The 44378-nt window shown below is 40.3% G+C and carries 34 protein-coding genes, 1 tRNA gene and 1 pseudogene; 24 read left to right on the plus strand and 12 right to left on the minus strand.

The annotated features are described in order from the left end of the window. The 7 genes and pseudogenes from Q0064_RS11925 to Q0064_RS11960 form a co-directional block, all read right to left on the minus strand. Positions 1–434, minus strand: a pseudogene (locus tag Q0064_RS11925) (type IV secretion protein Rhs); the annotation flags it as partial. A gap of 424 nt (positions 435–858) precedes the next feature. Next, on the minus strand, positions 859–1368 hold the full coding sequence (locus Q0064_RS11930; protein ID WP_298148446.1) for a hypothetical protein: 510 nt from the start codon (positions 1366–1368) through the stop codon (positions 859–861). A gap of 3 nt (positions 1369–1371) precedes the next feature. Next, a complete protein-coding gene (locus Q0064_RS14770; RefSeq protein ID WP_366095216.1) occupies positions 1372–2436 on the minus strand; it encodes an RHS repeat-associated core domain-containing protein in 1065 nt (354 codons plus the stop codon). 870 nt (positions 2437–3306) lie between these two features. Further along, entirely contained in the window at positions 3307–7245 is a 3939-nt protein-coding gene (locus Q0064_RS11945; RefSeq protein WP_298148447.1) for a DUF6443 domain-containing protein, read from the minus strand. Between the two features lie 5 nt (positions 7246–7250). Beyond that, positions 7251–10427, minus strand: coding sequence for a hypothetical protein (locus tag Q0064_RS11950; RefSeq protein ID WP_298148448.1), 3177 nt, complete (start codon positions 10425–10427; stop codon positions 7251–7253). A gap of 17 nt (positions 10428–10444) precedes the next feature. Then, complete coding sequence (locus tag Q0064_RS11955; RefSeq protein WP_298148449.1) at positions 10445–12343, minus strand: T9SS type A sorting domain-containing protein; 1899 nt, start codon at positions 12341–12343, stop codon at positions 10445–10447. 613 nt (positions 12344–12956) lie between these two features. Continuing rightward, entirely contained in the window at positions 12957–14189 is a 1233-nt protein-coding gene (locus Q0064_RS11960) for an MFS transporter (protein WP_298148450.1), read from the minus strand. A gap of 159 nt (positions 14190–14348) precedes the next feature. Between Q0064_RS11960 and Q0064_RS11965 the strand changes: the two genes are divergently transcribed. Next, entirely contained in the window at positions 14349–14816 is a 468-nt protein-coding gene (locus tag Q0064_RS11965) for a transposase (protein WP_298148451.1), read from the plus strand. 11 nt (positions 14817–14827) lie between these two features. Here the strand turns inward: Q0064_RS11965 and Q0064_RS11970 are convergent. Beyond that, positions 14828–14909: transfer RNA gene (locus Q0064_RS11970), tRNA-Leu, on the minus strand. A 368-nt stretch (positions 14910–15277) separates the two neighbouring features. On the opposite strand from Q0064_RS11970, the gene Q0064_RS11975 reads away from it, so the two are divergent. The 16 genes from Q0064_RS11975 to sufD all read left to right on the plus strand — a co-directional run bounded on the left by Q0064_RS11975 (position 15278) and on the right by sufD (position 27367). Next, complete coding sequence (locus Q0064_RS11975; RefSeq protein WP_298148452.1) at positions 15278–16666, plus strand: dipeptidase; 1389 nt, start codon at positions 15278–15280, stop codon at positions 16664–16666. 20 nt (positions 16667–16686) lie between these two features. Further along, a complete protein-coding gene (locus Q0064_RS11980; RefSeq protein ID WP_298148453.1) occupies positions 16687–17676 on the plus strand; it encodes a hypothetical protein in 990 nt (329 codons plus the stop codon). Positions 17677–18655: 979 nt separating this feature from the next. Continuing rightward, complete coding sequence (locus tag Q0064_RS11985; protein ID WP_298148454.1) at positions 18656–19372, plus strand: hypothetical protein; 717 nt, start codon at positions 18656–18658, stop codon at positions 19370–19372. A gap of 79 nt (positions 19373–19451) precedes the next feature. Next, a complete protein-coding gene (locus Q0064_RS11990; protein WP_298148455.1) occupies positions 19452–20555 on the plus strand; it encodes an XRE family transcriptional regulator in 1104 nt (367 codons plus the stop codon). A gap of 529 nt (positions 20556–21084) precedes the next feature. Next, on the plus strand, positions 21085–21414 hold the full coding sequence (locus Q0064_RS11995) for an iron-sulfur cluster assembly accessory protein (protein ID WP_298148456.1): 330 nt from the start codon (positions 21085–21087) through the stop codon (positions 21412–21414). Positions 21415–21542: 128 nt separating this feature from the next. Then, complete coding sequence (locus Q0064_RS12000) at positions 21543–21917, plus strand: four helix bundle protein (RefSeq protein WP_298148457.1); 375 nt, start codon at positions 21543–21545, stop codon at positions 21915–21917. 55 nt (positions 21918–21972) lie between these two features. Next, positions 21973–23421: a Fe-S cluster assembly protein SufB gene (gene sufB / locus Q0064_RS12005; protein WP_094485660.1), complete on the plus strand. Its 1449-nt coding sequence runs from the start codon at positions 21973–21975 to the stop codon at positions 23419–23421. A 16-nt stretch (positions 23422–23437) separates the two neighbouring features. Continuing rightward, entirely contained in the window at positions 23438–23743 is a 306-nt protein-coding gene (locus Q0064_RS12010) for a DUF4160 domain-containing protein (RefSeq protein WP_298148458.1), read from the plus strand. Next, positions 23740–24024, plus strand: a complete 285-nt coding sequence (locus Q0064_RS12015; RefSeq protein ID WP_298148459.1) for a DUF2442 domain-containing protein — start codon at positions 23740–23742, stop codon at positions 24022–24024. The genes Q0064_RS12010 and Q0064_RS12015 overlap by 4 nt, the downstream gene beginning before the upstream one ends. Before the next feature lie 2 nt (positions 24025–24026). Beyond that, a complete protein-coding gene (locus tag Q0064_RS12020) occupies positions 24027–24416 on the plus strand; it encodes a HEPN domain-containing protein (protein WP_298148460.1) in 390 nt (129 codons plus the stop codon). After that, positions 24417–24752, plus strand: a complete 336-nt coding sequence (locus tag Q0064_RS12025; protein ID WP_298148461.1) for a nucleotidyltransferase domain-containing protein — start codon at positions 24417–24419, stop codon at positions 24750–24752. Continuing rightward, complete coding sequence (locus tag Q0064_RS12030; protein ID WP_298148462.1) at positions 24743–24949, plus strand: DUF2683 family protein; 207 nt, start codon at positions 24743–24745, stop codon at positions 24947–24949. Before Q0064_RS12025 ends, Q0064_RS12030 begins: the two co-directional genes overlap by 10 nt. After that, the gene (locus Q0064_RS12035; protein ID WP_366095223.1) at positions 24940–25128 is read left to right on the plus strand and encodes a type II toxin-antitoxin system YoeB family toxin; all 189 of its coding nucleotides are present in this window, start codon (positions 24940–24942) and stop codon (positions 25126–25128) included. The genes Q0064_RS12030 and Q0064_RS12035 overlap by 10 nt, the downstream gene beginning before the upstream one ends. A gap of 13 nt (positions 25129–25141) precedes the next feature. Further along, a complete protein-coding gene (locus Q0064_RS14775) occupies positions 25142–25213 on the plus strand; it encodes a hypothetical protein (protein WP_366095228.1) in 72 nt (23 codons plus the stop codon). A 79-nt stretch (positions 25214–25292) separates the two neighbouring features. Continuing rightward, on the plus strand, positions 25293–26042 hold the full coding sequence (gene sufC, locus Q0064_RS12040) for a Fe-S cluster assembly ATPase SufC (RefSeq protein ID WP_298148463.1): 750 nt from the start codon (positions 25293–25295) through the stop codon (positions 26040–26042). 8 nt (positions 26043–26050) lie between these two features. Beyond that, positions 26051–27367: a Fe-S cluster assembly protein SufD gene (gene sufD / locus Q0064_RS12045; RefSeq protein WP_298148464.1), complete on the plus strand. Its 1317-nt coding sequence runs from the start codon at positions 26051–26053 to the stop codon at positions 27365–27367. Between the two features lie 75 nt (positions 27368–27442). On the opposite strand, the gene Q0064_RS12050 is transcribed toward sufD, so the two are convergent. From Q0064_RS12050 to Q0064_RS12060, 3 genes are all read right to left on the minus strand, one after another. Further along, positions 27443–28141 carry a hypothetical protein gene (locus tag Q0064_RS12050; protein ID WP_298148465.1) on the minus strand — a complete coding sequence of 233 codons (699 nt, stop codon included), beginning with the start codon at positions 28139–28141 and terminating at the stop codon, positions 27443–27445. A gap of 265 nt (positions 28142–28406) precedes the next feature. Then, a complete protein-coding gene (locus Q0064_RS12055; protein WP_298148466.1) occupies positions 28407–29861 on the minus strand; it encodes an ATP-binding protein in 1455 nt (484 codons plus the stop codon). Positions 29862–30013: 152 nt separating this feature from the next. Further along, positions 30014–31369, minus strand: coding sequence for a serine hydrolase (locus tag Q0064_RS12060; RefSeq protein ID WP_298148467.1), 1356 nt, complete (start codon positions 31367–31369; stop codon positions 30014–30016). Positions 31370–31537: 168 nt separating this feature from the next. Here Q0064_RS12060 and Q0064_RS12065 point away from each other — a divergent pair, with 168 nt between their 5' ends. The 6 genes from Q0064_RS12065 (at position 31538) to Q0064_RS12090 (ending at position 35468) form a co-directional block, all read left to right on the plus strand. Beyond that, positions 31538–32755, plus strand: a complete 1218-nt coding sequence (locus tag Q0064_RS12065; RefSeq protein WP_298148468.1) for a cysteine desulfurase — start codon at positions 31538–31540, stop codon at positions 32753–32755. A 6-nt stretch (positions 32756–32761) separates the two neighbouring features. Beyond that, positions 32762–33190 carry a hypothetical protein gene (locus Q0064_RS12070; RefSeq protein WP_298148469.1) on the plus strand — a complete coding sequence of 143 codons (429 nt, stop codon included), beginning with the start codon at positions 32762–32764 and terminating at the stop codon, positions 33188–33190. Beyond that, a complete protein-coding gene (locus tag Q0064_RS12075; RefSeq protein ID WP_298148470.1) occupies positions 33187–33624 on the plus strand; it encodes a SufE family protein in 438 nt (145 codons plus the stop codon). Before Q0064_RS12070 ends, Q0064_RS12075 begins: the two co-directional genes overlap by 4 nt. A 16-nt stretch (positions 33625–33640) precedes the next feature. Beyond that, positions 33641–33964, plus strand: a complete 324-nt coding sequence (locus tag Q0064_RS12080) for an SUF system Fe-S cluster assembly protein (RefSeq protein ID WP_094485671.1) — start codon at positions 33641–33643, stop codon at positions 33962–33964. A gap of 4 nt (positions 33965–33968) precedes the next feature. Continuing rightward, positions 33969–34475, plus strand: coding sequence for a DUF2480 family protein (locus Q0064_RS12085; protein ID WP_298148471.1), 507 nt, complete (start codon positions 33969–33971; stop codon positions 34473–34475). A 66-nt stretch (positions 34476–34541) separates the two neighbouring features. Next, positions 34542–35468 carry a DUF3078 domain-containing protein gene (locus Q0064_RS12090; RefSeq protein WP_298148472.1) on the plus strand — a complete coding sequence of 309 codons (927 nt, stop codon included), beginning with the start codon at positions 34542–34544 and terminating at the stop codon, positions 35466–35468. 426 nt (positions 35469–35894) lie between these two features. Here Q0064_RS12090 and hflX read toward each other — a convergent pair whose 3' ends face one another. Beyond that, on the minus strand, positions 35895–37115 hold the full coding sequence (gene hflX, locus Q0064_RS12095; protein WP_298148473.1) for a GTPase HflX: 1221 nt from the start codon (positions 37113–37115) through the stop codon (positions 35895–35897). A gap of 179 nt (positions 37116–37294) precedes the next feature. On the opposite strand from hflX, the gene Q0064_RS12100 reads away from it, so the two are divergent. Continuing rightward, a partial coding sequence (locus tag Q0064_RS12100; RefSeq protein WP_298148474.1) for a choice-of-anchor J domain-containing protein occupies positions 37295–44378 on the plus strand: 7084 nt, incomplete at its 3' end.

The raw sequence follows: 44378 nt of genomic DNA on the forward strand, positions 1-44378 counted from the left end.
AAATCGGGGTTGCCGTTGTTTACGTTGTCTCGAAAACCGTTTAACGAGTTGCTCATGTCTTGCACCGCGAGCAGTTGGTTGCCATCGTACGCGTACACTAAGTTATCAATTTCTACAGACGTACCAAAATCGGCGTCGGCAAAACCGTTTCGTTGAAGGGTCTGAATGTTTCCGTGCTTGTCGTAGCTCAGTGTTTCGTCGTAATTGCCGGTAACGCTGTAGCCTAATTTGCGGTAGTTGCCTTTGAGCAGGCGGTTTAAATCGTCGTACTGATAGCTGTACATACGCGTAAAACCGTCGCTCTCGGTGCGCCAATAGGTTTCCGAAATATTGCCGTTGTACAGGTTTTCCACTCCCGGAATCGATTGTTCTTGGGTGTTGTAATTAATCTTAAACGCAAACAAATCGGTAACTTCATCAGCGGTATTCGCCACGTTGTTAATATCGGTTAACCACCCGCGGATGTTGTAGGCATAATCTACCTTTTGCAGAAAACTCGCTCCGGTTGGGTCTTGTTTGCCTACTTTTTTCGAATTGAGTTGCCCGAGCTCGTCGTAGCTCTTGTTGGAAAGGACTTCCCAAGTGCTATTTCTTATTTTTTGAAGCTATTCCCGCTTTTCGCTGTAGTCCTCAAAAAACCAGCTGCCTTCAGTCGCGCTGCGGTTGGCTTCTTAGGTCGCCACCACAGCCGCGCTTCAGTCAAGCTGCTTTTTCTCCGGGCTGCCGCTGCAATCGGGGCTATGAGAGAGTTCGTATGAAGAAGCGTTTTAGATGAATTTCCAAACTTGCCGCAAAGTCGTAAGACCGTTGCGGAGCACGAAAAATCTTGCGGAGCTAGGCTAAAATTTAAAAACACTATTAGTCTCTTATGTACCAGTTATGTTTATAATGTTTAAACAGTGTAAAGTTTTTTTTGATTTTATCTTCATTTTGCGCTGTTTTTAAAAACAAAATATATGGTTTCATGTCAATCTTAAAAGGATTAATGCAAAAATTGCCATTTTTATCAACACTTAGATAAGGGAAATTATATTTTTGATATTCGTTAATCATATTTTTTATTTCATCCTCTTTTTTAGTATTTAATTTCAAATCCATTTTCTTTAACTTTTTTACATTATTGCTCAATCTATTTACATACACAAAACAAACAACGTTGTCAATATTTGATTCGCTATTTGTAACTAAATAAATAGTTTCAGTAATTGTTTTTTGCCGTATAATTATTGTATAATTCACAAAGGGGCTAAAATCAGTTGATTTGTATTTTTCAATAAAACTATCAATTTCCTGATTAGTTATTTTTTTTTCTGCACAACCAATCAAAAACATAGTAAAAAACAATAAAGTATATTTAATTTTTCCCATAATCTATTTAACAAATGACCTATATTTATTTACATGAGCAAAATAAGCACCTTCAATTATTGACCGCTGGTCATCGTCTGAATCCAATTGAGAATTATAACCATTAGCCGAAGGATTTAGAAGACTGTTGGCATGTGCACCTATTTTTAAGGTAGTAAAATCATAACCTAAGGTATATCCTGTTGCACCCCAAAGATAATTTCCGAAATTAGCAAAATTATGAGCAGTGTAATCTCCAATTACTATAAATAATGAACTCGCTGGATTTTTAAATTCGTTTACAAGTGTCGAAAATGCATAATCAAAATCTCCTCCTCCTTTGCTTTTTTCATAAAACGTAAATAGACCTCGATTATCAGATTCAAAAGCACCTTTTTCAGAGAGCATTCTGAATATTTTTGAATGATTAACAAACTCTATCTTGTTTATTAATCCATTGTCAATGTCTTTTGAATCATTTTCAGGGTCAGCAAAAAAATAATATCGATTTTCTCCTGTTTTTTTATTTTCTATATGAATTCTGTGGGGTAAATTATTTTTATCTGTTCTTACATATTTTCCTTTTTCATCAAAAACATAGTCGTCTGGCGGACTTGCGCTCCCGCTTGCTTGATCTAATGCTTCATCTTGAGTAGCTTTTTTTCCTCCTTGCGTTCTATAACCACCTTCATCCCAATCATAGTAAATTGCAGCCGTTTGTGAAGCCTCAGCTCGCATCCCGTCTGGGTCAATAAAAAACACAGGGTTATTATAACAATAGTTGTATGGATTCCATCTTCTGCTCACTTCCGCCAAAGGATCCACATTCATCCACCTACCAATTGCCGCATCGTAATTCCGAGCGCCGTAATCGTAAAAATTCAACCCCAACTCATCCTGCCATTCTTTTCCATTGTATTTATACTGCCACTCCCTGCGCTCCGTAGGTTGTATCACAAATAGCTCGCCGTTGGTTTCTTTTACACGTTCAAAACGTTCACTGGCGTAGTTTTCGTGTTTGAGGCCAAACGGGTAATAGTGGTTCTCCTCTAATATCTTAGCTTCGGCACCGTTGTCGGTGTAACTCATACGCACGTTTCCGAGGTGGTCGGTCTAGTTGTACACGTAGAAAAATTTGGTGGGCTCCACGAACTCCACGTAGCCTTCAGCGGTTGGAAATTTCTAAGAACGTATTACAGGAACAATCTTCAATAACAGTTTTCTTTTTTTTCTGGCTCGTCCGCACCGGCACGTATTGCCCCATGCTAATAAATTAACAAATGCCGAACAAGTAACCTAACTTAGGTTGCGAAAAATTGTCTCAAAATGAAGTAGTTGTATGGCTGTTTGCTTTTGATTGGCGAAATTTGTACTATCCAAAGTCTGGGTTGGCTGCGGCGACGATATGAGTTCCAGCGCTGTACAAATTCTTTTCGCGTCGTACGATTGCAACTACTTTTTCCAGCAGCTATTCCCGCTTTTCGCTGTAGTTCTCAAAAAACCAGCTGGCTTCAGTCGCGCTGCGGCGGGCTTCTTGGGTCGCCACCACAGCCGCGCTTCCGTCAAGCTGTTTTTTCTCCGGGCTGCCGCTGCACTCGGGGCTAGGGCTAACGTCTCTGATTACAAACTATCGAAAAAGCCGACCGCTTTCACTTATACTTATAAAGTTTTGTAATTATCTTTCTATCCCTACAAATACAAACATCATCGACAATATATAAATTGACATCAAAACATTTAAAATTGAGGTTACTAAAAGAATAGTTTTATTTTCAACTTTAAAAATAATTAATAAGGAAAAAAAAAAAAAAAAAGAAAATAGAATTATATACACTAAATCACCTAAACCATATCCCAATGGGATTTTTAAGAAAAAATATCGAATAATAAATATGAGATATATTAAAAGATATAAGTACAAACTCTCTTTACTTTTTAAATTATTGTAAAGCATAATTTCTATTCTTTAGTTTTTTTTCTATTTTTTGGGTCATCAGCCGAACCAGCTGAACCTGGATATTCAGGTCTTTTTATATTACCTTTATCTATAGCATCTTGAATAGTACTTGGATGCTCTACGTCAAATGAATGTGCATCTAAGAATTCATACCAACTGTAAAAATTTGACACATCTATTATTCCAGCATTTCTTGTATAGGTACCATCACCACCAAGCTCGTTAAAATAATTACTCCCCGCAAGTCCCCCTTGTACACCATCAATAGTATTAAATAAACTTAAAAAATTATCTATCGCTTTGTGACCTAATTGTGTATTCGGGTCTTCCATAAAAGGTTTTGAATCTTTTGGAGTGTTATATGCAGGTGTTGCAATAGCTATAATATCAATTCTTTCTCCCGTTTTTTCATAAAACATTTTAGCAGCCTGTATTGCAACATTTCCTCCATGGCTATGACCAATTAGTGTAATTCCTTCTCCCTTGACTCTGTTTGCCATAATGTAATCAACTAATGACTTTGCAGCTTCATATCTATCATGAGAGTTATTTGTTATTCCGCTTCTGTTCTCCCACGAAAAACCAGTATTTGATGTTTTGTTATTAGTCAGTTGCATTATTGTTTTAACTGATTTTTCTGTCCATCTATTTGGTGATGATTCTGTTCCATGTATAAAGAATGCCTCTAACCCTTCAAGTTCTCGGGCTTCAAGAACTCTGTTTTCACAAAAGTTGTACGGTGATTGGTAACTATATTTTTCCGCCAATAGGTCAATACTCATAAACCTACCAATCGCATAATCATAATTTCTCCATTTAAAACTATCCCAGTTTAGGTTTAATTCGTCTTGGCGTTCTTGTCCTTGAAACTTATACTGCCACTCCCTTCTTTCCGTAGGTTGTATTACAAATAACTCGCCATTGGTTTCTTTCACACGTTCAAAACGCTCACTGGCGTAGTTTTCGTGTTTCAAACCAAATGGATAATAGTGGTTCTCCTCTAAAATTTTAGCCTCTGTACCGTTGTCGGTGTAACTCATACGTACATTACCTAAATGGTCGGTGTAGTTGTACACGTAGAAGAATTTATTGGAAATAAATTGTACATAACCCTCGGGAGTCGGAAAAAACTGCAACTCGCCGTTTTTATACTGAAAGCCATCCAAGTAATCGGTGGTGGTGGTGCCGTTTACATCATCAACCTCCTTGCGCACCTTAACACCTAACGCATCGTAAGTATAACGAATGCGACCGCCGTTGTTTTGAAAGTTAATTACCGTGGGCAGGTTCAAGTGGTTGTAATCGATATTTGCAATACGTTTGTTGTTGTCTCTGGTCATGTTTCCATAGACATCGTAGGTGTAATCTCCATCGCCGTTGTTTACGTTGTCTCTAAAACCGTTTAACGAGTTGCTCATATCTACCACATTACGTAATTGGTTGCCGTCGTACGCATATACTAAGTTATCAATTTCTACCGAGGTGCCAAAATCGGCATCGGCAAAACCGTTACGTTGCAGCGAAGTAATGTTGCCGTGCTTGTCGTAGCTCAGCGTTTCGTCGTAATTGCCCGTAACGCTGTAGCCCAATTTGCGGTAGTTGCCTTTAAGCAATCGGTTTAAATCGTCGTACTGATAGCCGTACATGCGCGTAAAACCGTCGCTTTCGGTGCGCCAATAGGTTTCCGAAATATTGCCGTTGTACAAGTTCTCCACGCCAGGAATCGATTGTTCTCGGGTGTTGTAATTAATCTTGAAGGCAAACAAATCGGTAACCTCATCGGCGGTATCTGCCACGTTGTTAATATTGGTTAACCACCCGCGGATGTTGTACGTATAATCTACCTTTTGCAGAAAACTCGCGCCGGTTGGGTCTTGTTTGCCTACTTTTTTCGAAATGAGTTGCCCGAGCTCGTCGTAAGTGTTGTTGGAAAGGACTTCCCAATTGCCGCCGTTCACGCGGTGCAAATGAGTAAGTAAGCGGTCTTGCGGCGAGTATTCAAATTGCTCGTCGATGCGCGTTTCAATACCAGATTGGTTATCTCTTCGGTGTAGCGTTAACTTTTTTAGCACCTTCCCCGTAAAGTCGAGCAAGCTCTCACTTATGGTTTGTCCGCCGAGGTAATTTTCTTTGTGTGTTTTTACCAGTCGTGCTTTATCATCATAAAAAAAGGTAGTTGTTTCGCCTTCGGGTCTTGTAGCATTGTTGAGCACCCGCACCCAAGTTCCAGTAGCCAAGCCTTTTGGTTTTAAAGATGTGTTGTTGTACGTAATATTTGTTACCAAAGTGGAAGAAAAATCCAACAGCGCTCTCGGAAAATTATAATCGTCGTAGTAGTTTACGGTGAATACTTTCATGTCGGGATTATGCTCTAAATTATTGGTATACGCCACTTGAACATCGTTTATGGTGTTTGTTGTTGCCGACTTCGACTCGTTTAGCACCGTAGCGCTGTCGTAAAACGCTTGAATTTGAGTACGCGTTTGGTTGTTCAATCGGGCATACCCCGTTAAAATAGTGCGGTTAAACGCATCGTATTTGGTGTACAGTACTCCGGTTTCGTTCGGATTGTCTGGACTAATCACAGGTCCTGTGGCTACCACACGATCGAGTTTATCGTAGCAAATAAATTCCCAGAGTTTTCCGGGTAGCTTTTTCTCGACAATGCGGTTGCGCTGGTCGTAGCGGTATTGGTATATTAGCTCTTGCACTTGATTTAAGTTAAAAGAGGTAACGACCTGTGTGGTAGTTAAAAAGTCGCTAGGAAGCTGAATTTGAACGAAACCAGGATTAAAACTACTAGAAGTAAATGGAGTAGGTGGTGTAGAAGGGGTTAAATCGAGAAATTTTAGCGAATTATTTTCAATTACCACTTTATATTGAAGATTGGAATTATAAAAAAGTGCAAGATTCCCGACCACAATATCCGGAATAGGGTGAATTGCGTCAAGTGGAAAACTTGCATTTGTATTAAAAACTGCACTTCCTGCAAACCCAGCACTTATTTCAATTTTTAGAAATCCATTTATAATTTTTACTACAATCCCACCACCACCAGAAGTTATGGGTGAGCCATCTTCTCTCACAAAAACTTGCTCATAATCTATATTTTTCGTGTAGAGATATGGAACAGTTTGAGAAGTTGAAGAAATACCATTATCAACAGCCAAAGGAGGAATTACATATATTAGATTCCCAACAGAATCAAAAACATAGTATGTGTCATGTTTTGTATTATTATTGTATGTTCTCTTTAATAAGGTTTGACCAAAAAAATCTTCATATTGTTCAGTGGTATTTGCTAGTCCAGAAGTCCAATTTTCGTTTTTAACTACTGTTTTTTTAAGGCGATTTGGCGAAATTATTCTGCTTACACTTAAAGCATTTGTATATATACGATTAGCAGTATTGTATGTGCGAATGTTGTTGAAGTCGTAAACATTATCTTCGGGAGTGTTAAGTAAATAGTCTGTCCTTATTAAATGGTTTTCAGCTTCAGACCATGAGATACCAGGAGCAGATTGTTGAACTATTTTCCCGCCAGGAAAATTCTCAAATTTAGAAACTGACATTGGGCTTTGGTTATAATATTGCGGATATTCCAGTGTATTTTGGAGAGCATTTTCATCAAATTCGTCAGAGCCATTTAAACCTGGGTAAGGCAAAAAGCTAGTTGCTTCTCTGCCATACGCGTCATATTCTATATGCTTTATAAAGCTTTTTGAAAGTTCTGTGCTATTTACATTTATTATTTGGCTTGGCCGACCTAAGCCATCAAAATAAGAAACTACAACATTTGCCACTTGAGAAGTAGAGTTGTCATTATTTACTAAAATAGGGACTTTATAAGACGTTGTCTTTATATAGTTTTGATTGCTGGATTGTGCATAGTTACAAAACGACCAAAACAGCACTAACATTAAAAAAATTAGTTTTTTCATTATCTTTAGTCTTTAAAATGATATTTATTGGCCTGAATAATATGATTGTCATGATCTCGTACTTCAATCAATCGATTATATTGGTCATAAACATATGTGGTTTCTAGTCCTTTTACATCAGTGATTTTAGTAACCCCAACTAGCGGTTTATAGTTAAAAGTTGTAATGAAACTTTCTGGTAAACTCCCTCTTAATTGTTGAAATAGATTTTGCATTAAGTACTCTGTATCAGGACTGTTTGAGGCATTTTGCAGTTGTGAGACAATATTTGGGTTTAATATACTTCCAGTAAAATTTTCAATTTTTGCGATAATATATTGCTTGTTATACCCCCAGATGAAAGCCGTTGTTGTACCATTTTCTTCATGAAATTTGATAAGATTATTCGACTCATCATACTCATCAAAGAATGCTTTTTTTATCTGATTGTTTTCATACGTGCCGTTCGGTCTAATTATCGCTTCTTTCATTCTTGTTATTGCCCCAACTTCTTCATATGTGTAATTTCGAACTTCTTTCAAATCATTGTTTTGATTAACAGTTGCCGTAGTAATCAGATTTCGTAAATTTTTAGAAATGTGAGCATTATCTAATGAGTATTGATATGTTGTTCTTAAATAATTGTTTTGTCCTTGTCCTATTTTTTCTACGGCTATTAAGTTGTTATTGTTATCGTGGTCATAATTTGTTTGCGTTTTTTTTGCCCCATTTTCATAAAATTCTGTTTCTATCTCGTTTGACAAAATCCATGAATTTGCGAATATTGGGTAGGACGTTATCAAAAAAGAAGGCATTACAAATTCATCATAATTACTCATAAAGCCTATGAGTCTGAAGTAATCATCAAACTTGTTAACACGAACCGCATATCTTTTTTCATACGATGTTCGAAGACGGTAAAAATTCTCTTTAAAATACTTCTTCGCCCCATTACTGTCATAGGTCACAACATTTTTTATTAATCCATTTTTTAGTTCGAATCTTCTTTGAAACTGCATAGGGCCGAAGCTTCTTTGAATATTACTTGAATAGTTATATGCAGGAGTGTTAGAATACTCGGTGACTACTCTACCATCAAATTTATCAGTAACTTCTACCATATCATAACCTATATAATCTTCTACGCCAATGGTCGAAGCACTAAAGTAGTTAGACAAACTAGCTTCTAGGACAAGGGCGCCGTGCGTTCTGTATTCGGCTCCATCTGGGTTTGTCGGATCTGGATCATTGTAAATCTTTTGTAGAACGCGCATATTGTAAGTTTTAGAAAGCGACTTCTTGAAAATGGCCTTACCACCATAATAATTGTAAGACTCGCTTTTTGCAAGGGTGGAAGAATCCGAATAGCTATTTATTTTTTCAATTCGCAGCCCATAACCCATTTTGATTGGGGGTGTTAGTGTAAGTTCACTTTCCAAATAATTATCAAATCGATGTAAATCGTAAAAAAACTCGCTGAAACCCCCAGTTGGATAATATATTTTTTGTAGTGTACCAGCTGTAGCGTAATTTAAGTCTGCAGTGAAATTATTTTGAAAATTATCATTCATGTCATAACCGTAATAATTTGAATAACCAAGAGCTGGCAATGAAGGCAATAGTGAAGTATTTGGTTTTCCATTAAAATACCCCCAGTAATCTACGGAATAAGAATTTTTAGGCGGTAACAAAGTGGAATGATATTGAAATAAGTAAGGTTTTTCACCTTCTAAACCAACCGACATAAGTTTTAGACGTTTAGTGTAGAGATTTGAATTGGAAGTTCCAATTTGTCCGTTGGAACCAGAGGAGTCAAAATAGCTATAGAGAAAGTTGTATTTTTTTACTTTACTTAAATTGCTATTTCTGACAGTAAGGGAATCAAGTTTCTTCATTCCATTGTAATCTATTCGTTCACTGTAAGAAAATGACACTTCTTCAAATGGCGTTTCAATACTCGTTAGAAAGTTAAATTTTTGACTTTGAAAATACATAGTAGTAGAAGAGCCATGATCTGCACCGCCTTCCTGAAAAAAAGTCAACCCGTCGTTATAAAAAACTCCTTGAAAAGGATCCCATGAAGTTACTTGAAAGCATGTTAAATCATAATAGTTACCGGAGTTAACATCTTGCCATGATAACCAGCTTGATTGTGCCTCGCCAATTCTTTTGTAGTAAGTTTCACCATATTTGATTAGCTCTACAACATCAACTGGCTCATAGTTCAGTTTGATTTCCTTTCCTAGAGAGGTAATAATTTTAGTTAGGCTAAAAATTCGAAATTTTGTTGTTATATAAGTGAAATTTAAATAGCCATTCCCATTAGTTGGTGCATATTGCAAAAAACCTCCCGAATAAGAATAACCTTTCACATCATTAGTGGCTTCAAAAAAGTACTGTATTCCTGCGGGATCGGTAATTTTGAAACCCCAACTAATCGAGTTACTCGCAGAAATAAGTTCAACACGAAAATCCGTTCTTCCATTTATAATTGTTATAGGATTTCCTGTTATAAATTGGCTTAAAGATTGTGGTTGGAGAGTAACCGATTCGCGCTTTCTTATCATAACAAGTTCCACACCATTTAGGGTTACATTGAAAACATCAGCTTCTGAATCTACAAATCTATCTGTCAGTAATCGCACAAAATCACTTGTTGAGCTATTCACATAGTGACCATCGTCTATAAGGAAATTACCACTTGAGACAAAATGTGCGGGTGTATCTAAAAAGTCAATTTCAGTAGTTTGGGAATCCATTCCGTCGTACGTACTGGCAGTCGGAATGTTTGGATGTAAGTATCCTCTGTTATAGGTAAACACACTTCCTTCATAATTTGGCAATTTGCAAAAGCGTGTGTCGATTTCTAAATCATCTACGTCCTTAACAGTCTGAATAACAGCAGGCAAATTCAGATCCCAGCCCAATCCAACAGTTCCAGCTTCCTCGGCGACTTTAATCCCTCCTGTGTAATATTTTAAAACTAGGGGTATTTTTACTTCATCTAATTTAACCTCATGTAAGGGAATGGTTACATTAGCTAAACCGCGATATTGATCTACTTCAAAATCACCGTATTTAGTAAAACTATAGACTGCTGGTGGTGTTGGAGTTTGTGGAGGTACTCCATAACCAGAGTTTTCTTGTGCTTTTAAACCAATACAATAATGAAAAGCACAGAAAAACAAAAATATTTTTTTCATAATTGAAACTTTTAAAACTACTTATTCAAAATTATTTTCACACTCGCTTTTCCCTTATTTGTCACCACTTCTAGTACATAAATTCCAGCGGGATAATTGCCGAGGGATACGGGTATGGTTTGTTCGGAAACGGCAAACGTATCGAGTAAGCGACCGTTTATATCGAACACACTTAACGTTCCTTTTTCGTACGGAAAGCCCACTACGATGTTGGTTTGATCGGTTGTGGGGTTCGGAAACGCCTCTAAACTCTTGCGCGCTTCTTCTTTCTTTTGCTTGTCTTTTAGCTTTACGATCCAGTAATCTTTGTTGCCTAAATTTTCCGATTTATCGCCCGAGGCAGGTAGTTTTTTCTTGCCTTCGTCGCCAAGTAATTTGTTTTTATACCCGTTGTTTCCTCCACCAGAGCCTCCTGCGCCTACAAGCTGGTCGGATAGGCCACCGAGTTTAACTGGACTGTCGTCTTTCAGACCAATGGCATCTTTTGCGCTATTGGTGAGCGCGTCGGCTTGTTTTTTGTACGCATCGTTAATGTCGGCACGCGCCTGGTCGAGTTCCGAATTGAGTTCGTTACTGAGTGTTTGGACGCCGTGCAGCTGCTGGCTGTCGTTGGTAACGCCGTTTTTCTTTAAAACACTTTTTTTCTTTTTCTTTTGTACGGGCGTTCCATCGGCTGTGCCTACCAAAACGTAGCCGCCGTCGCGGGTTTCGATAACTTTGGTAAGCATATCTGTGCCGTCGCTGCCTACGGTTTTACTCCAAAGTTCCTCGCCCGAAGCGTCGAGCTTTAATGCAATGAAATCGCCGTTGAAATCGCTATCTATTTGCGCGTTCGAGCCGCTGTAACCACCAATCAAAAGCGTACCATCCGGATTTTCAACTACCGATTTCAACACGTCGGTTTCCGAGAAATTATACGTTTTTTGCCAACGCTCGGTACCGTATGAGTCGAGTTTAATCAACCAAAAGTCGCTACCGCTGCCGTTGCTCACTTTTTTTGTTTTTCCCGAAGCCGAAGCTGAGGTTCCTGCCAAAATAATGCCTTTGTCTTGGCAATTTACCACTACTTGAAGCTGATCGTCTTTATCACCGCCGTAGGTTTTTTGCCAGTCGAGGGCGCCGTCTTTGTCGAGTTTTAGCACCCAGTAATCCGACCCAAAGGCACCCGCGTCTTCGGTTTTGTCGCCAGATGCTGGTGAATTGGAGTAGCCACCTATAATAAAACCGCCGTCGGATGTCGTAGTTGCGGTTGTAAGCTGGTCGTTGTATTTGCCGCCATACGTTTTTTGCCAAAGCACTTCGCCGCTCGAATCGATACGCAATAGCCAATAATCCATGCCGCCTTGCGCAGCTGCTTTACTGTTTGGATTTGGTGTCGTGGAGCGTTCTGCGCTCGAATTTGAGGAACCAGCTAGCAGATACTCGCCGTTTGGAAGCACTAAAATGCTTGTTAACTCGTCTTGCCCTTTGCCGCCGTAACTCTGTTCCCAAAGTTGGTTGCCATACGCGTCGAGTTTTACAATCCAAAAATCGTTGCCGCCGTAACGTTTGCTGCCCGTTGCATCAGCGGGGTTGCCAAAACTATTGTTAGAGGTTCCGCCGAGGATAAAACCGCCGTCGCGGGTATTTTTAACCACTTTTAGGACATCGGAGTTTAGCGAGCCGTAACTTTTTTGCCATACGAGTTGGCCCTGCTCGTCCATTTTACACAACCAATAGTCGAGATCGCCCAGACCGTCGGTTTTTTTATTACCTGATTTTTCGGAAAGCGAACTTCCGGCGAGTAGAAAACCGTAATCGGCTGTGGCTTGAATGTCGAATAAATACTCGGCTTGCCTACCGCCAAACGATTTCTCCCATTGAATGTCTTGGCTGAAAGCCGCTAACGGTAACAGCGGTAAAATGTATCGGAGCATACGTATTGGGTTATTAATTGGTTGGGATTAAAAGTAGAGAAAAAATGTTTCTAAAAACGACTCCAACAAACCTTAATGATTTTATAACACAAATATTTGAAAAATTGATTTACAATTAGTTGTGGTTTTTAAATCAAATTTTTTGCAAAGCCTTGTATTTACTGTAAAAATTCGCTTGTTACAATGTCGTAACAGTTAGCGCGTTGTATAAATTTTTAACAAAATAAATGTTGTTTGTTGGAGAATTAACAACCGAAAAGAGGTAACGGTTAGTTGGCTTATTGGAAAAGGCAGTTTTGTTGGCTCGCGAGGCTACTCGCTTTCTAGCACGCTCTCCGTGCACTATTTCGCACAAGGGACTGCAGCGGAAAGCCGTGCTGAAAAAAGACGGTTGAAACCAGTTTTGCGGGGGCGACCCCAGAAGCCGACGCAAAATTTGGTTGAAACGACTTTTGAAGCGCGCCTTGTAGCGTAAGGCCCGACCTGCCGCCACAGCTGTTTCCACTAAATACTCGGCGGCAGGATGTGCCCAAATAAAAAACTTGAAAAGGAAAAATAAGTTGAACCTTTCAAAAATGGCAGCTTTGCCTTCAAGCAAAACTAAACAGTGCTCCTACTCTTCGTAGAAATCTAAAGTGCGTTCGTGCGTTTCGCTGGTTCCGTGCAAGGCGATGAGTGCAAATGAAAAAACTAAAATGCCGACAAGTAACACGGCCAAAATCGGATTGAAATACACTTTCAAAAACTCGTAACTCAGCAACAACAGCGGCACTAAACCGCGCACCACATTGGGAATGGTTGTGGCAGCTGTGCTTCGCAAGTTCGTACCAAACTGTTCGGCCGATAGCGTTACGAACATTGCCCAAAATCCGGTTCCCAAGCCAATCCATCCGCAGTAAAAGTAGTACATGCCGACGCTGTCGTAATCCGAAAAAAGCAACAACAACACGCCAACAAACGTAAAAAGCAAAAAGTAAAATACCGCTTGCCGTCGCGATTTTAGATAATACGAAATGGGACCGCTGCTTAAATCGCCCATCGCAGCTAGTAAGTAGCACCAAAAAATAGCTTTTCCGGGCTCTACACCTGCTATGCCTTTGGCTGCTCCAAACTGATTTGCCAGAAAAACCAAAACACCCACGCAGTACCAAATGGGCAGCCCGATGGCTACACAACTAATGTATCGTATAAACCGCGATTTGTTGGTAAACATCATTGTAAAATCGCCGTGTTTTAAATGCTTTTGCTTTTTCGCCGACTCAAAAATGCCGCTTTCGTGTACACTAATGCGCAACAGCAGCAGGGCAAATCCGAGCAATCCGCCAACCAAGTATGCTACGCTCCAGCTTCCGGCTAGATTCACGGTTAGTTCGGCTACGACTGCACCTAAAATTCCGAATCCGGCAACAATCGACGTACCTAAAGCGCGGTACTTTGTAGGTAAGGATTCAGACACTAAAGTAATTCCGGCGCCAAGTTCGCCCGCCAAACCAACACCGGCAAAAAACCGAAGCCAAGCATAGATGTCTGCAACCTGCTCTTTCGGAACGTACGGCAATAATCCGCAGGCAAAATTAGCTGCCGAGTATAAAATTATAGAACCAAACAAAGTGGATAATCGTCCGCGCTTGTCGCCTAAAACGCCCCATAAAATCCCGCCCACGAGCATTCCGAACATTTGAAAATTGAGGATGCGCGTTCCTACAACATCGGGATTCAAACCCAAATCGGTTAAACTCTGGATGCGCACAATGGCAAAAAGCAGCAAATCGTATATGTCGACAAAATAGCCCAAAGCGGCAATAATAACGGGCCAAGTAAGTAGGTTTGTTTTGGTGGTAGTCATATTCAAATGTAGCAAATAGGTGCAAAAAAACAAGTTGCTATGTGTTTACATGCTGTTAAACGCCAACTACTTAAATTTTTTTCAAAAAATAAAAATTTACGGAAAAACCGTAAAATCAATCAAAATGCAGCTAATACCTTTGGTTAAAATTTATACGCCATGGAGACTTTTACAGGTAATCACGTTAACATTCATGCCTTTTGGCCCACAAAAAACATTGAGCCACTCATTACCAATGAAATACAGCAAGTAATTATTCCGCAGATTATTAAGCTTGTGCCTAAAGTAGGATGCAGGGTACTGGCTGTAAACACAATGCCTGATCACATTCACTTGCTGTTTTGGCTTAATCCCGATTACTCAATTTATACAGTTGTAGAAACTGTGAAGAAATGTACAGCAGCGTACATCAATGAAAATAAGATGTGCAAGAAGAAGTTTATTTGGTCGGAGAAAATCTACAGTTATTCCGTTCCCAACGACAATGTTCCCGAGGTTTCAGCGATTATTCGCTTGCAAAAGGGACATCACGCCAACATGACTTTTGAAGATGAAGTAGCTAGACATTTGCAAAACGTGGAGCGATTGATGCGGCTTACAAACGTAAAAAGCTTCACTGTAGAGTGAAGCTTTTTGAGTGCGGGCAATAGGACTCGAACCTACACGCCTTGCGGCACCAGATCCTAAGTCTGGCACGTCTACCAATTTCGCCATGCCCGCGAATTGTGGCTGCAAATATACAACTAAGTTCGATTTTTCAAAGTATGATGATAAAAAAGCTGAAATTTTCTGATCGTTGCTTTCCGATGCGTAAACAAAATTGCTTGTTGCGAATAACAAATAAGTCAAACACGCTGCTACTTTTTCGTTTTTTACGCAACACTTACCATCGAGACGAGCGGAACTGCGATTGGATACATTTCTATAGAAAACCGGCAGCTGAATTCTTTAGAGGTTGTGTTGTCAAATGGTGTGCTGTCGGTTTTCTTGCTTTTTGTTATACGGTTTCCCTCAGCAGCAGTAGTACAAGCACAAAGTTTTTATTCTATGTAACGGTTTTACTACATTAGCGATACAAAATTTACCACATGTCTGATATTAAAAAATACGTCGAGCAACACAAAGACCGCTTTATCAACGAGTTACTCGAGATACTTAAAATTCCGTCGGTTAGCGCCGACCCTGCTTATAGTCAGGATGTTATGGATATGGCCGAAGCCACAAAAAAAGCGCTCGAAGCTGCGGGTTGCGATTTTGTGGAATTGTGCGACACACCCGGCTATCCGATTGTTTACGGTGAAAAAATCATCGATCCGAATTTACCAACCGTTTTAGTTTACGGACATTACGACGTGCAGCCGCCCGACCCGATGGAATTGTGGACGTCACCGCCGTTTGAACCGGTCATCAAAAAAACTGAAATCCACCCTGAGGGCGCCATATTTGCTCGAGGTGCCTGCGACGATAAAGGGCAGTTTTACATGCACGTAAAAGCCTTCGAATATATGGTTCGAAACAATCAATTGCCGTGTAATGTGAAATTTATGATTGAGGGCGAAGAAGAAGTGGGGTCAAAATCGCTCGGCTGGTTTGTAGAACGCAATCAAACCAAATTGAAAAACGACGTGATACTCATTTCCGATACGGGGATGATTAGCAACCAGCAACCGTCGATAACCACCGGACTTCGCGGCTTAAGCTATGTGGAAGTAGAAGTAACTGGGCCAAATCGCGATTTACATTCCGGCTTGTATGGAGGTGCTGTAGCCAATCCGATAAATGTGCTTTCGAAAATGATTGCCTCGCTACACGACGAGAATAACCACATTACCATTCCCGGATTTTACGACAAGGTAATTGAACTAAGCGTTGAAGAACGCGCCGAAATGGCAAAAGCACCGTTTAGCTTAGACCATTATAAGAAAGCGCTCGATATTGAAGACGTTTATGGCGAAACGGGTTATGTAACCAACGAACGCAATTCGATTCGTCCGACGCTCGACGTAAACGGAATTTGGGGCGGCTATACCGGAGAAGGTGCAAAAACAGTAATTGCCAGTAAAGCATTTGCGAAGATATCGATGCGTTTAGTGCCCGATCAAAACTGGGAAGAAATTACCGAACTGTTTACCAAACATTTCGAAGCTATTGCTCCGGCTGGAGTTCGTGTGCAGGTAAAACCGCATCACGGCGGCGCGGCGTACGTAACACCGATCGACAGTATTGGCTACCAAGCGGCAAATAAAGCGTACACCGAATCGTTTGGCGTAAAAGCTATTCCGGTTCGTTCGGGCGGCAGTATTCCGATTGTGGCGCTTTTCGAAAAGGAACTGAAAAGCAAAAGTATTTTAATGGGATTTGGTTTAGATAGCGACGCCATTCACTCGCCGAACGAACATTACGGCGTTTTCAATTACCTGAAAGGCATTGAAACCATTCCGTTGTTTTATAAGTATTACGTGGAACTGGCTAAATAACGTGAGTTCCGCAAACTTTGATGACTAAACACCATGTCAACACAGCAAGTAAAAGAGCTTCAAAACGACACCGATTTGAATTCTTTTTCTTGCTGTTCGTTTTTTTAATGAGCAGCCATCGTGTAGTTTGCCAGAAGTTTGTACCTATTGATTACGATATAATGGAATTTATACCCGAAGTGTCGTTTGATTTATTTTTAAAGAAACAACTGCTGCAAACGGGGTTTACTAGTAGAGATACGCTTACTATTTTAGATGCTGCTGTTGTTTTCGACTCGATACATTTCCGAAAAGAAGGATTTCGGTCGAAGGGGTTTTTGAAAGACTCGTTACCGGAAGTGGTGTTTTTGCAAAAAGAGGTTTTTGAGCTCGACGAAGTAGTTTTAAACGCAGCTGTTAAAAAAGAAACGTTTCTTGGCGAAAACTCACGCTTTGTTCGAAAGCGAAGTAATTCATTCGAAAGGGAGCCGACCGCTGGAATTGTGTTTTTTCGTGAAGAATTAGCTACTATCAACGTAACGAAACTTCGCTTTTTTGTAGAGAAAGTGCAGGTTACAACGAACTATAAAATTAAATTTTACCATTGCGAACTTGTCGGAAGTATTCTGACTCATAATGAAATAAAAATTGGCGATGTGTTTTTCGAAAGTCGGGTATTACAACTCGAGAAAGGAGTCAAAAATGAAGTGATTGTCGATTTGGAATCGATCGGTTTTTCGAAACCAAAATCAAATTTGTTTGTAGTTATCGAGTTGGTTTCGTACGAAGATGAAACAGGCGAAGTTATAAATCCCGAACCCAATAAACAGACCAAACTGAAGTACCAACTTTCTAAGAAAATGAATTATTTTGCGAAGATGTGGAACATTAGTACCAAATCGTTAACGCCGTACCACATTAATATAAACGCCATGATTCGCCGGGATTTTAATATCATGTTCAAGAAAACGCCTCATAGAAGTAATTTAGTTACGCCAGCTATCACGTTAAACGGCACGCCGATTAAGTAGCTCGAATTTACTTCTTTACATAAAAGACGCTAAAACTACCTATAAAATGAGTACAAATCCTAAATTAAAAATAGCTTTAATTGTTCTAGTAGTGTTTGGAGGTATTGCCTTGGTAATCGACCGCGCGTTCGACATGCAGCTATAAGCTTCACTTGGTGCCGCTGCTGCTGTCTTGTATGTATTGGCGACCAGAAAAAAAGGGACTTCAGACTCGAAATAGCATGTAAATAACTTGTGTTTAGGAGATTACAAGCATAGATTCTAAAAATCTGCTCGATTCACTTTCTCATTCCAAAAATCGAATACGTATTTCTGCAACGACACGCGCGGCCCGGATGGCAGCGAAAAGCCTTACAACCTAATTTCAATTAAAAATCTTTTTCAGATCGCTTCACATCAACAAATTGTAAAATCAAACAGCAATTGAAAAGAACGGCTACCACGCTAAACAGATAAACGGCTTCCTACTTCGTTAGATTTTTTTCGATACTACAGTATCCCAATACAAATCTGCCTTGTATTCAACCATTTATCTGCTTTCTGACTTTAATTTTTAAATCGAACTCAGGTTAGAGGCCCGGCCAGGCGCTTACTTTTGTGCCCGAATTGAAAAAGCTTGCTTTAAGAAGCAAATCTATTCCTGGCTACTAATGTCCTTGATTTAAAAAACGTAAGAACTGCCGCCAAGTTTTCCAACACTTTATCTTTAAAAAAAATTTACCAAAAACTACTAATAGCTGAAGTATATTTTAGTAGTGAAGTGTCTATTCTTAATAAAACAGATCTACTTGAATTCTCTCAAAAATTGTATGTCATTTAAGTAATTTTTAAAAAAATAAAGTGTGATTCAAAAAATTATGCCATTTCAGACCAAATGTTATAAAAAAAATTTTGATATTGTTATAATTTTTTATATATTTGCGCAATTAACGAATTAAAAAAAGCCCATTATGGACAACGGGCTAAAATTTTTAAAAAAATGGAATATACAAAATTTAGAGACACTTTGGAGGGTGTTTCAAAGAAAATGCACTACAAAAGTAGTAAAAGAGATTCGGAAAAACAAGAGTTTATTCCGATTTATAAGAATATGGCAAATCCTGAGGCAGTAAAATTAGAGATTGGCGATGTTATTGAAGCCTTTAATGAAGAGATTAAAGCTGCAAAGAAAGAAGTAGACGAACGGAGGGCGGAAAAGCCTGTAAAGTATAGTCAGCGTGCTTTTTACTCACAGGATTTAAATGCTACAATAAAAGAAAGATTGTTAAAGCGCATGATGAACGATGTGGCATTTAACAATCGAATAAGAGTAAGGAAAAACTCTGGATCTACCTATTTTATAGTAAAAGATAAGTATATCCTTTACGTGAAAAGACTATATGGAAATTTTAACAAGCCCAATAGTTATCCCACCCCAAATAGTGAGAGGCTGTTCAATGGGACCCTTTTCCCTGGTGAAAATGACCATATCCCGGTGCTCTTTATAGGACCAAATCTTGGTAATTTAAATGAAACGTCTGCTTTTGTCACTTCTCTCATAAGTAGGTATGAAGTAAACTGGTCGTTGATAAGCAATGACCTTTTCAGCACTTCGGAGGTAATTAGTTTGACGCCAATTTCAAAAGAAGTGAAAGAAGAGAAGGAAATCGTTAAGTTGAAAAAAGGTTTGGGTAAACCAGACCACAAACAAGGATAATTATAACACAGCCCGTTGTCCATTAATTGGGGTATTTTTATCGTAGTAATACATAAGACACTAAGCAAAAACCCGAAATATGAATTCAACCCTCAACAATGAAAGAATCAAATTAGCAAGGGAAAGTAGAGGCTATTCGCAATCTACATTAGCTAAGCAGCTAACGTCCGCATCTCAGGTATTATTATCTAAGATTGAAAAAGGGCTAGCAAATGTTACAGATGACGTCTTAAATGAAATTAGTACCGTTTTAGCCTATCCAAAAGAATTTTTCTACGCTAAGCATGACATTTATTCTTTAAAACACTTTTATTTTCGAAAAAATTTAGGAATGAGTGTTACAAAAGCAAAATTACTCGAATCTCAAATCAACATCATCTCGGGAAATCTTTGTGATTTACTTGACTCCGTAGAAATTGACACTGACTTGCCATTCACAGATCTCAATAAGACTGGACTTTCTCCGGAACAAATGGCACAAAGAGTTCGAGAGTATTTTAATTTACCTAAGGGACCTATTAAAGATATTATAAAGACCGTTGAGCAACAAGGAATCATTATTCATCTGTTTGATTTCAATTTAGATTTGAAAATTTCAGGTGTAAGTCTTATAAATAAAGCAGGAGTACCTATAATGGTTTTAAATAAGAACCAACCAAACTCACGTATGGTATTCACTATAGCCCATGAACTCGGACATATACTAATGCACTTTAAAGGAGGGATTATAAGTGAAGAGAGGGATGTGGAGAACGAAGCCGATAGATTCGCATCAAGTTTTCTGATGCCTGACGATGAAATCAAAAGTAGTTTATATCATTTAAGTGATGAAAAATTAGGCGACTTAAAAAGGTATTGGAAAGTTTCTATTCAAGCGCTCCTGTTTAAAGCAAAAACTTTAAACACTTTAAATCAAGATCAGTATCGTAGATGGGTTACAAAAATAAACTACTATGGCTGGAGAAAACGAGAACCATTAGAATTTGACAACTCCGAACCACAGTTATTAGCTAAAATACTTAAACTGCATCTTGAACAATTAGATTATTCTAAATCGGAGCTAAGTAAAATGTTTGGTTTACACTTAAACGAGTTTGAAAAAATATATCTGAATGAACATTCCTTACTAAAAGAATATATTGAGAAAGACTCTAAAATTCGAAAATTAAAAATTAGTTTATAATTATTTTACAATCGAATGCGGGATCTCAAGGTAAAAACTTAATCCCGATGATATTGAAAGATAGAATCACGTAAAACACTAAAGCCTAGTAATATATTTCAGATTTACGCACATTTCATTCTTGAATTTGTGCGTAAATTTTGTTTACGATAATATTCAAATTCGAAATAGTTCACTCGTAAAAATTTTTCGAACGCGACATGTCTACATTCGGGAAGTCTGTGCGAAACACGCAACGAATTTAAACATGGAGAACGCCTCTCGGTAACGACACGCGCGGCCCGGATGGAAGCGAAAAGCCTTTTGAAAACAAAACGACACAAAACAGCTGTTTGGCGAGCGACCTTAGAAGCTTGGCAAACGGTTTTGTTTTGTTGGGTTTGTTGAAAAAGCTTGCAGCGAACAGCCGGTAAAGCCGCCCAAACCATAAACAGAAACTATGGTATTATGTTGTAGAAAAATTAAATTCGGCAGCAGTTGATTAGCGATGTTGTATCTTTGCCGTAATTTAGAATTATTATATACTATTATGATAAAAGTTTCAGACACTGCCAGCAAGAAAATTGTTGAGATGATGCGCGAAGACGGTTACGACGCGGCGCAACATTACGTACGAGTAGGCGTGAAAAGCGGTGGATGCTCGGGCTTGTCGTACGAATTAAAATTTGATCGCGAATTAGGCGATAACGATAAGGTTTTTGAAGATAATGAAGTGAAAATTGCCGTTGAGAAGAAGTCGTTTTTATACCTCGCGGGCACCATCCTCGAGTATTCTGGCGGCTTGAACGGAAAAGGCTTCGTATTCAACAACCCCAATGCACAACGCACCTGTGGTTGCGGGGAGAGTTTTTCGCTTTGAGATTAAAAGATTTCGAGATTTCGAGATTGAAAGATTGAAAGATTGAAAGATTGAAAGATTGAAAGATTTCGAGATTGAAAGATTGAAAGATTGAAAGATTTTAAAAACATTGATTTTACGGGAAAGTTATGACAAAGTCGTTTGAAGAGTTTGAAGTCTATAAAAAAGGTGTGGTTCTAGCGAAAGAGATTTTTTCTTTATGCAATACCGAAAACTTCAAGAACGAAATTGGCTTTTCTAATCAAATAAAAAGAGCAGTTGTTTCAATTACAAACAACATTGCAGAAGGCGCAGAATACAACAACAATAGACAGTTAATACGGTACCTTAGAATTGCAAAAGGAAGTTGTGGAGAAGTAAAAAGTATGTTGATACTAGCGGTAGAATTGGAGCTTTGTGAACGAAATGCCATTCAGAACGCACAAGATTTAACAAACGAGATAGCCACACACCTTTCCAATTTTATAAAGTACCTAACAGCTAACCTAACGAAAACAAAATAAAAAGTGAAGATTTCGAATCTCGAAATTTCGAAATCTCAAAATCTTTAAATATAAAATGAGCAAATACACCGAAGACAACTTAAAAATAGATCTCGAAACCAAGGAGTACGAGTACGGTTTTTACACCGATATCGAATCGGAGACGTTTCCCGTTGGACTTAACGAAGATATTGTTCGCGCTATATCAAAGAAAAAAGAAGAACCGGAATGGATGACCGAGTGGCGCTTGGAAGCCTATCGCGCTTGGAAAGAAATGACCGAACCCGAATGGGCAAACGTACATTATACCAAACCCGATTTTCAGGCTATTTCGTATTATTCGGCCCCAAAGAGTCAGGCGAAATACAATTCTTTGGATGAAGTTGACCCTGAATTGCTCGAAACTTTTAAAAAACTCGGTATTTCGCTCGACGAACAAAAAGCTTTAGCGGGTGTTGCCATGGATATTGTGGTCGACTCGGTTTCGGTAGCTACTACCTTCAAGAAAACCTTGGCTGAAAAAGGTATCATCTTTATGAGCATATCCGAAGCCATTCGCGAATATCCAGAATTGGTGCAAAAATACTTGGGAACTGTGGTGCCACAGCGCGACAATTTCTACGCTGCGCTCAACTCGGCTGTGTTTTCAGACGGCTCGTTTTGCTACATTCCGAAAGGCGTAAAATGTCCGATGGAACTCTCGACCTACTTCCGTATTAACCAAGCCGGAACCGGACAATTTGAACGCACTTTGGTTATTGCCGACGAAGGTTCCTACGTTTCGTATCTGGAAGGCTGTACCGCTCCGAGTAGAGACGAAAACCAATTGCACGCAGCAGTTGTAGAACTAATTGCCCTCGACGATGCCGAAATCAAATACTCGACCGTACAAAACTGGTTCCCAGGAAATAAAGAAGGACAAGGCGGTGTGTACAATTTCGTGACGAAACGCGGATTGTGCGAGAAAAATGCAAAAATTAGCTGGACACAGGTAGAAACCGGTTCGGCAGTTACTTGGAAATATCCGAGTTGCGTATTGAAAGGAGATAATTCGGTTGGCGAATTTTACTCGATAGCAGTTACCAACAATTTTCAACAAGCAGATACCGGAACGAAGATGGTGCACTTGGGGAAAAATACACGGTCGACAATCATTAGCAAAGGTATTTCTGCTGGAAAATCGCAAAACTCATATCGCGGATTGGTACAAATTGGTCCGCGTGCCGAAAATGCGCGTAATTTCTCGCAATGCGATTCGTTGCTGATGGGAAATGCCTGCGGCGCACATACGTTTCCGTACATCGAAAGTAAAAACCAGTCGGCACAAATCGAACACGAAGCCACTACTTCGAAAATCGGTGAAGACCAAGTTTTTTATTGCAACCAACGCGGTATACCGACCGAAAAAGCCATTGCTTTAATTGTAAACGGCTTTAGTAAAGATGTGTTAAACAAGCTTCCGATGGAATTTGCTGTTGAGGCGCAAAAGTTATTGGAAATTAGTTTAGAAGGTAGTGTAGGCTAAGGAAATAGAATCAGAAATGCCGAAGTTATTCGAATATCTGGGATTGATTTTATTTTTCTACTCGAATGAACACGAACCAATTCATTGCCATGCAGTTTGTGGTGAGTTTGAAAGTAAGATTGAGTTTCTAATAGAAAACGGTGAGATAGTTGAAATAATTATAAAAAACGTAAAGGGCAGAAAACCAATTGAAGGTAAAGACTTACAAAATCTTAAAGAACTACTTGAATACAAAGCAAATGAAGTAGTAGTAAAATGGATTGACTACTTCGTTTACCATAAAAAAATTAATTTTGAAAGAATCACAAAGAAATTGAAATGAAGTTTACTGAAACCATATTAGACGACGAAGTTAAGCCTGTAAAAGTGGTGAAAGCCGAGTTGTTATCTGATTTCAAGATTTTCTTGATTTTCGACGATAGCCATCAGCAAATTGTCGATTTCTATGATTTTTTGCGGTTTTCAAAGCACGAGTCAACTAGAAAATTTCTAAACCCAGCGCTTTTTCAAAATTTCTCCATTGTGAATGGAAATCTTAATTGGAATGATTACGAGATGTGTTTTCCTATTTGGGATTTGTACATTGGAAATATTGTAAAATGAAAATGACAAAGCAAGAGCATATTCAATGGTGGATTGACGAAGCCGACCGTAATTGGGAAACAGCGGTTTTCAACATGAATGGCAAACAAAATGTGTTTGCGCTGTTTGCTTTTCACCTATGTATAGAAAAACTGCTAAAAGCTGCATGGGTTAAAGACAATGTTGATAATATACCACCTAGAACGCACGACCTAACCAAACTGTACAAGGAAACGGATCTACAATTAGAACCGAGTCAGTATGATTTTCTGGTTGTGATTAATGAATGGAATATCGACGGTCGTTACCCCGATTACAAACTAAAAGTTTATGCAAGAGCAACCGATTTGTATCTGCAAGAGCAATTACAAAAGCTAACTACTCTTGTTGAAAAAATAAAATGCCAACTGTAAATGTACACGATAAAAAAGTTACATACGCATATTCAAAATTTTCTAAGCGAATTGGAAGTGAATAACTTTGTGATCAGTCGTGTTGTTTTATTTGGCTCATACGCAAAAGGTGGCGTGCACGAAAACAGCGACATTGATTTAGCCATTTGGCTTAAAAATTATACCGACCAGCAACAAGATTTTCTCAGTAAGATTTCTGCTAAATTTTATCCAATTAATGCCAAATTTTACGATGCAAATGAAACTGAAGAGGAAGATCCCTTTGTTGGAATAATTGAACAAACTGGGAAAGAACTGCCCATCGAAAACATAAAAAAAACGACATTATGGACCTGATTTTAAGAAACGTAAAAAAGAAAGATTTTCCGGTATTGAAATCATTGGCAAAATCTCTTGGATTTGAAATTATTGAAGAAAATGAAAAACCATATGATCCAGAATTTGTAAAAGAAATTTTGGAAGCACAGGAAGAACTAAAACAGGGAAAAGGAATCAAGATGACTTTGGAGGATATTGATAAACTATGGAAATAAGATTTTCTAGTAAGGCAATAAAGGATTTGGAATATTGGACAAAAACAGGAAACAAACCTATTCTAAAGAAAATTTCCGAACTATTGCGTGCGATCAAAGAAAACCCTTTTGAAGGAATTGGTAAACCCGAAGCATTAAAATCTAACCTGATGGGCCTATTGGTCACGGAGAATAAATAAAGAACACAGACTTATTTACGAAATTGTCGGTGAGAATACCATTAGAGTACTATATATAATTTCAGTAAAGGGTCACTATGATTAAAAATTGAACTTTAAAAACTAAAAAAGAATTTTAACTGAATCTCTCATCGTCATTTCAAAAAGACTCAAATAAACAAAACATGCTAAAAATCGACAATCTACACGCAGCCGTAGAAGATAAAGATATACTCAAAGGAATAAACTTGGCCATCAAAGCCGGCGAAGTTCATGCAATCATGGGCCCAAACGGTTCCGGAAAAAGTACACTTTCGGCCGTAATTGCTGGTAACGAAACCTACACCGTTAGCGAAGGAAGTATTGTGCTCGACGGCGAAGAGATTAACGAACTAGCCCCGGAAGAACGCGCTCATAAAGGCGTTTTCTTATCGTTTCAATATCCGGTTGAAATTCCCGGCGTATCGGTAACCAATTTCATCAAAACGGCCATCAACGAAACGCGTAAAGCAAACGGATTAGAAGAAATGCCTGCCAACGAAATGCTGAAGAAAATTCGCGAGAAGTCGGAATTACTGGAAATGGATCGCAAATTTTTGTCGCGTTCGCTAAACGAAGGATTCTCTGGCGGCGAGAAAAAACGAAACGAAATCTTCCAAATGGCCATGCTCGAACCTAAATTGGCTATTCTCGACGAAACCGATTCGGGTCTAGACATCGATGCACTGCGTATCGTAGCAAACGGCGTAAACAAACTCCGCAACGAAAACAACGCCATTCTTGTTATTACGCACTACCAACGCTTGCTCGATTATATCGTTCCCGATTTTGTACACGTTTTAATGGACGGAAAAATCGTTATGTCGGGCGGTAAAGAACTTGCGTACGAACTCGAAGAAAAAGGCTACGACTGGATTAAAGCCGAACTTAATTAAAGCAATCGATGGAACTAAAAGAAACTCTGTTATCGTCGTTTATCGCTTTCGAAGAACACATCGATGTCGATGCGTCTATACACGACATCCGCAACAGCGCCATTAAAATCTTCGAAGAAAAAGGCTTTCCGACAAAAAAAGAAGAAGCCTGGAAATACACTTCGCTGAACGCTGTGCTGAAAAAAAACTATACCGTTTTTCCAAAGTACGATTCGGGAATTGAATTCAAAGACGTAAAGAAATACTTTCTGCACGAAATCGATACGTACAAAGTAATTTTCGTGGACGGAAAGTTCTCGTCGTTTCTCTCGGCAACAACGCACGACGGCCTCGACGTATGCACCATGTCTTCGGCATTAAACAAGCCGAAATACAAAATGGTAATCGACGAGTATTTTCATAAAATTGCCAAGAAAGACGACAGCCTTACGGCACTCAACACTGCTTTTGCCGTTGAAGGTGCCTACATTAACGTTCCCAAAAGCAAGGTTGTAGAAAAACCTATTGAAATCATTTATTTCTCAACCGGAGCTGAAAATGCCTTGATGGTACAACCGAGAAATTTGATAATTGTTGGCGAAAATGCGCATGTGCAAATCATCGAGCGTCACCAATCACTCAACGAAAATACCGTACTTACAAACGCAGTGACCGAAGTTTTCGCGCAAAAACGCGCCATCGTTGATTACTATAAAATTCAAAACGATTTGCTTAGCGCGAATTTGGTAGACAATACCTACATCGCACAAAAGCAGGAAAGTCGCGTGGCTGTACACACATTTTCGTTCGGCGGAAACATCACGCGTAACAATTTGAATTTCTACCACCAAGGTGAACGCATCGACAGTACCTTAAAAGGAATTACAATTATTGGCGACAAGCAACTCGTGGATCACTACACCTTAGTGCATCACGCGCAGCCAAATTGCGAGAGTCACCAGAATTATAAATGTATCGTTGCTGAAAATGCGACGGCTGTTTTCAATGGGAAAATCTTTGTTGAAAAAGAAGCCCAGAAAACCGATGCCTTTCAGCAAAGCAACAATATTTTATTGAGCGATAAAGCTACCGTAAATGCCAAACCGCAATTGGAGATTTTTGCCGACGACGTGAAGTGTTCGCACGGTTGCACCATCGGTCAGCTCAACGAAACCGCTATGTTTTACATGCAACAGCGCGGTATTCCGAAAAAAGAAGCCAAAGCTTTATTGATGTACGCGTTTTCGAATGAAGTATTCGAATCGATCAAAATACCGGAATTGAAACAGCGAATTACCAAAATCATCGCACAAAAACTAGGTGTGAATCTGGGATTTGATTTGTAGTAGATAAAGAATAAAATTAAAAAGTCTCGCTTCATCGGCGAGACTTTTTTTTTGCACTACTATTAATTCGTACTTTTAATTCAATGTATACGTCTGTAGTTCAAGTGTTTGTGAGACCCCGTTGCCTCCCGTGGTAGTCGACTTAATAGGGCCCACGTCTTTTGCAAACCACATTTCTGTAACTACAGCGTTAGATCCTGGCTGTCCTAAAACAGTAGATTCTAAAGTATAGCGTGCCTTGATAACGTCTGGATAGGTTACGCCGTTTACCGTCGCAGATCCTTTAAATAAGTTTTCGCCGGTAACCGCAACTGTTGCCGTGCTAGTCTGCGATTGTCCTTGAGCTGCTAAAATAATATTAAACGTTGCCGAGTCTGTCCAAGTCTGCCCAACCGGAGCGTTATCTTTAAAAATCGTTATTTCATAGCCTTCTGTCGTAGTAGTAAAACCAAATTGTTCAATTACGAGGTCATCAACTCTTTGATTGTAATTTCCGCCATCTTTCGAAATCCACACACTAGCTTGAGCTAAAAATTCGCTACTGTTAAGTTGAAAGTAGCTCTTTCCGCCTTGCTGTTCTGTGGCAACAAATCGCGATTCAACCGTCTCACCCGTGTCTAAGTTTTCAAAAGTCCACGAATTGTTTACAGCCAACGGGTAGTAGTCGCCCGCCGATGTTCCACCGCCAGAATTTCCGTCATCACTACTACACGAGCTCACAACAACAGCCAAAAGCATAAATAAAGCTTTTGTTGTCAATTTTAATTTTTTCATATTTTATTTAATTGATTTGAAACGGAAAAGTATACTTTTTTTTAAATAATAACAATCTCTATCAAGAGATTTTTTTTGTTTATTTGGGCGGGTGGCGGCCAAAAATTGTTCTTCCTCTACACAAGTGCTAGGGCCGCCATCACGCTTTCCGCGCTACACGGTAGCTTGCTCCAATCGTTCCCGCGGGCAATCGATGCAAAGGAAAAACCTTACGAAAAAATGTTCGCTAACGGGTTTCCCAAAAGTAAGAGTTCTAGATAAATCGTTACACGCCAAATTGATTCTTCATTTTTAATGTTATGTCACCAATATTGTAACAATACAGAGCGGCAGGTAAAAATGAAAACAACAAGTTGTCTGTTTGCTTGATTCCTACCTGATCTATTGATGTCACCAAGGCCTTTTGCAACTGATTGCTCTTGCAAAAACGAATTAAACTTTTTAGGTCGTTTGGTTTTTCAAAATATCGGTTACTCCATTTAATTTCAACACCCCAAACTGGTCTGTATCGTTTATCGTCAACTAAAACCAAATCAACCTCACCCTCGTTTCTTCCTTCTTTCCAACGTGCGTAGGTCAAATCTAATTTCTCGCGATGCATCCATTGCGACAGTACCGCGGTTTCTACCATGGCTCCCATCTCGCTGTCTGTTTCACTAATCGGCGAAAACAAGGCGGTGCGCAAAGATGTATTCGTTAAATACACTTTAAAACTAGTCACTCTTCTCAATCGCTTCGCAGCAATGTCAACCTTATTTAAAACTTTTATTAAAAACGCCGCTTCTAAATAGTCCAGATATTTTTTCAAGGTATCTTTTTGAATGCCACTTTCTTTACTCATTTTCTCATACGAAAATTCATTTCCCGTGTTATAGGCTAAGTACGTGAAAAAGCGATTTAACTCTTGTACGTCTCTTATTCCGTATAAACTAGGCAAATCTCTAAGCAACACTTTATCTACAATATCGTTTTTTACATAACGCCCCATATCACTTTGGATCCTTTCACTTAAAACAACCTCCGGATAACCCCCAAAGTTTAAATAATTCAAAAATTCTTTATTGAGTGCCTTTATGTCGTGCGTTAAACAATAGGGAATTTGATTTTGTCCGTAAGCCACGGTACCCTCGTAAATGAGATGATTCATTTCCCTGAGATGCATGTACTCCTGAAAAGTAAGTGGTGGTAACATAAAATCGGTAAAGCGTCCTGCTCCGCTTTCTGTACTGTGCCACTTCAATGCCGCTGCTGCCGAACCTGAAACAACAAACTTGGTTTCAGGAAAAGTATCCACCAGAACTTTTAGATGGCGCTCCCAATCCTTTAAATATTGGATTTCGTCAAAAAACACATAACAACCCTCCAAATTGTCGAGATTAAGCGAATATTTACAAAGTCCTAGAAGATCTTCTAAACTTAAATGAACGTAAATCGGATTATCAATACTGATAAAGAATATCCTTTGAAAGTGTACTTTTTCACTCAACAATTGTTGAATACTGTGAAACAACATCACGGTTTTTCCTACGCGTCGCGGCCCCATAAGAACCAATGCCCGTTTAACGTCTCTTTCTGTAACAAAAGGATAAAATAATTCAAAGTACAGCCGCCTCGCCATGGCACTATACACTTCCGGAATTTGCTTGTTGACCCACCAAGGATTCTCATAGCGCAAGCGTTCTACTATTTTTTCCGTAGGAATAAGACTTGTACCAACCATAAAACCTAATTAATCATACAAAATTAGGTAAAATAGATGGATTTAAAACTTTCTATTTAATACATTTTGGCTATAATAAAGAATATCAAGCCTTTTACTAAGCTATTTCACTTTTCCAAAAAACAAGCACTCCAGAGCAATTAAAATGCCCATTATTTGATGGCTTTCGAAATCTCGCCTAACAAATAATTAAAATCGAACACACCTTCCTCGGTAAGGCCCATCCGAACGATAACCAAATCTTTACTCGGAATTATCGTTACCATTTGTCCTTGATAACCGTTGCAGCTAAATAAATCGCTCGGAGCGCTCGGGTAACGGCCGCCGGCATTCAACCAAAAGTGCCCGCCGTACTTGCCGTCGCTGCCGTTTGTTGGCGTACGAACAAAATTGTACCAGCTCTCATCAAAAAGCCGATCGCCGTTCCAGTTTCCTTTTCGCAAATACAACAACCCAAATTTCGCCCAATCGCGCGCAGTCGCCCAACCGTAACTGCTGCCCACGTAATTGCCCGCCATATCTGTTTCCACAAGCATCGAGTACATACCAATACGGTCAATCAAAGCCGAATACCAGTAATCCAAATACTCCTGATGGCTGTTAAACTGTTGGCGAATAATGCCCGACAATAAATTCGATGTGCCCGACGAATAGTTAAACGAGCTATTAATCTTGCCCGTTAGCGGTTTTTCGGCCTGAACGCGCGTCATGTCGCGACTCTGAAACAACATTCTCGTGGCATCGGAAATTTCGCTGTAGTTTTCTTCCCATTCCAAACCCGAATTCATGTGCAACAAATCGGCTAAGGTTATGGCCTTTCGTTCGTCTTGCTTCCAAGCAGCTACGGGTGCCGGATCAGAAATTTTTAGTTTGCCTTGCTTTTCCAAAATTCCGTAATACGTAGCGGTAATGCTCTTGGTCATCGACCAGCCTAAAATCTTGGAGTCTTTGTTAAAACCGGGCGCATATTTCTCGGCTATGAGTTTGTCTTTATAAAGTACTAAAACCGCCCGACTGCGCTGCTTCTTCTCGCCGGGCTTGTCAAATGCCCAATCAACCGCTTTTTGCAAACGCTCGTAATCGATGTTTTCAAATTTCACAGGCTCTGCTTCGCGGTTTCCGTACGGATAAGGCGCCGTTAATTCAGGTTGTACACGTTTCGGCACCAAGTACGGCGCTTTCTGGTCGAAGGTATCGTCGATCAACATCGCTCCTAAACCCGGACGGTACAATGCGGTACGTCTTTTAAAGCCAAACACATCGGCTACGGCTGTCTTAGAAGATTCGTTCAAGGTTAAATTGGCCAAACGCACCAAATCAATGTCGTTATCTTCAGCGGCAACCTGCTCTACTGATCGACTGTCGATGAAATGCCCGCTAGCCAAACTCTTGGCCGAAAATCCGGAGATGAGTTCCAATTTCGGAAACTCAAATACGGCTACATAACCGATAAGAACAATCAGTAAAACAAGTATTGCAAGGCCAATACGCTTCAACCACTTTTTCATAAATCTCGAATTTAGACCGACAGCAAACTTCTTTTGCGCCGATTAGTTTTACGACGATGAAGATATTAATAATAGTTTAACGAAACTTCAGCCTTACGAACCAGTCATTAGTTAAAAGTGCAGCGCCGAATTGTCGTAACTTTGCAACAATAAATTTGCTATCATCGTATGTTCAACGTACAAGCTATTCGCGCCGATTTTCCGATTTTGACACAAACCATAAAAGGGAAAAATTTGGTTTATTTCGACAACGCCGCCACTTCGCAAAAACCGAAGCAGGTGATTGAAGCTATTGCCAATTACTACGAGACGATAAATGCCAACATTCACCGCGGCGTGCACTACTTGAGTCAGATTTCAACCGACCGGTACGAGGCGGCACGCGAAACAATTCGTAAGCACATCAATGCACAACATGCATACGAAATCATTTTTACGTCGGGAACTACGCACGGCATCAATTTAGTAGCCTCGGGTTTTGAACCGCTTTTAAATGAGAACGACGAGATTTTAATAGGTGCACTCGAACACCACAGCAATATCGTTCCGTGGCAGTTTTTGGCCGAACGCACGGGCGCAAAACTCCGCGTAATTCCGATGTTGGAAAACGGTACGCTCGATCTTTCGACATTGTCGGAAATTCTAACCGAAAAAACGAAAGTGGTCGCGGTAAATCATATTTCAAACGCATTGGGAACCATAAACCCGATTCGCGAAATAATTGCTGCAGCACACGCCGTTGGAGCCGCTGTTTTAATCGACGGCGCGCAGGCGGCTCCGCACTTGCAACCCGATGTTCAAGCACTCGATTGCGATTTTTACACGGTAAGCGGACACAAAATTTGCGCACCAACCGGAAGCGGATTTTTATACGGAAAAGAATTGTGGTTAAATAAACTGCGGCCCTACCAAGGCGGTGGCGAAATGATTAAGGAAGTAACATTTGAAAAAACAACCTACGCCGATTTGCCACACAAGTTTGAAGCCGGAACGCCAAATATTGAAGGCGGCATCGGTTTGGGTGTAGCGCTAGATTATTTGAACAACATTGGTTTCGACAAAATTGCAGCACAAGAACAAGCTTTGTTGGAATACGCCACAGCTAAAATATCGGCTATTGATGGCGCACGTATTTACGGACCCGATACTTCGCACAAAACATCGGTGGTTTCGTTTAACATCGAAGGTGTGCATCCGTACGATTTGGGTGCCTTACTCGACAAAATGGGCATAGCCGTAAGAACCGGCCACCATTGCGCACAACCGATAATGAATTTCTTTGATATTCCGGGAACCGTGCGTGCAAGCATGATGTTTTACAATACTTTTGAAGAAATCGACGCTTTGGTAAACGGAATTGAAAAAGCAAAACAAATGCTGCTGTAAGAAACGATGAAAGTACACTTTGGATTTATTTTATTGCTGACTGTATTACAGCAATGCACAACTGCGAAAACGAGCAGTAATTTGGATGCAAACATTACGTATACGGCATACAGTCGTGGATTTTTTAAGGAAGTACATGTCCGTCAAAATCAATTTGCTGTTGTCGAAAAGCGCGGAGCGGATTTGCAATGGAAAAGCCTTTCGGAAGAGGATCAAAAAAATATCTTCGACGCATTAAAAGACATTAAACTAAACAAGATCAGCAGGTTGCACTCGCCGAGCAACAAGCGCTTTCACGACGGAGCTGCCATTGCGCAGTTGAAAGTAAAAACTAAAAGCGATACGTTCGAGTCGGCAGCGTTTGACCACGGAAATCCGCCACAGGAAATCGCTACTTTAGTCGAGCAATTGCTAAAATTAGAATCGAAACCATGAGTATAAGTGCTATACAAGAAGAAATTGTTGCTGAGTTTGAGTTTTTCGATCCTGAAAGTTGGGACGAACGCTACCAGTACGTGATCGATTTGGGGAAGTCGCTTCCACTAATTGACGCCAAATACAAAACCGAGGAGAATATTATAAAAGGTTGCCAAAGCAAAGTTTGGTTACACGCCGATTACGAAAGCGGAAAGGTTGTATACAGCGCAGATAGCGACGCGATTTTAACCAAAGGCTTGATTGCCATTTTGATTCGTTCGTTTTCGCATCAAGCGCCGAAAGACATTTTAGAAGCCAAAACCGATTTTATCGATCGCATTGGTTTGAAGGAACACCTCTCGCCTACTCGCGCAAACGGTTTGGTTTCGATGGTTAAACAAATAAAAATGTACGCCCTGGCTTTTTCATCGAAGTCGGAACAGCAAGCATAAAGAACGATAAAGTATTATGGAAGAATTTAACGACACCATTAATTTAGGAGAAAACGTTGTAAAAGTTTTGAAAGGCATTTACGATCCTGAAATTCCTGTTGATATTTACGAATTGGGATTGATTTACGACGTGATGATTAACGAAGATTCGGAAGTTAAGGTTTTGATGACGCTCACTTCGCCGAATTGTCCGGTTGCCGAAACGCTGCCTAAAGAAGTGGAAGAGAAAATTAAGAACATCGACGGTGTTAAAGACGTAGAAGTTGAAATTACTTTTGATCCGCCGTGGACAAAAGATTTGATGAGCGAAGAAGCGAAGTTAGAACTCGGATTTTTATAAATCAATGGAAGAGATTGTAAATAAGGTTGCTCAATCGGTTTTGGCTGTATTCGATTTGGAAGATTATTATCCGAAAAATCAGAAAGCGGTCGTAGACATTGCCGACTTTTTAGAGGAGGGCTTTATACTTCGGGAAGTTAACTTCAGAAATGCGTTAAAGGCGCACGATTGGAGTAGTTATAAAGATAAATTAGTTGCCGTTTATTGCAGCACCGATGCGATATTGCCTGCTTGGGCGCCTATTTTAGTGGCTACTCATTTGCATGAATTTGCACATAAAACCTATTTATGTCCTTTAGAAGCTGTGGACACACTTTATTTCACAGAAATTCTCAGCGAACTCGACTACAGTTCGTTTGCAGACAAACCCGTTATTTTAAAAGGATGCAGTAAAAAACCGGTTCCGGAAATGGCTTACCTATTAGCTATTAGCAGGTTACAAAGCGTAGCCCGTTCGGTAATGTTCGGCGAAGCGTGTTCGGCGGTACCGCTCTACAAAAAGAAAAAATAGTGTTTCGCCGATTCGGTAAACCGTCGTGAAAAGTTATCTTTGCGCGATTTTTTAAAAGAGACACGCATGAAAAAAGTTCTTTGCGCCGCAGTAACACTCGTTTTTTCGGGATTATGGGCACAAAATACCGAGAAAGAATTAGTAAAAAAGACCGAAGAAGCGGTAAAAGTCCTACAAGATACCGTACATCGCGGTTGGAAAAGTAAGGGTCAATTTACCTTTTTAGTAAACCAAGCTTCGTTTAACAATTGGGTTGCTGGTGGCGAAAATAACATTGCCGGAACTTTAGGAGTTAACTACGACTTAAACTACAAGCGCAAAGATTTAACTTGGGATACCAAAATTGTAGGCGCATACGGATTAATCAAAACCAAGAACGCCGATTTTGAAAAGAAAACCGATGACCGTTTGGAGATAAACTCCGTTTTGGGAACTAAGGCATTTGGGGAATGGTATTACTCATTTTTTGTAAACTTTAGAACCCAATTTACCAAAGGATTTATTTACGAAAAAGACGCTGATGGTAAAGAAATTAGAACGGAAAATACCAATATTTTCTCGCCTGCCTACCTAACTTTCGGTCCGGGTTTGTTTTGGAAGAAAAACGATAATCTGAAAATAAACTTGGCGCCATTAACTTCGAAAATGACGTTTGTGGACAAAAAATACACGGAAGTTCCCGGTTATATTGATGGTGCTTATTTTGGAGTAGATGCCAACAAGAGTTTGCGTTACGAGTTGGGTTTATACGCCTCGACTTATTATAAATTCGACTTAATGAAAAACGTAGCGGTAGAAAACATTTTGAACTTGTATACCAACTATTTGCAAGAACCACAAAATGTGGATATGGATTACTCGTTGGCAGTAGTCATGAAAGTAAACAAGTATTTGAGTGCTAATATTGCGTTTCAGGCAATTTACGACGACAACGCGTTTAACGGATTTCAGACTCGACAAATATTTGGTTTGGGTGGCACCATCGATTTTTAATTCGGATTTTTTGTCGGGAAGATTTAGGTAACGATCTTCTGCGTTACGGATAGAGCCAAATAGCCCGCAGCGACGAGACACGTTTCCAATAACGATCGGAAGCGAGGACTATGGGCGAAAGCCGGACTTGCCGAAATGTGCGCCGTAGCTTTAGCGGAGGTGGACATTTTGGCGAGGAACGCCCAAAAAAAAGGAATTGATAGTTTAACGTGAGTCGACATAAAAATCTACGTTAGAACGCTTAAATTGAGTGATTTAATAGTTTACGGGAACTTTTTCTGAGCAATTTTAAAAGCTAATCATTTAAACAGTCGCTTACTTCGTTGTATTTTTTTAAGATACCTCGGTATTCCAAAGAAAATACGCCTTGTAATCAACTATTTAAATGATTTCTAACTTTAATTTTTAAATCAAACTCATGTTAGTTTACTCTTCGACGGCGTCGTGGTAATCTGGGTACAGAAATTTATTGTACGGGAAGCGGCTGATGTGGATTTTTCGCACCTCTTCGTAGACGCGCGCCCGGAAATCTTCGAAATTTTCTTTATTGACAGCCGATATAAAAACAGCGGTATCGGTTCCGTTTTCCGACATCCAAGTTTGTTTCCATTCGTCGAGTGTATAATGTTTACGCGTGCGCTCGGTCATTAAATCGTCTTCTTCAATAACTTGATGTTTGTAGACATCGATTTTATTGAAGACCATCAGTGTAGGTTTATCGTTACTCTTAATGTCTTGTAAAATCTGGTTTACGGCTGCAATATGATCTTCGAAATCGGGATGTGAAATATCGACAACGTGGAGTAGCAGATCGGCTTCGCGCACTTCGTCGAGTGTACTTTTAAACGACTCGATAAGTTGTGTAGGAAGTTTTCGGATGAAACCCACAGTATCGGATAGCAGAAAAGGCAGATTTTTTATGACGACTTTTCTTACGGTGGTGTCGAGTGTAGCGAATAATTTATTTTCGACGAAGACTTCGCTTTTCGAGATGACGTTCATTAGCGTTGACTTCCCGACGTTTGTGTACCCGACGAGCGCCACACGAACCATGGCACCGCGGTTGCTGCGTTGCACCGACATTTGGCGGTCGATGGTTTTGATTTTTTCTTTTAGAAGTGCGATACGGTCGCGAACGATACGTCGGTCGGTTTCGATTTCGGTTTCACCGGGACCACGGAGACCGATTCCACCTTTTTGCCGCTCGAGGTGTGTCCACATTCCGGCAAGTCGGGGCAGCAAATATTGGCATTGTGCGAGTTCGACTTGGGTTCTGGCGTAGGATGTTTCGGCGCGTTGTGCGAAGATATCGAGGATGAGATTGGTTCGATCGAGGACTTTTGCTTGTAGAATTTTCGAGATATTTTTTTGTTGCGAAGGCGAAAGTTCGTCGTCGAAAATGACGGTATTGACGTGAAATCTTTGAATGTATGCGGCAATTTCCTCCATTTTTCCGGTTCCGAGAAAGGTTTTCGGATTGGGTCGTTCGAGTTTTTGGGTGAAGCGTTTAACGACGGTTCCACCGGCTGTAAATGTCAGAAATTCAAGTTCATCGAGATACTCGTTGAGTTTATCTTCGGACTGATTTTGGGTGATAATTCCTACGAGTACGGTTTTTTCAATATCAATTCTTTCTACTTCGAGCATAATCCAATTAAGAGGTTACAAAGGTAGTGAAACAAATAGGTTTAGTGAATTGGTACGGATAGCGAAAACTGAATAAAATCGTTAAAACATAAGTTTTTGTTAGCGCTTTCTTAAAAATGTATAAATTTGGAATCCATAAATTGAAAAATTTACCTGATTTAATTTTAAGAACTCGTTTTATGAAAAGAATTGCACTTTTGATTGCATTGTTGTTTTCTTTTGCGGGATTTGCACAATTCACGGAGACGTTTGAAAGCGGTTTTCCAGCGGGATGGCTAAAGCTAAATGCTCCGGCTGGTCCTAATTTTGGAATTGGTGCAAACCAACAATGGATGTTAAATACAACACCCAACCCGGTTAACCCATCGGGACTTGCCGCCTATTCGGGCGCTAATGCTGCTTTGATTCCTTTGGAACAGATTCAAGCAGGCAACACCGAAGAAGACTGGATGATTACTACCCAGCTGACTGTTCCGGCGAATGGACAGTTGCGTTTTTGGACGCGACAGGCTCAGAATGGTGATCAAGGTTCAATTTTTCAAATTCGAGCTTCTTTAAATGCTATACAAGACAACCAGGCGGCTTTTCAATTAATACAGTCGTACACCGAATCTGATTTACAAGACTTAAACGGTGATATAACGCAATATACTGAGAAAGTTATAGATTTTCCAGCTGCTTTTATCGGACAGACTGTGTATATAGCCTTTATACGTATAAATTCACAATTGACTAATGCCCGTTCTGGTGATCGTTGGTTAATTGATGACGTTAGGGTTCGTCCACGTTGTACAAACCCTAACGGTTTGGATGCTTCAAATCCGCAGTCTACAAGCATAACGCTTACGTGGAACAATCCGGGACTCGCAACAAGTTTTGAAATAGAAGTAGTACCTCAGGGCCAGGATCCAACAGGTACTGGTGTTATTGTAAGTGCTCCTGGTACAAACCCGACAAATTTTAACACGGCTGGATCGCCATTAACTTTTGCTCCCGGGCAGTGTTATCAATATTATGTAAGAGCAGTCTGTGGAACTGCGCCAGATACGCTAACTAGCGGTTGGGCAGGTCCGTTTCCGTTTTGTACACTTCCTTTAGGTTCGGTTTGTGCCGATCCGCTAGTTGTACAAACATTACCATATCAAACCGCAGGAAACACGTTGAACTTTGGCGATGAAGTAGATACTACCCAGGGAACTGGCTGTGGTGCTACACCAGCGGGAACAAACTACCTGGCAGGGAATGAGGTTTTTTACAGCTATACGCCTGATATTACTGGAAATGTTTCTATATTAATGACTCCGGGAGCGAATAACTCTTCGCTTTTTGTATATAACAGCTGTGCTGGGATTGGAACATCGTGTATTGCCGGAATTGCTAACGCTCAGGGAACACCGCGTTCGTTAGTTGTGCCAATGACTGCTGGGCAGACCTATATCATTGTTATTTCGTCTAGTCAAGCTACGGCATCAATTCCTTACACCTTACTTATTCAGCGGGAAGATTGTGCGCCAAAACCTACGGCTTTAACTGCTGGAGAAATTGGATTAACCACAGCAACCTTAGGTTGGACAAGTACGGAGTTCACTTCGTGGCAAGTGGCCGTACAACCTGCAGGAACAGGAGTTCCTACGGGGGCGGGAGTAAGTGTTAATACTAACAGTTACCAACCCACACTAACCCCTGCTACCCAATACGAATTTTGGGTTCGTGCAGAATGTACCCCAGGAGGTACATCTTTCACCGGATGGGCTGGTCCGTTCTTTTTCAATACTTTAATTTGTGAGGCTTCAAATAAGTGTGATTATACCTTCCGCTTAACAGACTCAGCAAATAATGGTTGGAACGGAGCTATCATGCAAGTGCGTCAGGCTGGTATTGTGGTTGCTACACTTGGACCAACGTACACTAGTGGTGCTGGACCGGTTAACGTAACTGTAGGTTTGTGCGACGATATTCCGTTTGATATATTTTGGATTACGCCTGGTACTCAGCCTGGGCAATGTATCCTAAATGTAATCAACAACTTTGGTCAAACTGTATTTACAAAACTCCAAAATACCGGCACTCCAGGTAGCGTACTCACAACACAACCGGTAGACTGTCAGACGCCGCGATGCGACTTGACACCTACAGCCGTAACGATACCTGCAGCGTCTGTTGAAACAACGTTTTTAACTGTAACGTGGAGTGCTCCAGCAACTACGTCGTGGGACATCATAGTTTTGCCAGCTGGCTCTCCGGCTCCTACAGCAGATTCAGTTCCTACTTTCAATGATATAACAGTTGCTGATCCAAACAATCCTTCGTTTACATTCCCTGTAGCATCTCTGATTCCAGATACTGCTTACAGCGTTTATGTGCGAGTAAATTGTAATAATCCGTCGAATTCTGCTTGGGGAGGACCTGCAACAGCAACTACCGATCCAACATGTTTCCGTCCTACTACGCCACTTGTAACAGCCCCTGCGATTTCGACTCCGGGAGCAACGACAGCGTCGGCTACGTTTTCATGGACAGCGGGCGAACCAACAAATACGCTTTGGGAGATTTATGTGAGTACGGTAAACGTAGCGCCAACTGCGGCTACACCAGCTACATATACAAACATCACTGCAACAACATTTACGGCAACTGATCTTCTTCCAGCGACTATCTATTACGCTTGGGTAAGAACGGTTTGTCCGGGACCAGACCCAAGTATTTGGGTGGCTTTCCCAGTCTTTAATACGGATACTTGTTTTGATGCCGACAGATGTAATTACAAATTCCTTCTTTCAACTGCGTCTACTGGAAACACATGGAATAATGGTCGTATGCAAGTTCGTCAGAACGGAATTGTAGTGGCTACTCTGGGTGCAACAGGTATTAATTCTGCCGCAGGAGTCACTGTAGCCCTTTGTCCGAACGTACCTTTCGATGTATTCTGGAGTGTTGCTGGAACAAACCCAGACAATATAGGATTTACTATTGTTACACCATTTAACGATGTAGAATTTACAAAACTTCCTGGTCAAGGAGCACCGCTTACGGTACTTTATACAGGCGTTACCAATTGTAACCCGCCCGCATGTGCTCAACCAACTGCTTTAACTGCAGTTTCAAGTGCAACTAGTGCTGTTTTAAGCTGGACTGATATTTCTACTCCTCCAGCGGGAAGTTATGCGATTTATATCGTTCCACAAGGCGGACCTGTACCAACTAACAACCCACCAACACCACCAACAATTCCTTCTGCTACGAATCCGTTCACGATTAGTGCAGCTACTGGATATGCCTTGCAGCCTTCAACAGCTTACACTTATTATGTTAAGGCTATCTGTTCGCCTACTGATAGTAGTGCTTGGACTATCCTGAATCCGCATACATTCATCACTAAACCAATCAACGACGAATGTGCAACTGCACTGCCTGTTACTGTAAATAGTGGACAAATTTGTGCTCCAGCGAATAATGTACTAGGTAACACTTACGGCGGAACTGCAAGTGCTCCTGCCGCAAATGCTGGTCAAGGTTGCGGAACAATCGATGATGATATTTGGTTCAGCTTTGTTGCTGGTCCTTCTGGAACGCAAACAATCAATATCAATAATGTTGATATTACGCCAACTAGCGCTCGAATTCATCATAGCGTTTTCTCGGGAAGTTGCGATAATTTAACGCAATTATACTGTAGTACTGCTTATAGTACAAATGCAACTGGACTTACACCGGGACAAACTTATTATGTTCGTGCATATACTAGCGGAAGTGCAGCTACTCAAAGAGCTACTTTCGAAATTTGTATAACATCACCTCCAGCAAACGACAATTGTTTGGGTGCAACTAATGTTCCTGTAAATCCAACTTGGACTTGCGAGCCTTCATTTAACGTTGCGGGGAGTACTCTTGGCGCAACAGCATCTAATCCTCCAGCAGCAGCTGGTGCTGGATGTGGAACTGCCGATGACGATGTTTGGTTCTCTTTCACTGCAACCAGTCCGATTCATGTAATTAACATCAATGATATCGTGGGTACATCTGCCAATGTTGCACTAAACCATAGTTTGTTTACTGGCAATTGCGATGCCCTAACTCAAATTTATTGTACGACGCAAACTACAAGAGTTGCTACAGGTCTGACTGTAAATCAAGTATATTATATACGAGTATATACTTCTGCTTCTACCGCTGGTGCCTCTGCAACATTTAATGTCTGCGTAAATACACCTCCACCTCCTTCAGGAAACGACACTTGTGCAACTGCTATTCCAACTCCTGTAAACCCAAGTTCAGTGTGTAATCAAACCGCAACTGCAAATTTAATTGGTGCAACACCAACGGGTGGAAACCTTCCTGCAGGCTGCGTTGGAACTGCCGATGATGATGTTTGGTTTAGTTTTGTTGCAACTTCTACAACACATTTCATACAACTTTTGAACGTAGAAGGCACAACCACGAACTTAAACCATGCTGTTTACACGGGAACTTGTGACGGTTTAGTTTTCCGCTATTGTTCAACTGCAGACAATCTTATCAGTAATGCAACCAACTTTGTTGTTGGACAAACCTATTATGTTCGCGTGTGGTCGAATTCAAATATTCCTCAAGCAGTTGAATTTGATCTTTGTGTTCGTTCGATTTCAACTTGTGATAGCGCAGAACCGTTCTGTGGATCGTCACCGGACGAGCCTTACATCTACGCAAACACTACGGGAGTAACATCCACAGGTCAGATTGCTTGCTTGTTCACGACACCAAACCCAACCTACTATACGTTAAACGTTGGACAAAACGGCCCACTCGTATTTAACATTCTTCAAAATACTCAGTTTGACGCCGCAGGTAATCCGACGGGGAACAACCTTGACGTAGACTTTGTAGCGTGGGGACCTTTCGATTCACCGGAAAGCTGTAATGAAATTGTTTTTGGACCTTGTGCTCCTACGCCTTGTCCTAACAACACTACGAATCCTGCATTTTATCCAGAAGGAAATATTGTAGATTGTAGTTATAGCGCCAGCTTCACTGAAACACTTACCATACCAGACGCTCAAATTGGACAATTTTATATAATCTTGATAACCAATTTCAATGGTCAAGCCGGTTTGATTAGATTAGTACAAACAAACTTCAATGATGCTGACGCGGGAGAGACTATTTGCTGTAATGTTGGTCTCGGACCAGACATTGAAGCGTGTGGCGACTCAATTACGTTAAATGCTATTGAAGATGTTCAGGATGTTAACAATGTTCCATCTACTTTCGAATGGTTCTTGCTTCCATCGACAACACCAATTCCTGGCGCTACTTCGGCAACCTATGTAGCTACTGAATCTGGAACATATCGAGTAGAAGGAAATTGCGGATTGAACCCCGTTTCCGACGAAATTGTTGTTACACTCGGACCAGCAATCAATGTAACTACCCCAACTGAATATGTAAAATGTGACTCAGACGCTACACCTGGACAAGCTACTTTCGACTTCGATGCTGTTAAAGCAACGGTTTTAGGAACGCTCAATCCAGCAGATTACGTGATAACTTCACATAATAGTCTTGATGCAGCAACGGATGATATTGGCGATTTAGGATTATCTGGCAACCAGTTATTATCTTCTGGAATTATATATATACGAGTTGAAAGTACAGTCTTATCTACATGTTTTGCAGTGGTACCTGTAACTTTTACGGTAACGGATGCTCCAAACGCAGCCTTCGCCTATAGTGCAACTTCGTTCTGTCAAGCAGATGACACTTTTGCAGAAATAACCACAGTTCCTGAGGCTTCAACGACTTACTCGGCCGAGCCTGCGGGTATAGTTGTGCAACCGTTAACTGGAGCTATTGATTTAGAACTTAGTCAGCCAGGAACGTATACAATTAAAAACACCATTGCAGCCACTGAAACCTGTGGAGAAATTAGCGCTACTTTCGTAGTTACAATTATTGATGCGGTGTCTCCTGAATTCTCCTATGCCCAAACAGCGTATTGTAAGAACAACCCAAATCCGCTACCTGTTCTAGCAGAAACTGCAGGTGTATTTACTGGAACCCCAGGATTAGTGATAAATAGTGCAAGTGGGGAGATTGACTTAGCAGCAACGCCTCCCGGGACTTATATGGTAACAAATACTATCGCCGCCAATGGGGCATGTCAAGAAGTTTTTGACACTTTCGAAGTAACTATCAATCCAGTACCAGATGCAGCATTTACTTATAATGCAAGTGAATTTTGTAATACAGCTGCAAATCCAGTTCCTTCGGTTGCTATTGGTCAGTTTACATCGTTACAAGCTGGACTAATAATTAACTCGACAACTGGAGTTATAGATCTAGCAACTTCTACTCCGGGAAGCTATACGGTTCGCCACACGATTAGTGCTGCTGGCGGCTGTGCTGAAGTTTTCGCCGACTTCCCTGTCCTTATTACTCCGGGAACACAGGCAGATTTTACCTACTCTTCTACTGAGTATTGCGGTAACAGTAATTCAATTACTCCGATCTTTGCCGCTGGTGCGGTTGCTGGTACTTTCACTTCGACTAATGGATTAGTAATAAACCAAAATTCTGGTGAAGTAAACATCCAAGCTTCTACTCCTGGAACTTATACAATTACCAATTTAATTCCTGCTGTTGGAGGCTGTGGCGCCGATTCTGCTAACTTCACGTTAACCATTACTGCACCTGTGACTGGAACAATATCATACGGTGACTCTGCTTTTTGTAAAAATTCAACTTCTGAACAGATTCAAAACCTGCCATCAGCCTCTGGAACGTTTAGTGCGCCTACTGGATTGTCAATTAACACTTCAACTGGTGAAATTAATCCGTCTACAAGTAATCCAGGAACCTATGTCGTCACATTTTTAGTGCCTGGCGACTTTGGTTGCGCGGATTTTACTACAACGGTTGATATAACAATCATTCCTGAGTTCGATATTACTTTTGAATCTGGTTGTGAGAACAATTTATATACCGTTCGTGTACTTCCTGTTGATGAATCATTTGATTTAACAAACAGTAACGTTGAGTGGACTAGTACCGGTACGTTTGTACCAACTGCCGAAGAACACGTTATTACAGCCACGTCTGAAGGTACATTTACGGCTAAAGTAACCACAGCAGATGGATGTTTTACAATTGAATCGATCGAAATTGAAAACATCGGCTGTCTCATCCAGCGAGGTATTTCACCGAACAACGATGGTGCAAACGATTCGTTTGATTTGAGTGCTTATGATGTGAAGCGTTTGGTTATTTTCAATCGTTACGGTACTGAGG

It is taken from the genome of Flavobacterium sp. (genome assembly GCF_027490375.1).
In the GTDB taxonomy this organism is placed as follows: Bacteria; Bacteroidota; Bacteroidia; order Flavobacteriales; family Flavobacteriaceae; genus Flavobacterium.

Bases quoted from the DNA above. Each gene is read 5' to 3' on its own strand.
- Q0064_RS14770 (WP_366095216.1), bottom strand. From the start codon at position 2,436: ATGAGTTACACCGACAACGGTGCCGAAGCTAAGATATTAGAGGAGAAC.
- Q0064_RS12085 (WP_298148471.1), top strand. From the start codon at position 33,969: ATGGAAGAGATTGTAAATAAGGTTGCTCAATCGGTTTTGGCTGTATTC.
- sufD (WP_298148464.1), top strand. From the start codon at position 26,051: ATGGAACTAAAAGAAACTCTGTTATCGTCGTTTATCGCTTTCGAAGAA.
- Q0064_RS12065 (WP_298148468.1), top strand. From the start codon at position 31,538: ATGTTCAACGTACAAGCTATTCGCGCCGATTTTCCGATTTTGACACAA.
- Q0064_RS12015 (WP_298148459.1), top strand. From the start codon at position 23,740: ATGAAGTTTACTGAAACCATATTAGACGACGAAGTTAAGCCTGTAAAA.
- Q0064_RS11945 (WP_298148447.1), bottom strand. From the start codon at position 7,245: ATGAAAAAACTAATTTTTTTAATGTTAGTGCTGTTTTGGTCGTTTTGT.
- Q0064_RS12055 (WP_298148466.1), bottom strand. From the start codon at position 29,861: ATGGTTGGTACAAGTCTTATTCCTACGGAAAAAATAGTAGAACGCTTG.
- Q0064_RS11930 (WP_298148446.1), bottom strand. From the start codon at position 1,368: ATGGGAAAAATTAAATATACTTTATTGTTTTTTACTATGTTTTTGATT.
- Q0064_RS11955 (WP_298148449.1), bottom strand. From the start codon at position 12,343: ATGCTCCGATACATTTTACCGCTGTTACCGTTAGCGGCTTTCAGCCAA.
- hflX (WP_298148473.1), bottom strand. From the start codon at position 37,115: ATGCTCGAAGTAGAAAGAATTGATATTGAAAAAACCGTACTCGTAGGA.
- Q0064_RS12000 (WP_298148457.1), top strand. From the start codon at position 21,543: ATGACAAAGTCGTTTGAAGAGTTTGAAGTCTATAAAAAAGGTGTGGTT.
- Q0064_RS12090 (WP_298148472.1), top strand. From the start codon at position 34,542: ATGAAAAAAGTTCTTTGCGCCGCAGTAACACTCGTTTTTTCGGGATTA.
- Q0064_RS11980 (WP_298148453.1), top strand. From the start codon at position 16,687: ATGACTAAACACCATGTCAACACAGCAAGTAAAAGAGCTTCAAAACGA.
- Q0064_RS11985 (WP_298148454.1), top strand. From the start codon at position 18,656: ATGGAATATACAAAATTTAGAGACACTTTGGAGGGTGTTTCAAAGAAA.
- Q0064_RS12075 (WP_298148470.1), top strand. From the start codon at position 33,187: ATGAGTATAAGTGCTATACAAGAAGAAATTGTTGCTGAGTTTGAGTTT.
- Q0064_RS11965 (WP_298148451.1), top strand. From the start codon at position 14,349: ATGGAGACTTTTACAGGTAATCACGTTAACATTCATGCCTTTTGGCCC.
- sufB (WP_094485660.1), top strand. From the start codon at position 21,973: ATGAGCAAATACACCGAAGACAACTTAAAAATAGATCTCGAAACCAAG.
- Q0064_RS12025 (WP_298148461.1), top strand. From the start codon at position 24,417: ATGTACACGATAAAAAAGTTACATACGCATATTCAAAATTTTCTAAGC.
- Q0064_RS12060 (WP_298148467.1), bottom strand. From the start codon at position 31,369: ATGAAAAAGTGGTTGAAGCGTATTGGCCTTGCAATACTTGTTTTACTG.
- Q0064_RS11995 (WP_298148456.1), top strand. From the start codon at position 21,085: ATGATAAAAGTTTCAGACACTGCCAGCAAGAAAATTGTTGAGATGATG.
- Q0064_RS11960 (WP_298148450.1), bottom strand. From the start codon at position 14,189: ATGACTACCACCAAAACAAACCTACTTACTTGGCCCGTTATTATTGCC.
- Q0064_RS12080 (WP_094485671.1), top strand. From the start codon at position 33,641: ATGGAAGAATTTAACGACACCATTAATTTAGGAGAAAACGTTGTAAAA.
- Q0064_RS12070 (WP_298148469.1), top strand. From the start codon at position 32,762: ATGAAAGTACACTTTGGATTTATTTTATTGCTGACTGTATTACAGCAA.
- Q0064_RS12020 (WP_298148460.1), top strand. From the start codon at position 24,027: ATGACAAAGCAAGAGCATATTCAATGGTGGATTGACGAAGCCGACCGT.
- Q0064_RS11990 (WP_298148455.1), top strand. From the start codon at position 19,452: ATGAATTCAACCCTCAACAATGAAAGAATCAAATTAGCAAGGGAAAGT.
- Q0064_RS12050 (WP_298148465.1), bottom strand. From the start codon at position 28,141: ATGAAAAAATTAAAATTGACAACAAAAGCTTTATTTATGCTTTTGGCT.
- Q0064_RS11975 (WP_298148452.1), top strand. From the start codon at position 15,278: ATGTCTGATATTAAAAAATACGTCGAGCAACACAAAGACCGCTTTATC.
- Q0064_RS11950 (WP_298148448.1), bottom strand. From the start codon at position 10,427: ATGAAAAAAATATTTTTGTTTTTCTGTGCTTTTCATTATTGTATTGGT.
- sufC (WP_298148463.1), top strand. From the start codon at position 25,293: ATGCTAAAAATCGACAATCTACACGCAGCCGTAGAAGATAAAGATATA.
- Q0064_RS12010 (WP_298148458.1), top strand. From the start codon at position 23,438: ATGCCGAAGTTATTCGAATATCTGGGATTGATTTTATTTTTCTACTCG.
- Q0064_RS12030 (WP_298148462.1), top strand. From the start codon at position 24,743: ATGGACCTGATTTTAAGAAACGTAAAAAAGAAAGATTTTCCGGTATTG.
- Q0064_RS12035 (WP_366095223.1), top strand. From the start codon at position 24,940: ATGGAAATAAGATTTTCTAGTAAGGCAATAAAGGATTTGGAATATTGG.